The sequence below is a fragment of the Bacteroides sp. AM54-2NS genome (assembly GCF_003602935.1).
GTDB lineage: Bacteria > Bacteroidota > Bacteroidia > Bacteroidales > Bacteroidaceae > Bacteroides > Bacteroides xylanisolvens.
This window is the reverse complement of the sequence record NZ_QTMZ01000034.1, coordinates 1-57671: the sequence shown is the minus strand read 5'-3', so window position 1 is coordinate 57671 and position 57671 is coordinate 1. Positions and strand designations below refer to the sequence as shown.

The 57671-nt window shown below is 40.0% G+C and carries 39 protein-coding genes, 1 tRNA gene and 8 pseudogenes (1 of these 48 running past the window's edge); 17 read left to right on the top strand and 31 right to left on the bottom strand.

The window, feature by feature from the left end:
* The 6 genes in view from DXA05_RS18585 to DXA05_RS18560 are tightly spaced (at most 46 nt apart) and all read right to left on the bottom strand, a layout consistent with a single transcriptional unit that may run on beyond the window.
* On the bottom strand, positions 1-722 hold the beginning of the coding sequence (locus DXA05_RS18585) for a family 20 glycosylhydrolase (protein WP_121960137.1). The gene continues 1804 nt to the left of window position 1, outside the view; only the first 722 of its 2526 coding nucleotides appear in the window; the start codon lies at positions 720-722; its stop codon lies off the left edge, out of view.
* Between the two features lie 7 nt (positions 723-729).
* Positions 730-1803, bottom strand: coding sequence for a cellulase family glycosylhydrolase (locus tag DXA05_RS18580; RefSeq protein WP_117684667.1), 1074 nt, complete (start codon positions 1801-1803; stop codon positions 730-732).
* 34 nt (positions 1804-1837) lie between these two features.
* Entirely contained in the window at positions 1838-3316 is a 1479-nt protein-coding gene (locus tag DXA05_RS18575; protein WP_117684665.1) for a BACON domain-containing carbohydrate-binding protein, read from the bottom strand.
* Positions 3317-3362: 46 nt separating this feature from the next.
* Complete coding sequence (locus tag DXA05_RS18570; RefSeq protein ID WP_128859477.1) at positions 3363-4778, bottom strand: DUF5125 domain-containing protein; 1416 nt, start codon at positions 4776-4778, stop codon at positions 3363-3365.
* Positions 4778-6421, bottom strand: a complete 1644-nt coding sequence (locus DXA05_RS18565; RefSeq protein WP_022200212.1) for a RagB/SusD family nutrient uptake outer membrane protein — start codon at positions 6419-6421, stop codon at positions 4778-4780. Before DXA05_RS18565 ends, DXA05_RS18570 begins: the two co-directional genes overlap by 1 nt.
* 32 nt (positions 6422-6453) lie before the next feature.
* Entirely contained in the window at positions 6454-9870 is a 3417-nt protein-coding gene (locus DXA05_RS18560; RefSeq protein ID WP_004310626.1) for a SusC/RagA family TonB-linked outer membrane protein, read from the bottom strand.
* A 327-nt stretch (positions 9871-10197) separates the two neighbouring features.
* On the opposite strand from DXA05_RS18560, the gene DXA05_RS18555 reads away from it, so the two are divergent.
* The gene (locus DXA05_RS18555) at positions 10198-10785 is read left to right on the top strand and encodes an RNA polymerase sigma-70 factor (protein ID WP_004310625.1); all 588 of its coding nucleotides are present in this window, start codon (positions 10198-10200) and stop codon (positions 10783-10785) included.
* A 53-nt stretch (positions 10786-10838) separates the two neighbouring features.
* A complete protein-coding gene (locus tag DXA05_RS18550; RefSeq protein WP_004310624.1) occupies positions 10839-11882 on the top strand; it encodes a FecR domain-containing protein in 1044 nt (347 codons plus the stop codon).
* Between the two features lie 152 nt (positions 11883-12034).
* On the opposite strand, the pseudogene DXA05_RS18545 reads toward DXA05_RS18550, so the two are convergent.
* Both DXA05_RS18545 and DXA05_RS18540 read right to left on the bottom strand, forming a co-directional pair.
* A pseudogene (locus DXA05_RS18545) lies at positions 12035-14232 on the bottom strand (GH92 family glycosyl hydrolase).
* Positions 14233-14264: 32 nt separating this feature from the next.
* Positions 14265-15538 (bottom strand): annotated as a pseudogene (locus DXA05_RS18540) (histidine-type phosphatase).
* 230 nt (positions 15539-15768) lie between these two features.
* Between DXA05_RS18540 and sppA the strand changes: the two are divergent.
* The 5 genes and pseudogenes from sppA to DXA05_RS18515 all read left to right on the top strand — a co-directional run bounded on the left by sppA (position 15769) and on the right by DXA05_RS18515 (position 20739).
* Positions 15769-17546 (top strand): annotated as a pseudogene (gene sppA / locus DXA05_RS18535) (signal peptide peptidase SppA).
* A gap of 10 nt (positions 17547-17556) precedes the next feature.
* A complete protein-coding gene (gene lpxK, locus DXA05_RS18530) occupies positions 17557-18687 on the top strand; it encodes a tetraacyldisaccharide 4'-kinase (protein ID WP_004298941.1) in 1131 nt (376 codons plus the stop codon).
* Positions 18644-19452, top strand: a pseudogene (locus tag DXA05_RS18525) (purine-nucleoside phosphorylase). The gene lpxK and the pseudogene DXA05_RS18525 overlap by 44 nt, the downstream one beginning before the upstream one ends.
* 16 nt (positions 19453-19468) lie before the next feature.
* Positions 19469-20506 (top strand): thiamine-phosphate kinase, encoded by a 1038-nt coding sequence (thiL, locus tag DXA05_RS18520; protein ID WP_004298938.1) that lies wholly within the window; start codon positions 19469-19471, stop codon positions 20504-20506.
* 160 nt (positions 20507-20666) lie between these two features.
* Positions 20667-20739, top strand: a tRNA-Phe gene (locus DXA05_RS18515).
* Positions 20740-20821: 82 nt separating this feature from the next.
* Here the strand turns inward: DXA05_RS18515 and DXA05_RS18510 are convergent.
* The 5 genes and pseudogenes from DXA05_RS18510 to DXA05_RS18490 all read right to left on the bottom strand — a co-directional run bounded on the left by DXA05_RS18510 (position 20822) and on the right by DXA05_RS18490 (position 24577).
* Complete coding sequence (locus tag DXA05_RS18510) at positions 20822-21028, bottom strand: hypothetical protein (RefSeq protein WP_004307025.1); 207 nt, start codon at positions 21026-21028, stop codon at positions 20822-20824.
* Between the two features lie 52 nt (positions 21029-21080).
* Entirely contained in the window at positions 21081-21566 is a 486-nt protein-coding gene (locus tag DXA05_RS18505) for a cold shock domain-containing protein (RefSeq protein WP_004307024.1), read from the bottom strand.
* 53 nt (positions 21567-21619) lie between these two features.
* On the bottom strand, positions 21620-22744 hold the full coding sequence (locus DXA05_RS18500; protein ID WP_004296138.1) for a DEAD/DEAH box helicase: 1125 nt from the start codon (positions 22742-22744) through the stop codon (positions 21620-21622).
* An 89-nt stretch (positions 22745-22833) separates the two neighbouring features.
* A pseudogene (locus DXA05_RS18495) lies at positions 22834-23906 on the bottom strand (nitronate monooxygenase).
* 371 nt (positions 23907-24277) lie between these two features.
* Positions 24278-24577, bottom strand: coding sequence for an RNA-binding protein (locus tag DXA05_RS18490; RefSeq protein ID WP_004296140.1), 300 nt, complete (start codon positions 24575-24577; stop codon positions 24278-24280).
* A gap of 315 nt (positions 24578-24892) precedes the next feature.
* Between DXA05_RS18490 and ung the strand changes: the two genes are divergently transcribed.
* Together ung and DXA05_RS18480 are read left to right on the top strand one after the other, a co-directional pair.
* Positions 24893-25555, top strand: coding sequence for a uracil-DNA glycosylase (ung, locus tag DXA05_RS18485; protein WP_022200215.1), 663 nt, complete (start codon positions 24893-24895; stop codon positions 25553-25555).
* Positions 25556-25602: 47 nt separating this feature from the next.
* Positions 25603-26376: a LuxR C-terminal-related transcriptional regulator gene (locus DXA05_RS18480; RefSeq protein ID WP_128859476.1), complete on the top strand. Its 774-nt coding sequence runs from the start codon at positions 25603-25605 to the stop codon at positions 26374-26376.
* 37 nt (positions 26377-26413) lie between these two features.
* Here DXA05_RS18480 and DXA05_RS18475 read toward each other — a convergent pair whose 3' ends face one another.
* Positions 26414-26998 carry a hypothetical protein gene (locus DXA05_RS18475; RefSeq protein WP_008649892.1) on the bottom strand — a complete coding sequence of 195 codons (585 nt, stop codon included), beginning with the start codon at positions 26996-26998 and terminating at the stop codon, positions 26414-26416.
* 138 nt (positions 26999-27136) lie between these two features.
* Here DXA05_RS18475 and DXA05_RS18470 point away from each other — a divergent pair, with 138 nt between their 5' ends.
* Both DXA05_RS18470 and DXA05_RS18465 read left to right on the top strand, forming a co-directional pair.
* Positions 27137-29200 carry a UvrD-helicase domain-containing protein gene (locus DXA05_RS18470; protein ID WP_008774555.1) on the top strand — a complete coding sequence of 688 codons (2064 nt, stop codon included), beginning with the start codon at positions 27137-27139 and terminating at the stop codon, positions 29198-29200.
* A gap of 87 nt (positions 29201-29287) precedes the next feature.
* A complete protein-coding gene (locus DXA05_RS18465) occupies positions 29288-29584 on the top strand; it encodes a DUF1905 domain-containing protein (RefSeq protein ID WP_008774556.1) in 297 nt (98 codons plus the stop codon).
* A gap of 91 nt (positions 29585-29675) precedes the next feature.
* Here DXA05_RS18465 and DXA05_RS18460 read toward each other — a convergent pair whose 3' ends face one another.
* From DXA05_RS18460 to DXA05_RS18385, 16 genes and pseudogenes are all read right to left on the bottom strand, one after another.
* Positions 29676-31232 (bottom strand): ATP-binding protein, encoded by a 1557-nt coding sequence (locus tag DXA05_RS18460; RefSeq protein WP_032852791.1) that lies wholly within the window; start codon positions 31230-31232, stop codon positions 29676-29678.
* Between the two features lie 148 nt (positions 31233-31380).
* Positions 31381-32301 (bottom strand): N-acetylmuramoyl-L-alanine amidase, encoded by a 921-nt coding sequence (locus DXA05_RS18455; RefSeq protein ID WP_008649885.1) that lies wholly within the window; start codon positions 32299-32301, stop codon positions 31381-31383.
* A 17-nt stretch (positions 32302-32318) separates the two neighbouring features.
* The gene (locus DXA05_RS18450) at positions 32319-32681 is read right to left on the bottom strand and encodes a hypothetical protein (protein WP_128859475.1); all 363 of its coding nucleotides are present in this window, start codon (positions 32679-32681) and stop codon (positions 32319-32321) included.
* Positions 32682-32766: 85 nt separating this feature from the next.
* Positions 32767-33285, bottom strand: coding sequence for an HU family DNA-binding protein (locus DXA05_RS18445; RefSeq protein WP_004296149.1), 519 nt, complete (start codon positions 33283-33285; stop codon positions 32767-32769).
* A 538-nt stretch (positions 33286-33823) separates the two neighbouring features.
* Positions 33824-34483, bottom strand: a complete 660-nt coding sequence (locus tag DXA05_RS18435; RefSeq protein WP_004327178.1) for an MIP family channel protein — start codon at positions 34481-34483, stop codon at positions 33824-33826.
* Between the two features lie 75 nt (positions 34484-34558).
* Positions 34559-34962: pseudogene (locus DXA05_RS18430) on the bottom strand (hypothetical protein).
* A 161-nt stretch (positions 34963-35123) separates the two neighbouring features.
* Positions 35124-36292, bottom strand: a pseudogene (locus DXA05_RS18425) (OmpA family protein).
* Between the two features lie 41 nt (positions 36293-36333).
* Complete coding sequence (locus DXA05_RS18420) at positions 36334-36615, bottom strand: HU family DNA-binding protein (protein ID WP_309574077.1); 282 nt, start codon at positions 36613-36615, stop codon at positions 36334-36336.
* Between the two features lie 16 nt (positions 36616-36631).
* Positions 36632-39241 (bottom strand): hypothetical protein, encoded by a 2610-nt coding sequence (locus DXA05_RS18415; RefSeq protein WP_128859474.1) that lies wholly within the window; start codon positions 39239-39241, stop codon positions 36632-36634.
* Positions 39242-39270: 29 nt separating this feature from the next.
* Complete coding sequence (locus DXA05_RS18410; RefSeq protein ID WP_128859473.1) at positions 39271-41802, bottom strand: hypothetical protein; 2532 nt, start codon at positions 41800-41802, stop codon at positions 39271-39273.
* A gap of 28 nt (positions 41803-41830) precedes the next feature.
* Positions 41831-43846 carry a hypothetical protein gene (locus tag DXA05_RS18405; RefSeq protein ID WP_120080104.1) on the bottom strand — a complete coding sequence of 672 codons (2016 nt, stop codon included), beginning with the start codon at positions 43844-43846 and terminating at the stop codon, positions 41831-41833.
* Positions 43847-43874: 28 nt separating this feature from the next.
* On the bottom strand, positions 43875-44168 hold the full coding sequence (locus DXA05_RS27890; protein WP_284515618.1) for a FimB/Mfa2 family fimbrial subunit: 294 nt from the start codon (positions 44166-44168) through the stop codon (positions 43875-43877).
* On the bottom strand, positions 44138-44848 hold the full coding sequence (locus DXA05_RS18400; protein ID WP_284515615.1) for a FimB/Mfa2 family fimbrial subunit: 711 nt from the start codon (positions 44846-44848) through the stop codon (positions 44138-44140). Before DXA05_RS18400 ends, DXA05_RS27890 begins: the two co-directional genes overlap by 31 nt.
* Before the next feature lie 285 nt (positions 44849-45133).
* A pseudogene (locus DXA05_RS18395) lies at positions 45134-46713 on the bottom strand (Mfa1 family fimbria major subunit).
* A 59-nt stretch (positions 46714-46772) separates the two neighbouring features.
* Positions 46773-48077, bottom strand: a complete 1305-nt coding sequence (locus DXA05_RS18390) for a DUF3868 domain-containing protein (RefSeq protein WP_120080072.1) — start codon at positions 48075-48077, stop codon at positions 46773-46775.
* A 4-nt stretch (positions 48078-48081) separates the two neighbouring features.
* A complete protein-coding gene (locus DXA05_RS18385) occupies positions 48082-48651 on the bottom strand; it encodes a DUF3575 domain-containing protein (protein ID WP_120080074.1) in 570 nt (189 codons plus the stop codon).
* Positions 48652-48919: 268 nt separating this feature from the next.
* Between DXA05_RS18385 and DXA05_RS18380 the strand changes: the two genes are divergently transcribed.
* Entirely contained in the window at positions 48920-49834 is a 915-nt protein-coding gene (locus tag DXA05_RS18380; RefSeq protein ID WP_120080076.1) for an AraC family transcriptional regulator, read from the top strand.
* A gap of 187 nt (positions 49835-50021) precedes the next feature.
* On the opposite strand, the gene DXA05_RS18375 is transcribed toward DXA05_RS18380, so the two are convergent.
* On the bottom strand, positions 50022-51242 hold the full coding sequence (locus tag DXA05_RS18375) for a site-specific integrase (RefSeq protein ID WP_120080106.1): 1221 nt from the start codon (positions 51240-51242) through the stop codon (positions 50022-50024).
* Positions 51243-51805: 563 nt separating this feature from the next.
* Between DXA05_RS18375 and DXA05_RS18370 the strand changes: the two genes are divergently transcribed.
* The 5 genes from DXA05_RS18370 (at position 51806) to DXA05_RS18350 (ending at position 57488) form a co-directional block, all read left to right on the top strand.
* Positions 51806-52291, top strand: a complete 486-nt coding sequence (locus DXA05_RS18370) for a hypothetical protein (protein ID WP_128859472.1) — start codon at positions 51806-51808, stop codon at positions 52289-52291.
* 95 nt (positions 52292-52386) lie between these two features.
* Complete coding sequence (locus tag DXA05_RS18365; RefSeq protein WP_128859471.1) at positions 52387-54711, top strand: sensor histidine kinase; 2325 nt, start codon at positions 52387-52389, stop codon at positions 54709-54711.
* Positions 54712-55018: 307 nt separating this feature from the next.
* Positions 55019-55345, top strand: a complete 327-nt coding sequence (locus DXA05_RS18360) for a hypothetical protein (RefSeq protein WP_128859470.1) — start codon at positions 55019-55021, stop codon at positions 55343-55345.
* On the top strand, positions 55342-55923 hold the full coding sequence (locus DXA05_RS18355) for an HNH endonuclease signature motif containing protein (RefSeq protein ID WP_004327163.1): 582 nt from the start codon (positions 55342-55344) through the stop codon (positions 55921-55923). The genes DXA05_RS18360 and DXA05_RS18355 overlap by 4 nt, the downstream gene beginning before the upstream one ends.
* Positions 55920-57488 carry an N-6 DNA methylase gene (locus DXA05_RS18350; protein ID WP_004327162.1) on the top strand — a complete coding sequence of 523 codons (1569 nt, stop codon included), beginning with the start codon at positions 55920-55922 and terminating at the stop codon, positions 57486-57488. The genes DXA05_RS18355 and DXA05_RS18350 overlap by 4 nt, the downstream gene beginning before the upstream one ends.
* Positions 57489-57671: the final 183 nt, after the last annotated feature.

Here is a 57671-nt window from a genome sequence, read left to right as displayed (position 1 = left end):
GAAACGCTGCATCTTAATAATGAAGTCAATTGACTTTTCAATAAAAGAGCTTCCTCTTTAAACGCATCATCAAACTTCAGACAGACTTTTTGAGAGAAAGAAGAAACACCGCCCGTCTTTTCCACTTTTTTAGGAGCAGGAAAAAGAGAAAGCATATCACAATCTACCGGTTTGCTGAAATCATCATTCTGCTTATAGAAATAATTTCCATCTGCATAGGGAAAGCTGTTCCTCGAGCTAACCCATTGGGTATCGGGCTTAAAAAGCTCGATCTCGATGGGGACATTTTGCGGTTGTAACGGTTTTCCTTTTTCATCGGTAGTTACCATATAAGCCCCTTCAGGAACCGAGGACACATTAATCACATTTCCTTCACTCAATATGGTAAAAGTGATTGTTTCACCCGGTGGCAATGCCTGGTAGTGTTCAGTGGGGTACATTTTATAGTAAGTCGAACCCAAACATTCAATTTCCAGCGGTGCATTAATAGGTTGCTGATAATAAATAGGTGTCTGATTAAAATAGATCACCCAATTATTAGTCAGAGATTTATCCCCATTATTCGTCAGGCAGAATGTATTCTTAAAATATCTGGCTTCCACACTATCTTTTTCCAGTTTCCATGTTAAGGATAGCTGTGAGGAAGGGGGCTGTTTACCAGCCCCGCAACCAAACAGGCATATCCCCAACATCATTATCCATATATTCCTCATAGTTATCATAAGGGAATTATTTAGTTAATGAACGAATACATTCCACCTCTTCTGCCGAATAAGGAGTTCCATCACTACGGAATATATCGTGGAACCACAATGGAGGTTCAACAACATCAGGCAATGGAGTATCCCATGCAAAGATCGTATTTGTTTTTCCGGCTACAAGGCCCCAGTTGATTGCACCGATATTTTCTCTCTTCAGCATTGGCATAATATCCTGGAAAGTACTATTTTGAGTACGTGCCATATATTCTGTACAAATCATCGGGCGACCGTATTGCTTCAATGTATCAATGAGTTGCTGATGCGAATTCACGCCTTCATACGTGTGGTATGTTATCACATCCGAATTTTCCAATTGGAACTTATTCAGATTAGTCAGACTCATATCCCAAACTCCGGCCGACAGAGGTTGTGACGGATTCACCGTTCGTCCCCACGTAAATATTTTCTGCAATAACGGCAAACTTCTTTCACCGTATCTATATCCTCCCGAACCTCCGGGTTCATTATATAAGTCCCATAATACGATTCTCTTATCATCCTTAAAGGTAGTCAGGATATCTTTCACATAGCTTTCCAATATCGGAAGTATCACTGCCGTATCGCCTTTATAATACAGATCACCCGGGTCACGTGCCCATCCCGAATTGTGTACTCCCGGCTGTGGTTCCGGCTGTTTGCCAGCCTGATATACAGGATTCCAACAATCATCCAGGAAGACGAAGATGGTAGAGATATGATGCTTGTCGGCAATAGTAAGGTATTCATTGATACGTTTCTTAAAGCCTTCCTTATCTGTTTCCCAAACCAGGTGATGCAAATATACGCGCATACAGTTCATGCCTATTTCTTCCGCCCACCCCAGTTCACGATCAATAGTCACCGGATCAAAAGTATCTGCCTGCCACATCTCCATTTGGTTGATTGCCGTGCTTGGAATAAAATCGCATCCACGAAGCCATCCCCATTGTTTATACCACTCATTAGCCTGCTCTTTCGTCCAGACCTCACGAACAGAGACAGTTTTCTGGTTGCAGGCAATCAACATAACACCAATAAAAAAGGAAAGTAATATCTTTTTCATATAATCGTTTTACTTTATCAAATTAAAAATCTTTTTATTTTCTCCACGTAAATATTACCATATCACCCGGTTCGACTGCTATCGTAGAGCCGTCCGGAGTAGTCGTTGAACCATTTTTCAACACTCTGCTAACAGAACTATCCACATCGATAGACAGGTTCATCACATTACGAAAATCTCTATTTACTACCACAAGATATTGATTACCACCTTTCTCCAGGACAGAGACAACCGCACCTGTATCACTCGTAGTCAATGATTTTATAGGAGTCGGCAGACTTCCCAAAGCCTTCGTGCCTTCAGGTATTTCACTTCCGGTGTGAGATACAGAAATAACCTGTGCTCCCAAGAATATACCTGCAAGCTGTTGTACTTCCTGATTAACAGTCTTGACCAAATCATACACTTCAGTCGGTTCGTCATGTTGAAGTCCGCGATAGGTAAAATACTGGATTGCCTGCGCACCATAAGCTAAATCACTGAAGACTTGTAATCTCAACTCGGGCAATGTCGGTATCTTATAAAAATGAGTTTCATCAAGCTTATGGGAAAGTGCAAGTGCAAATGCCCAGAACGGCTTATTATTCTCTTTAGCAGCAGCCGATATTTCTTCCAGATTCCGATACCAGTCCGGACGGACAATGCTGGGAGCACCATTTATAGATACAATAGGATAATTGTCAAACGAAATAAACGGAACAGGGACTTGTTCTATAAACGACTTTACATTTTCAGAATAAAGTTCTTTCCCCCATGCCCAATTGGGGTACAAGTTTATATAACAAGGATGATGACTGTCGATGGTTTTAATCTTCTTCACCAATTCGCCCAAGCCCGGCAAATCATTCACTTCCGGTTCATCCTTCAAATGGTAAGCATACAAAGCCGGATGATTCATCATCGCTTTTACGACCTCTTCGGCAGTAGCAACAGACAAGAGATCCTTACAAGAAGTTATCATTTTCACTCCGGTCTTCTGTGCGGCGTCAAGCACCTTCAATGTTGTTTCCAAATCATCGTACCATCCCAGATAAATATTAATGCCGGATGCTTTCATCACCGGGAATTTCTCCAGCGGCTTGTCTGCTTCCACTCCGGTCCATGCTATAATCGGGAATTCTCCATCAGTTGTAGGGATATAAGAATTACCCTGAATGATCTCAATTTCTTGTGTCTTTACTCCATTAGGTACTACGCGGAATACAGCCGTACGTCCGGTTCCTGTATTTGCATTTGCAGTAATTGTCACAGTTCCGTTTCCACTTCCTTTGGTCGGTGAGATGGTAACCCAAGACTGATCCGTCTCGTTTACAAATTTCCATTCCGTATTAGACTTTATCGAATAAACCTCCGTAAAACCGTCATTACCGATCTGTAACTTCTCCAAATTCCCGGAAATAGAAAAAGAGGCTTTCTCCGGATCCATCGAACAAGACATTAATAACATTGGCAACATCGAGAAAAAGAACGTAACCAGAAATTTCTTACTATATGTTTTCATTGATATATACATAATTCTATTGAATATTAAATTAAAGACTATTAATCATGCCCCCCTCTTAATTGTAAGGAGTCAATCGTATCACTTCACTGGCTTTATCAATATGTATTGTATAAAGTCCGGCTTTAAAATCAGGACCGGGAATCAAATCACCGGGAGCGTTTCTCGTTATTAGGTTAGCAGGCTCAACCGTATATAGATTCTTCGTGTCCTCCTCTTGCGCCCAACCATATCCCCGATAGAACTTAAATCCCATAGTTTGGTCAATGTAAACGACTGCTTCAAAGGCACTTGTACCGACCTTTTTAAAGAAGAACCATTGGTGAGGATATGCGAAGTCCCAAGCAAGCGTAGCCACATAAGGTTCGCGTGGAAATCCGACTCCAGTACCGAGAATATACATTACCTCCGGATAAAAAACATCCCGCGGACGTTCCATATACATGAAACCATTTGATGTATTATATTTCAAGTTATAAAGTACCGACGGACCATCGAATTTTGCTTTGCTCCCTGAAACATCTTTAAAGAATTCCGGCCGGAGCATATTGGTGACATCACTACCAAAACCTATAAAATTAATCTTGGCACTTTCTACCAACTGAACATCCAACTGGACATATCCTCCTCCCACATCAAAGAAGCGGGACTTATCAATATCAATGCTGTATGTCAAAGTCTTATCAGCCAGAAAGCTCAACATATCAAAAGTGATATTCTCCAATGTATAACTCCCTACCTTAGGAGTCGGAATCGAAGTAGCTGCATCATCAGTCACAATCGCGATCTTATCGTCTGAATATCCCCATACCAAACCGGAATAATCAGGTTTATTATTTATTATCTTTTCGGCAACTTTAAAATGGTCGCCAATCCCTGCCAAATCCGCCGCACTCGTCCGGAAACTATAATCCGTTTCATTCTGACTCTCCTTGTCCATTTCATACACATTTCCCAAATCATCAACAAGGTATAATTGGGAAGGTGTTTCCGGACGGGTCACCGCCACACTTGCGGCCTCATCCAAAGTCAGAGTCGATTCATTGCCACCTAAATCGTTTACAGCTTTTATAGTCACCACAGGACGTCCATTCTGGAAACCGGCAACAAAAGGTAAAGTAGCTTCCTCTTCAATAACCGCAGAACGTCCGCTCAAGCCTTTAGACAAATTCAAGATTTCGGCTCCATCCATTGTCACTAATAATTGGAATGAAACCAAATCATTATATTCATCACTGACTTGTGCGGTGAACTTCACTTTATCACCAGCCGCCACAACCGTTTCACCATTCACTCCCCGCAATACGGCATTTTCTATTTTAGGTTTTGAAGGTGTAGGCCACTCCGGCCATTCACTTGGCTTACTAACATCATCTTTTGCACACGAAAGGAGCAATAACGACGACATGAATAATACATATATCTTTTTCATTTTTCTTAAGATCTCTAGTTTAACAATAATGAATGATGACATTAATTGCGAGCTGCCGCAAGATCCGCTTTCCATCCCTCACGTTCAAATGTCTGTACCAACACTTTTCCATAAGATTCCGAAGCTTGTTGAACCGCATAATTAGGAATAGGCACATATTGATGTGTAGGAGCCACTCCTTTGATCTTCGCTGTACGCTGCGCATACTGATTAAAACGGATGAGATCTATTTTACGCATCCCTTCATACAACATTTCATGTCCTCTTTCCGTAAGTAAAGCATCCAGGAAAGCTTCAACATTCGCTGTTGCCGATGACGGAAGCTCCCCCAGTCCAGCACGCTTACGCACCTCATTGACCGCAGCAATAGCGTCAGCAGACGGAGCTGCATTGTTTTTACGTACTTCGGCTTCCGCATACATGAGCAATACATCTGCCCAACGGGCTAACGGTATATCAGTCCCCTGAAAAGCCGTAGCTGTTTCCACCGGAAATTTATTAATGATAAACCCATCCCATGTAGTAGTATTCCGGTCAATCCAGGTTCCTGCAGTCGTATAATATTTAGTAAGGATCACTTCACGACGTTTGTCCGAAGGATCATACGTATCCCAAAATTTCGGAGACACGTTGAAAGTTTGTCCCCATCCCTGCCCTTGCAGATAGAAAGGAGTCGGATTTCCCTGATCGTCCACTCTGGCTGCATTATCGGGAGTAGCGAGCATCATCAGCGGATTAAAGTTGCCGGACTTATTCGTACCATCCGCCGTTTCATCACAACTGACAGCCATAATCACTTCCGAATTAAAGTTATTGGCATTTTTAAATTGCTCGATATAAGGATTGTCCCCTTTCTTGAAAAGACTATACCGTCCCTTCAACTCGTTATACATATCAATCGCTTTCTGATAATAACCGGACATATAATAGCCTTCATTCAGGCAATGCCGCATGATGCATACACGTGCATAGTCTTTATTGTAACGTCCCTGTTCCGGCTGCGTATCTGCAATATACTGATAAGCATACTCAAAGTCAGCCATAATCCACTCCGTCATTTGCTGCAATGTCGGACGTACCAGATTTTCCAGTTTTGAAGGATTAATCAGGTCGTTCGGATCGACAATCAAAGGAACAGGACCATATACATGCAATAGATAATACATCATCAATCCACGACAAAGACGGGCTTCAGCAATAAATTCTCTTTTACGCTCTTCAGAGACCACTTCGGTAGAAGCCTTCTCCAGTGTGCCGATCACATTGGTGAAGTAGGAAATCTCACTTACTTTCGGAAAGTGGTTCGGGTTTTCATCGCTTAATGTACCGCTTGCGTAATAAACACACTGACTGAAATCGGCTTTAGAAAGGAAATAATATCCGCCTCCCCAACCATTATTCCACACAGCCACCTCATCTGTCGGATAATCAAAGAACTTCAGTACACCTCCGGCAGGGATATACCAACCGTGCTGATTGCCACTTGTTCCGGCACCGATCCAATAGGTCCATGTTGTTGTAAAAGGCATATAGCAGGTCATCATAAATGATTCGTATTCGGCTTCAGTCACCGGATAATTAGAAACATTCAACGTGCCATACATCTTCGGATCAAAATTATCCTCACAACTGCACATGATAAATGCAATCATGACAAACACCTTAAATAATTTATTCTTGTTCATATTTTCAATCTTTTCTTTCGTTACAGGTTTTCTTAGAAACATATTTTTGCTCCGAAGGAGTATGTTCTCGTCATCGGATACTCCGCTTTGGAGCCGTCGCCACCCGTCTTTATTTCAGGATCGACACCTACAAACTTGGTAAAAGTAAACGGATTCTGACAGTCGACAAAAACTCTGATAGAACTCACATAATCACCTACTCTTCCCAGCTTCTTTCCTGAAAGGTTATATCCTAAAGTGATATTCCTGACACGTACGAACGAAGCATTCTGATAATCTTCCTCAAAACCTACGTTACCAGGCAAAGCGACAGCCTTTGTTGAAGCAATACCACGCCGGTTTCCATTCTGATTGGTTTGAGAATTCCAGATAGTATATACATATTTGTTCGAATTCTTGGGACTCGTGTAATACACATCTCCGACAAGTGCCCAACGATATGCATAGTTATAGCGTGTACGTCCGAATTGTCCATACATAAATACATCCAGATCAAAATCTTTGTATACAAATGTATTTCCAAAGCCTATGTGAATTTTTGGAAGTGTATTCCGCATCTTCACATCATCAATCGTTATTTTGTTATCCCCATTTGCATCCTTAATAATCGGATAACCGGGCTGTTGCGCATCTGCCGGCAAAGATTTCTGCGATTCGGGCATATTACTTTTATCTATGTTGATAACGCCTTCCGTTTCATAGTAATAATAAGCATTCACCGGTTCGTTCTTGCGGATTCGATATTCTTCATAATAATAGTTGGGCATCCGTTCTTTCCAAACGGCATTATGATGTGATAAGGTCAATTGTGAGGTCCACTTAAACACACGGGGGATTTCAAAGTTTAGTGAGTTGATAGTCGCATCCCATCCGTAACGTACATAATGTCCATAATTCATCGGGACGGAAGATGTCATACTAAGCGGAGAGGCAGAGTCATATCCCAGCAAGTTGGTTACATCATTGCGGAACATATCAAAACTTCCCCAGATTCTATCTTTCAGAACTGAAAAGTCTATACCTATATTTTTCATGGTAGTCTTTTCCCAGGTAACATTCGGGTAATCAGGACCGCTAAGCAGATAGGGTACATAAGTCACTGAATTGTTAGAGAACTTGATATATTGGGCTGCCAGACTGAAAGTGCCATAAAGCGAACTACCCAGATTATCATTACCTGTCTGTCCATAACTACCACGAATCTTCAACTGGTCAATCCATGATATATGCTTCATAAACGGCTCGTTAGATAATTTCCAAGCCAATGATACTGAAGGGAAATAGGCATATTTCTTTCCCGGGAAAAACTTATCCGTTCCATCGCGACGAATAGTAGCGGCAACTACATATCTGTCGAGCACATCCACACTTGCCCTGGCAAATTGAGAACGACGTTCATCGGCTGCCCTGAAAGAAGTCGGGTAGAAAGCGCCTTCCGCAGCTTCCACCTTATCAGCTGCAATGTGATCGTTAATCTGTTCGTAGTCAAGTTCAAGTCCATTTGAATCGTTCGTATATCTTCCCATACCGACTACGGCATCGACACGTAACAAATCTCCAAACTGTTTTTTGAAAGTCAATGTGCCTTCCATAGTTTGGTTTCTACGTTCAACATATCCCAAATGCCCTCTTGATTTATACATGTCCATAAAATATATATCAGAAGGAATATACAGATTACGATTAGCATTCTCCTTATTAATGCCATACATCAAACGGAAGGACAACATATCCTTGATTATATCCACATCGGCAGCAAAGTTTAGATAATAACCGCTTGTTTTAGTCCGGTCACTAACTTTTATCATTTCCGCCGGGTTAGGGTAATTTGAATATAAGGTAGGCTTTCCGTCCTCACCTCTGATTGGTAAATAAGAAGGATAAGTCAATGCTGATTGTATGGCATCGTACCCATTTCCACCACCACCGCCACCGGAAGTTGAGTTTGTATATTCATTTTCATTTACATTGACAATTGCTGTCAACTTAAGAAATGGAAGCAATTGTGAAGAAATGTTTGTCCGAAGAGCATAACGTTCCATAGCGGAGTTTTCTACCGTACCTTCCTGTTTGTAATAATTTCCGGACAGATAATATTTCAGCAGTTTAGAACCACCCGTAATTGTGATATTATGATTATTGATGCTACCATCCTTTAATACACAATCCAGCCAGTCTGTTGTTTGAGCGGCAGCTATCTGTTGAGGTGAGAATTGAGGTACCCATTTATTATCAAAAGGTTTATCACCATAAGGATACATACCGTTCGTAAATAAATAGTTTTCTTTATTGAAAATGTTGGCAACATTCATATATTCTTCCCCACTCAAAGGTTCCAGATACGGATAGTTTTTCACGATAGAATAATTTCCTTCATAAGTGATTTGGGGACGAGTTTCAGTACCTTTCTTTGTAGTGATTAAAACGACACCATTGGCTGCACCAATTCCATAAATGGAGGCAGATGCATCCTTTAACACTTCGATAGATTCAATATCGGCAGGATTAAGTCCGGCCAATCCCGAACGATTGATAGAGTTGGGCATAACCTGATTTCCGTTTCCAACCTCTAAAGAAGTGGAAGGCATCATTACGCCATCCACTATAAAGATAGGAGTACCTGCCCCACGAATTGAAAGGTCAACTGCTCCACCCGGTTGCGGGCTTGTCAACGTAGCTTCCAGTCCGGCAGCCCGCCCAAGCAACATCTGTGACATATTACTTGTTGCGGCTCGCGATATTTTTTCCGTTTTTACCGTTGCAATGGAAGTTGTCAGATTCTTACGGGTGGTCGTTCCATACCCCACCACAACAACTTCATCCAACTGTTTTGAATCCTCTTTCATCGTCACATTCAACGTCATCGGTCGGGTAATTTTCTGCGTATATGTAGTGTAACCTATTGAAGTAAATTTCAGTGTCGAGCCTTCCGGAACTTGCAACTGGTAATTGCCATCTATACCGGTAATGGTTCCTTGAGTAGCCCCTTCTATCATCACAGTCACTCCCGGAAGAACCTCTCCGGATTCGTCCACTACCTTTCCGGTCACTTTGACCGGCTGTTTGTTATCCTGTGGTTGAGATGAAACTTTGTTTAATACAATCTGACGTTTTTCAATCGTATAAGATACTCCTTCGCCTTTAAAAAGTTTATCCAGTACCAGAGTCATCCGTTCATTTTTCACAGTAATGCTTACTATACGGCTTACATCAACAATGTCTTTGTTGTATAAGAAACGGTATTCTGTCTGATTTTCGATACTAGTCAAGACCTCCTCTACAGTCACATTTTTCAGTCGCAATGTAATTTTGGCGGATTGTGCCAGGATAGGTATACTGATAGCTTGCAAAGCTATACAAAACAACCATATAGCACAGATTCTCCCCATTTTTACATTCGCAGGTACATTAATTCTCTTTTTCATTTTTCTAATTGAAATAAGTTTCATACCTTTACATGTTTGGTTATTGGTTCTACAAATAAGTTGATTAACGAATAACTGAATCTTTGGAAAGGAAGGTGAGTCAGACCTTCCTTTTTTTATCAGTTGTCGGAAGCTGAATTCACTGATTATGTCTTTCTCATGGCTTGTATTATTTAAAGGTTAATAAATGTGTTTTTCTCTCGTTTCTATCAATAAGACGTTTCTAAAAATAAAAGCCACATTGGATATCGCATTATTTTTTCATCTGCATTATTTTTTCTTCAAACTATCGTTTATCCCAAATAATCTTTCTATTTTTACCCCCGACAATAGAACCTTTACTACAATACTATGCCGAATATCCAACAACAGACTTCCGACGACCGTTTTCTGGTAATAGCACTAAAACAGGATGATAAACAGGCTTTTACCCGACTATTCCATGCTTATTATAAAGATTTGGTATTGTTTGGCGGTACTTACATTCCGGAGAAATCTACCTGTGAAGATATTGTACAAAATATCTTTCTCAAACTATGGAATGACCGGAAATCATTGGTAATTGAGAACTCACTAAAATCATATTTACTGAAAGCGGTCAGGAATTACTGTCTGGACGAATTACGCCATCGCAGGATTATAGATGAGCACATTGCTTACGAACTTAAATCGGATTCTATAGATATAGATACGACAGAAAACTACATACTATATTCTGATTTATGCCGGCAACTTAAAAATGCATTGGAACAATTACCTCCTCAAGAAAGAGAAGTGTTCGAGATGAGCCGATTAGAAAATATTAAATATCAGGAAATAGCCAATCGCCTGAATATCTCTGTCAGAACGGTAGAAGTACGTATCAGCAAAGCATTGAAGCAGCTCCGCATCTTATTAAAAGATTTTTATTTACTACTTTTTTTATTTCTTTTCCACTAATGAATGTGGGATTTTCTTTCTGAAACGTCTATTATATATAAGGTAAAATGCATATGATAAATAAAGATTCAGACATAGAATTTATAATCTCCAGATATCTCTCGAAAGAGGCTACACCAGAAGAAATAAAGGTACTGGATGATTGGATATCGGCTACTCCCGAAAACTATAGGAGCTTTCTATCACAAAAGAATGTGTGGGAAGTCAGTCACCCGGCTTTTAATCCGGAAGAGATAGATGTGGACAGTGCGCACAGAAAAGTAATGGAACAGATTCTCCATCAAAACCAGCCGGTTTCCGTTCGTCCTAAGTTGTCCTTCCTGCACTATTGGCAGCAAGTGGCAGCTATCTTGCTTCTTCCTTTACTGATATTATCTGCTTATCTTTATTTTAAACCCGCTTCTCAAATTGCAGAGACTTATCAGGAGTTATTCACTCCTTATGGCACTTGGTCGGTAGTTAATCTGCCTGACGGTTCTAAGGTTTGGCTAAATGCCGGAAGTTCTTTAAAGTATCCGACTCAATTCAATGATAAGCAAAGAGTTGTTTCGATGCAGGGTGAAGCCTATTTTGAAGTAGAATCCGATAAAGAGCATCCCTTCATCGTAAAAACCAAACAACTGACTGTAGAAGCTACCGGCACAGCATTCAATGTGAACGCATACGCTCCGGATCATGTAGCAGCAGTGACGTTAGTAAAAGGAAAGGTCGCAGTCACTCTTGACCAGAAAAAGACGATTTCCCTTTCACCGGGAGAGAAAATTGACTATAATCTGGCCACTTCTTTATATAACGTCAATAAAACCAACACTTATAAATGGTGCTCATGGAAAGATGGAATACTCATTTTTAGAGATGACCCGCTGGAATATGTATTCAAGCGTTTGGGACAGACTTATAACGTGGAATTTATTCTGAAAGACGCTGAATTAGGAAAGTATTCCTATAAAGCGACTTTTGAAGGTGAATCTTTAAATGAGATTTTGCGCTTGCTTGAAATGAGTGCACCTATTCGCTGTAAAGAGGTTAGTAATCGCAACACCAATAATGAGAAGTTTGAAAAGCAGCGTATAGAGGTGAGTAGGACTATGCAATAAAGGTAGTTTCAGTCTGTGTAAAACGCCGTTTCCGTATGTTCTGACAAGGGATAATTCTCAATACTATGAGAAAAAATACTCATAGGAATGAGAAAAAATTCTCACTGCGATGAGAAAAAATACTCATCGCAGTGAGAATGCTTGAGAATTTATTACTTCATCTTATACACCAGTGTACCACCTTTTACAATATCTTCATGCGAGATCGTTTTCTTTGTATATGGTTCGCCATTCAATGTAATACTATCTACATATTTATGTTCTTTCGACAAATTCTCCGCAATAATTGTGAAAGTCTTGCCATCGGCCAAATGCAAGGTCATCTTCGGCAACTGTGGAGCACCGAATACATATTCCGCACTTACCGGATCTACCGGATAGAATCCCATCGCACTAAGCATATACCAAGCAGACATCTGTCCGCAATCATCATTTCCGCAAAGTCCGTCGGGTTTGTTTTTGTATTGAGTATCAAATATTTCACGAACCAATTCCTGTGTACGTTCCGGACGACCAGCCAGTGCATACAAATAAGTCACATGATGGCTTGGTTCATTTCCATGAGCATATTGCCCGATTAATCCAGTAACATCTGCTAAACTTTCACCTTCTAGCTTAACCGTAAACAATGAGTCTAATTTATTCAAGAAAGGTTTTTCTCCCCCAAACAACTGGATTAATCCTGGAACATCATGTTGTACATGCCAAGTATATTGCCATGCATTTCCTTCCGTATAATCTCCACCGACACTTTCAGAATGTGCCAACGCACTTGGGTTAAACGGAGCTTTCCAAGTTCCGTCAGCTTTGCGCGGACGCATGAACTTCGTCTCCGGATCGAAAAGATTCTTATAATAGTCAGCACGTTTCGCAAAATAAGCGGCATCTTCCTCTTTACCCATACGACGTGCCATATCGGCAGCAGCATAATCATCATATACAGATTCTAAAGTGGAAGATACAGATTCTGCTTTTATCAGGTCTGTCGGGAAATAACCATATTTCGTATAAACCTCCCAATCAGACTTCAACGGATGAGATACAGTCTGCGTCTTCTTTATTATATTGAAAGCACGTTCAGCGTCAAAGCCACGGAATCCTTTGCGATAAGCCTCGGCAATGACTGATACGCCGTGATTACCAATCATACAGAAATTCTCTTTTCCCCACAATCCCCAAATAGGCAGGAAGCCTTGCACTTCACCCTGTTCGATGAGAGAATTCACAAAACCGTCCACACGCTCGGGAATCACCAATGTATAAAACGGATGAGCAGCACGGTAAGTATCCCACAAAGAGAATGTAGAATAGAAGGTTCCAGTTCCGGCTTTTACAATAGAGTCGGCGGCATTACGATACATACCATCTACGTCCGAAATTTGATTAGGCTGAATCAATGCGTGGTAGAAACAAGTATAGAAATTTGTCTTTTCATCATCGGTACCCTCTATTTCAATACGGCTCAAATAGTTATTCCATTCATTGTGGGCGGTAGCTCTTACTCCTTCAAAATCCCAGGCAGGAATTTCTGCTTCCAGATTCTTTTTAGCCCCGTCTATGCTGGTGGTGGAAAGAGCCACTTTCATCATCAGCTCGTCTCCCGGCTGCATATCAAAAGAGGCAATGATGCGTTTTCCTTTTTCTGTTTCGCCCATCGGAAGATAAAGTGAATCGACTACCGGACGGTTGAATTTCATCACAAAGAAATAATCCTGGTTGACCCATACCGTGTTATTGACATGTCCTGTCAGTGTTTGAGCATCTTCCCAGTTCACTTCACAACTGTTGACTTGTGAATGATATTGTTCTTCTCTCCATGCAGGGCCATGTTGCAAGTCAATCAATATAGAGGCAGAATCAGCCTTGTGATAAGTATAGCGGTGAAGGGCAGCATGGATAGAGGCAGTCAGTTCTGCTTTTACCTGTGGATCAGAGAGCTCTGCGGTGTAATATCCCGGAGTAGCCGCTTCTTTATCTTTAGAAAAATGACTACGATAAGCATCCCACGCACGGGCACGTGTGCCAGTGACCGGCATCACCAAAATATCACCTAAATCCATACATCCCGTTCCATTCAGATGTGTTTGAGTAAATCCCCAAATCAGGGAATCCTCATAAACATATTCAGAACAATAGCGCCAACCAACTGCTCCCGTCACAGGCTGGTCTGTATCATACCGAAAGGATAACATGCGCCGGGAAATGTATGCCCGTTGTCTGCGCCACCGATAAAGGTATTAACGTATTGAGTATAATCTTTTGTATCCGTCTTTTCAGCCGGAGTACAAGAAGAATAAAAAAACAAGCCTGCTGCCAGAGTTGCAGCCATAAAAGGGGTTTTTCTTCTCATGGTAAATATAATAATGTTAAGTTAATGTCGCATTATATATGCTGATATTTATCTAATTTTTCACGATAGTAGCTTTCTACATCTTTCCAGTGGTAATAAGGAGCTACGTCTGTTTTCACCGGTAGTTTAGCTTCCTTTTCATTAAGTAATACTTTTACCAATACATCGTTACTTCCTTTTTTATGGAAAAAGACGAATTGCACGTTACTAGCCATCGGGAAAATATCATACGCTCTCCATTGTTCGGATAACTTTTCTACGTCAGGGTAAGATTCTCCATAATGATTCAGTTCCAATAAAGCGACTAACGGTAACAGACAAGACTCATGACCAAATCTTAAAGTGGCCTGGTTCTTACCTTCTTTCAAAGCAGCATCTGCCCTATCTAAAATATTACGCAACAAGTCGGCTTCCCGATAGGGCATCAAACCATCCGTTACAGGAGAACAAGCGTGTGTCAGATACCAATATAAGTTGTTACAACTCCATAAATCATAACACTCTTCATCCGTGAAAAGAGAATATAGCTGCATATCTGTATCATGACTCTGCATATTACAAGCCAAATCAAAAAGACGTCTCATCAGGCGCGCTTCATCAACGTTTGCTTTTACATACGCTTCGTCTGTAAACAATGTTTCATCAACCGTTGCGGACGTACATGGGTAGCTTCAAAATCTTTCTGAACCTTCTTCACTTTATCGGAACTAGCTATTTTACTCAAATCCTTAGCAGGAGGATTCATGTAATACATATCATGGTAACTTGCATCATTCTTGATACATAGATTAGGATTCATCGCCTGCAATTGGAGGCATTCGGATGTCATGGATAATATACACCGGATGACAACTGTGGAACGGACATCCACTTCTGTTCCATCCGCAAATATCTGTGGGAAATTAGTATACATACGCTTTGCAATTCCTCTGTGTTGGCGTGCTCCCACCGAAGTCAGTTCACCAAGACGACCTTCCGCCATATCAGCCATGCGCAAAACAATATCCAGTGTGTTTTTACCTGTTGCAGTAAGTTTGTTTAAAGAGTCGGCTTTTAATAAAGTTTGCTTGGGGAAACGATAATCATTCGGATCAATCAAATACCGTGAACCATGACGCATATATGTGCTGATATAAAAAGGTTCGTACCCCTTAGGAGCAGCTGTCTGCTTGGCAGTAGGCGTGGGATATGCATAATAATTATTAGCGGATAAATACCGGTTTGCACGGATCTCTTCACGAGCAGTTTGTGCTTGTACCGTCCATACAAACAAAAGCAATAAAAGGATAGATGTGAGTTTTTTCATGATAGTATTATTCAATGTATTAATAGTTGTGCCACAAAATTAGAGATTTCTTCTCATTTAAAAGGATTTGATACAGACAAATATACTTAAATCTTAAATGAAGGAAGTTCCTATTTATATGGATTCGCTGTGATAAAACAAAAATTCGTACGACTTATTGAATAAATATCAACTCAATTATTTATCTTTGTTAGCTTAATAACAAGCTGGCGCAAAAAACAATAAGTATAATGAAAGATTTCTTGAAATTTACACTTGCCACGGTGACAGGTATCATTTTGTCAAGTATTGTATTATTTATAATCAGCATGGTAACGTTGTTTGGCATCATGTCTGCTTCGGACACGGAAACAATCGTAAAAAAGAATTCTGTAATGATGCTCGACTTAAACGGAACGTTGGTTGAACGTACGCAAGAAGATCCGCTGGATATTTTATCACAGTTGTTGGGTGACGGTTCTAACACGTACGGACTGGACGATATTCTTTCTTCCATCCAGAAGGCTAAAGAAAACGAAAATATTAAAGGGATTTATCTACAGGCAAACTCATTAGGCACCTCCTATGCTTCTTTGCAGGAAATCCGCAACGCACTGCTCGACTTCAAAGAAAGTGGAAAATTCGTTATTGCTTATGCAGACTCCTATACGCAGGGACTTTATTATCTTTCCAGCGCAGCCGATAAGGTGTTGCTCAATCCCAAAGGAATGATTGAATGGCGGGGTATCGCCTCTGCTCCCCTGTTCTACAAAGATCTGCTGCAAAAAATAGGAGTTGAGATGCAGGTGTTCAAGGTGGGAACTTACAAATCTGCCGTAGAGCCGTTTATTGCTACGGAAATGAGTCCTGCCAACCGCGAACAGGTTACCACATTTATCACTTCTATCTGGGGACAGGTTACGGAAGGGGTATCTACTTCACGTAATATTTCTGTAGACTCACTGAATGTTTATGCAGATCGCATGCTCATGTTCTATCCGGCAGAAGAGAGTGTAAAATGTGGATTGCTGATACTCTGATTTATCGCAATGATGTGCGTAATTATCTTAAGAAATTGGTAGAGATCAATGAAGATGATAATCTTCCTATATTAGGATTGGGCGACATGATGAACGTAAGGAAAAATGTGCCGAAAGATAAAAGCGGTAATATCGTAGCTGTTTATTATGCATCCGGTGAAATTACAGACTATCCGAGCTCTGCAACTTCCGAAGATGGGATTGTCGGTTCGAAAGTAATTCGTGACCTGCGCAAATTGAAAGATAATGATGATGTGAAAGCTGTTGTACTCCGTGTCAATTCTCCAGGTGGAAGTGCTTTCGCCTCGGAACAAATCTGGCATGCTGTGAAAGAGCTGAAAACAAAGAAACCGGTCATTGTCTCTATGGGTGATTATGCTGCGTCAGGAGGTTACTATATCTCTTGCGTTGCCGATACGATTGTTGCAGAGCCTACTACCCTGACCGGTTCTATCGGAATCTTCGGTATGATTCCTAATGTGAAAGGATTGACTGACAAAATCGGCTTAAGTTATGATGTCGTAAAAACGAATAAATACGCTGATTTCGGAAATATCATGCGTCCGTTTAACGAGGATGAGAAATCATTGCTTCAAATGATGATAACTGAAGGATATGATACCTTTGTAACTCGTTGTGCCGAAGGACGTCACATGACGAAGGAAGCTATCGAGAAGATTGCCGAAGGCCGTGTATGGACTGGGGAAACTGCTAAAGAACTGGGATTAGTAGACGAATTAGGTGGCATTGACAAGGCACTGGATATTGCTGTTGCAAAAGCCGGTATCGAAGGCTATACCGTTGTGTCTTATCCTGAGAAACAAGATTTCCTGTCTTCCCTGCTTGATACGAAACCGACGAATTATGTAGAATCACAATTACTGAAAAGTAAATTAGGCGAGTACTACCAGCAATTCGGTTTACTGAAAAATCTGCAAGAACAATCCATGATTCAGGCACGTATTCCGTTCGAACTGAATATTAAATAAACCGTAATACATGGACGAACACTTTATCAAGATACATAAGTGGCTCTACCCTGCCTCCTGGCTCTACGGAGCAGTGGTAATGATGAGAAATAAACTCTTTGACTGGGAAGTTCTTCAATCAAAGAGTTTTGATATACCTATTATCAGCGTGGGTAATCTCGCTGTAGGAGGGACAGGAAAAACTCCGCACACTGAATATCTGATAAAGTTTCTTTGTAATCAATATAAGGTAGCTGTATTAAGCCGGGGATATAAACGGCACACGAAAGGTTATGTATTGGCAACTCCGGAAAGTACGGCAAGAAGCATTGGCGACGAACCTTACCAGATGCATCAAAAATTCCCGTCTGTCACAGTAGCTGTCGATGAAAAGCGTTGTCATGGCATAGAAAAGTTGCTTGCACTGCAAAAGCCTTCAATAGATGTTATCCTATTGGACGATGCTTTCCAGCACCGATACGTCAAACCGGGATTGAGTATTCTGTTAACGGATTATCACCGATTATTCTGTGATGACACTTTGCTCCCCGCAGGACGGCTTCGTGAACCAATTAGCGGCAAGAATCGGGCGCAAATCGTTATTGTCACCAAATGCCCGCAAGACATCAAGCCTATTGATTATAACATTATCACGAAACGGCTGAACCTTTATCCATATCAACAGTTATTCTTCTCATCGTTCCGGTATGGTAACCTGCAACCAGTGTTCCCTACCATGTCTCCGGACACAAATGCAATTTCGACAAACCATGAGGTTGCTTTGTCCTCACTGACAAACACTGATATATTATTGATGACGGGAATTGCCTCACCTGCCCCTATTCTCGAAAGACTGGAAGGTTGTACCAAACAAATAGATTTACTATCGTTTGACGATCACCACAATTTCACTCATCGGGATATACAGCTTATCAAAGAACGGTTTCATAAACTGAAAGGAGAACACCGGTTGATTATTACCACCGAGAAAGATGCAACACGCCTGATTAACCATCCGGCTTTGGACAAGGAATTGAAACCATTTATCTACGCCTTGCCTATTGAAATTGAAATATTACAAAATCAACAAGATAAATTTAACCAACATATTATTGACTATGTTAGAGAAAATACAAGAAACCGCAGCTTATCTGAAAGGTAAGATGCATACCAGTCCGGAAACTGCTATTATACTAGGCACCGGGCTTGGCAGTTTGGCAAACGAAATCACCGAGAAGTATGAAATAAAGTATTCGGATATCCCCAACTTCCCGGTATCTACCGTCGAAGGTCATAGCGGTAAGCTGATTTTCGGCAAACTAGGCAATAAGGATATCATGGCTATGCAGGGACGCTTCCACTATTACGAGGGTTATTCGATGAAAGAAGTAACTTTCCCTGTACGTGTCATGCGTGAATTAGGTATCAAAACCTTGTTTGTATCCAATGCCAGTGGCGGTACAAATGCAGATTTCGAAATCGGTGACCTGATGATTATCACTGACCATATCAACTATTTCCCCGAACACCCGCTTCGCGGAAAAAATATCCCTTACGGACCTCGCTTCCCGGACATGAGCGAAGCATACTGCAAGGAACTGATTAGTAAGCTGACGAGATTGCCAAAGAAAAAGGAATTAAAGTACAACACGGAGTGTATATTGGTACGCAAGGTCCTACTTTCGAAACTCCTGCCGAATATAAACTATTCCATATCCTTGGTGCTGATGCAGTTGGTATGTCTACCGTTCCGGAAGTTATCGTAGCCAACCATTGTGGTATCAAAGTTTTTGGTATTTCCGTCATTACCGACTTAGGAGTAGAAGGAAAAATCGTAGAAGTAACACACGAAGAAGTTCAGAAAGCCGCTGACGCTGCTCAACCGAAAATGACCACGATCATGCGTGAACTTATCAACCGTGCCTAAACAATCATCCCGATTTATGAGAACTGAAATAGCATCTCTTGGTGAGTTTGGTCTGATTGACCGCCTCACCGAGGGAATCAAACTGGAAAACGAATCCAGCAAATATGGAGTGGGCGACGATGCCGCCGTTCTCTCCTACCCTTCAGAAAAGCAAGTACTGGTAACAACCGACCTGCTTATGGAAGGTGTGCATTTTGACCTGACTTATGTTCCCTTGAAGCATTTGGGATATAAATCAGCAGTAGTTAATTTCTCCGATATTTATGCCATGAACGGTACTCCCCGGCAGATTACGGTATCTCTTGGTCTTTCCAAGCGTTTCAGCGTGGAAGATATGGACGAACTTTATTCCGGTATCCGTCTGGCTTGCCAGCAATACAATGTCGACATTGTGGGAGGCGATACCACTTCTTCTCTGACAGGTCTTGCTATCAGCATTACTTGTATCGGCGATGCCGATAAGGATAAAGTAGTTTACCGTAATGGAGCCAAAGACACTGACCTGATCTGCGTCAGCGGCGACTTGGGAGCAGCCTATATGGGTTTACAACTTTTGGAACGTGAAAAAGTCGTATTGCAAGGTGATAAAGATGTCCAACCGGATTTCTCCGGCAAAGAGTATTTATTAGAACGCCAATTGAAACCGGAAGCGCGCAAAGATATCATTGAGAAATTGGCAGCCGCCAATATTGTCCCTACTTCTATGATGGACATTTCCGACGGCCTGTCATCAGAACTGATGCATATCTGCAAACAAAGCAATGCTGGTTGCCGCGTTTACGAGGAGCACATCCCAATCGATTATCAGACAGCTGTTATGGCTGAAGAGTTTAACATGAATCTTACGACTTGTGCCTTGAATGGTGGAGAAGATTATGAACTACTCTTTACTGTTTCCATCGCCGATCATGAGAAAATTTCACAAATGGAAGGAGTTCGTCTCATCGGACATATTACCAAACCCGAACTTGGCTGTGCATTGATTACCCGTGATGGACAAGAATTCGAACTAAAAGCACAGGGATGGAATCCATTAAAAGAAGATAAGCAATAGATTTCATCACATACCTGAAATATTTTCATCTTATACAACACTGATAATTAGCCGACTAACTTTTTATCAGTGTTTTTTATTTCCATAAGGCTTGCAGAATCCAAAAGTTTCACTACCTTTGCAACCGCAAAAGAGATATTACCGGACCGAACAAGCACGAGGTGCCATAGCTCAGTTGGTAGAGCAAAGGACTGAAAATCCTTGTGTCCCCGGTTCGATTCCTGGTGGCACCACTATCGATTCGGTAATAAAAAATCCTTGAACTTTTGAAGTTCAAGGGATTTTTTTATTCCTCGTATTGCAATTTGCAACCGCCTATACTTTAGAACTATGCAGTTTTTTATAAATCTCCACACGAGCATCTATTTCTGCTTGAGTCAAATGCGCAGGAAGTTCAATGGTAGTCCGCGGAGTTATTGCTACCAATACCATATCTCCCAAACCCTTTTTGTACTCTTTAATAACATTTTCAGTAAACTGACTGGATGAAATAACATCACGCATTATATTACCTTTTTTCATATCTCTAATTATTTTGTTTTTTATTTTACACACAAGCAGAATATACACTTCCCTATACAGGTTTAGATTGAGCTAAATCTTCCGATGTAGATTTGTTTTCCAAAGAGATATTGATCGCATTCATGCCTTTCACTCCACGCTCAAGGTCAAATGTTACGATATTATTTTCTGCAATATTGCCAATGACATTGTTTACATGAAAAAAGTATTTCTCAACACCTGAAAGGTCTTTAATAAAGCCAAATCCTCTTGACTCATTAAAAAACTCAACCCGTCCTCTCAAGATCGTTGGCTCCTCTTCTTCCTTTTTAGGAGTTGCTATAATTATTTCATCCGGATTAATTTCTTCCTTCTTTATATCCTCTGTCGGAGGAGTCGAAGTTATCATTCCGTTCTCATCTACATAGGCAATCATATCCTCAAAGCTATTTGAGCTGCCCGATAATTTCTTGCTTTCTTTCTTTTTCAGTTTTTCTTCTCGTTTAGCGAGTCTTTTCTTTTCATTTTCACGTTTACCAACTGTCATGGATTTTGCCATAGAATTTATATTTAGTTTTATATTAATTTTAAAGAGATTGTTATTTGTTGATTTCAAATAGTATAACTGGCTTTATTCAGCTTCTTACCCGTCAGTTTCTGAATATCATTAACGAGTTTACGCTCTTCCTGCGAGCAGAATGTCAGTGCTGTCCCTGTATTCCCGGCTCTTCCGGTACGTCCGATACGATGCACATACGTTTCCGGCACATCAGGAAGATCATAGTTGATAACTAAAGGAAGTTCGTTAATATCGATACCTCTGGCTGCAATATCAGTAGCCACCATCACACGTGTTTTGCCCGACTTGAAATTGCCCAAAGCCAACTGCCGCGCTGCCTGACTTTTATTTCCATGAATCGCCTGGCTACCAATTCCCGCCTTGCCCAGTATCTTTACGATCTTATCAGCATTATGCTTCGTACGTGAAAATACCAACACCGACTGATCTTCTGATTTTTGCAAAATCGAAACCAGTAAAAGACTCTTTTCCTTTTTCTCTACGAAATAAACCATCTGTTCAATAGCATCCACAGTCGATGATTTCGGAGTTATGCTGATTCGTACAGGATTCTTCAACAAAGAATTCGTTAAAGAAATAATTGTATCAGGCATTGTAGCGGAGAAGAATAAAGTCTGTTTTTCTTTCGGAAGTTTCGGTAATATCCGCTTGATATCATGAATAAATCCCATATCAAGCATACGGTCTGCTTCATCAAGTACAAAATATTGTATCTTATCCAGATGGATATGTCCCTGATTCATCAAGTCAAGCAAACGTCCCGGTGTAGCAACCAGGATATCAATTCCTTTGTGTAACATGTCAACTTGAGGACGTTGATTTACTCCGCCAAAAATAACCCCATGCCGCACTTGGGTATATTTGGCATAATCATTAATGCATTCACTTATTTGCAAGGCAAGTTCACGGGTGGGCGTCAAAATCAACGCTTTAATCCCCCGGCACTTGGCTGCCTCTTTATTCATTTGCAAATGTTGTATAATGGGAATAGCAAACGAAGCAGTTTTACCTGTTCCCGTTTGCGCACAGCCTAATATATCTCTTTTTGCTAATGCAGCCGGAATTGCCTCTCCCTGAATGGGAGTGGGCACTGCATATCCTTTTTCTTCAATAGCTTTTAAAATCGGTTCGGTTATATTTAATTCTTTAAATGTCATAATTGTTGTTTTTGCTGTATCAAAACAGCTATTAATTTATATTGTAAAGGGACTGACAAACTCCATCATGGGAATGAAAATCCCGTAGGTTAAGCCAGTTTATGGGTTGCCAAGAAAAACTCGCGCTCCAGTGTACTCATTACTTCTTTTACACTACTGATTTTTTCAGCGAGAAAAGCATTGCTACCGGCAAAAGCATAGCCTTTTTTCATATTTCCTTTGGCTGCATTATATAAAGCTTAATAATGCAATAAGGGCTTTTTGTATAATCACATGTTTTGATACAATGGAATGAGCAACTCTTAGGCCTCTCCAGTCCACTATTCACATTGTGAATAAATTCCCCGTCAATAGCTCGTCCTGGCATTCCCACAGGACTTTCAATAATAAGAACATCTTCGGACTTGGAGTGAATATATACTTCCTTGAACGTCTCGGACGCGTCACATTCCTGGGTGGTAACAAATATACTTCCCATTTGTACCCCTGCAGCTCCCAGTCCCATAAAATGTGCAATATCTTCACCCGTCGAAATGCCGCCGGCGGCAATCACCGGAATCTGTTTCTGTTCTTTATAGCTGGATGCAATCATTACCACTTCCGGAATCAAAGTTTCCAAAGCATAATGCTGATCCTGTAATTGTTCTTTTTTGAATCCTAAATGTCCACCGGCTTTAGGCCCCTCCACCACGATTGCATCGGGCAGATAATTATAGTTCTTCTGCCATTTATCGCAGATGATTTTGGCTGCTCGTGAAGAAGATACAATAGGCACTAGCTTGGTTGTACTCTCTGGAGTCAGATATGAAGGCAGGTCGAGTGGAAGCCCGGCACCGGAAAATACCACATCAATCTTTTCCTCGATTGCGGTGCGCACCATATCCGCATAATTCGATAAAGCAACCATGACGTTTACGCCAATAATACCTTTTGTTTTCGCACGTGCTTTCCGGATTTCCTCTTTCAGCCCGTTAATACATTTTTCAGGATAAGTACCTTTCCCTTTGGGGTATAACAAACCTAAACCTGCGCATGATATAACGCCTACTCCTCCTTCGTTTGCTACTGCCGAAGCCAAACCCGAGAGCGAGATACCTACTCCCATTCCACCTTGTATTACAGGTGTTTTTATCTCAATATTTCCTATAAAGAATGATTTCATATGTTTTATTTTGCTTTAGAGCAATTGAACAAGATAAACAGTGTGAGCACACTTTATCCAAGCGCTCAAGATTGGCCCTGTCATTGACTATTTGCCTTGTTGGGTGTAATTTATTAAACCTTTACTCCTGACTTCTTCAAGAGTATTGTGTATTACAAAAAAGTCTAATAAATCTATTTTCAGAATGGAAAGTGCAGGAGTAGATATTCCTGATATTGCACAGAAAAAGAGCCAGAATTAGCAGAACTTAAATGTAATATGATTTTTTGTCTTCCCCTGTGTCAATCAGAAGATTCCTCCGTTGAATCATGAAACGAAAATAACTTATTAAATAAAAGCAGAAGATAATATCTTCTGCTTTTATTCGGATATTAATATCTTCTAGAGTTATTATAACCACCACGGCCACCACCGTTAGACGGTCTTTCAGTACGAGGACGTGCCACGCTTACTGAAATAACTTTCTGGTCGTATTCAACTCCATTCAGTTCGTCAATTGCTTTTTGTCCTTCTGTATCATTCGGCATTTCTACGAAAGCAAATCCTCTGGATCTACCAGTTTCTCTGTCAAAAATTACTTTAGCTGAAGAAACTTCTCCAAACTCTGCAAATAAATTTGTTAAGTCAGCATCATTAGTGCCATAGCTTAAACCTGAAATGTAAATGTTCATTTAAAATTTTATTAAAATAAATACTAATTTGGAGTGAGGAGGATAATTAAAGACAAGGACTGCTTGCTAATAAAATATTATAAAGAAGAACTATACGATAATGATTCGTAACTCAAACTCTTGGTACAAAGGTAACACAATAAATCAGAATAATACATTTATACCCGTTCTTTTTCGGAAGAAAGACGATAATTATCATTTATTAGCACACAATTCATCCTAAATCGGCGAGATACACAATTTTGCCTCTCATTCTTGATATTCTCTTGTAATATATCTACTTTTGCCATTACATAAATTATCAAGTCCCACTTTATGGATGTCAGAATAGAACCAAGTTGGAAACAACAATTACAAGAAGAATTTGACAAACCATACTTCGAAAAGTTGGTTACATTCGTCAAAGATGAATATAAACGGGCACACGTCCTCCCTCTTGGACATCAGATTTTTCATATATTCAATTCCTGTCCCTTCGAAAAAGTAAAAGTAGTTATCCTTGGACAGGACCCTTATCCCAATCCCGGACAATATTATGGAGTCTGTTTTTCTGTACCTGATGGAGTAGCTATCCCTGGTTCACTAAGCAACATCTTCAAAGAAATACACCAAGATTTGGGAAAGCCAATTCCAACTTCCGGTAATTTGGATCGTTGGGTAGCTCAAGGTGTATTCCCGCTAAACTCTGTTCTTACTGTACGTGCGCACGAAACCGGTTCTCACCGAAATATGGGCTGGGAAATCTTCACAGACGCAGTTATCAGGAAACTAAGTGAAAAACGGGAGAATTTGATATTTATGCTTTGGGGAAGTTATGCGAAAGAGAAATTATCTTTGATAGATAGCAACAAACATCTGGTACTAACCACTGTTCATCCCTCTCCCCGCTCTGCCGAATATGGTTTCTTCGGTTGCAAGCACTTCAGCAAAGCCAATGCTTTCTTGCATAGTAAGGGAATAGAAGAAATTGATTGGTAAATAAATGATTTCTCAAAACAAACTATCAGTACCCAGAAACATTCGCCATGAATAAATCAAACGATATCACCCGAGAAGAAATGTGGGCCAAGCAATGCTTGTCTGCTACCGATATTGATTACGCCGTGTGGGAACGGGATAAATCCATACTTCACCAACTTTCAAAAATCTGTCACAACTGCACATTTGTTGTCGATGTTTACAAATGCAATTACACGTATGCATCCTCGAATTTCGTTGATTTACTGGGGTATGACAGTCACAAGATAGAAACTTTGGAAAAGCAGGGAGATTATTTAGAATCACGTATTCATCCGGACGACCGTGCGCAACTGGCAGCATTACAGGTCACGTTAAGCCAGTTCATTTACAGTCTGCCTCTCGAACAGCGAAACGACTATTCCAACATTTACAGTTTCCGTATACTCAATGCCAAGCAGCAATATATACGTGTCACTAGCCGACATCAAGTTTTGGAACAAGACCGTAACGGCAAAGCATGGCTCGTAATAGGCAATATGGATATTTCACCCGACCAAAAACATTCCGAAACAGTAGACTGCACTGTCCTAAATCTGAAGAACGGGGAATTCTTCTCTCCTTCCTCTTTGCTAATGCCTTCTTCGCTCAACCTTACTAATCGGGAAATAGAAGTATTACGTCTTATTCAAAAAGGCCTGTTAAGTAAAGAGATTGCAGACAAGCTATGTATCAGTATTCACACTGTCAATATTCACCGGCAGAACCTGTTACGCAAATTAGGTGTGCAAAATTCTATCGAAGCCATTCGTTTGGGACAGGAAACCGGACTACTAAGTTAATTAACCCATACACCTTTTCCTGAAGCTACCAGTCTGTCTAAGGCATCCATTCCACCACACCCACCACCGGGTGCAATCTTCTCCATTCCTCAAATTCCGGATAACTACGTACACCATCCTGAATCACAGCTTGATAATACTCCACTCCCATAATTTTTTCCGTATCAGGCGTTTCGTATTTCAATTTCAGGATAGCCAGTCTCATTTCATCTGTCAATACCGCAGAAATGCGTTCGGCCACCCTTTCAAAATAGCCATCATAACGAGAGCCTTCTTGGATATGAATCATATCCATTTGCCAGAGTTCTCCTTCCATATCCTGATACCATGCATGCCACTCTATACACGCTTCTGCTGTATGTAATAAATTCGTATATTCAATCCTCTTTACGGACGTATTTTCCGCCAATTCAGCCATCGCCCGAAAGCTGGCAGACAAATCCAAAGGAGAAGTGTAAATGTGAAAATCAATATCCCGATGTTTCATCAATAATCCTGTACGCAACGAACCTACCAGATTCACTTTGGCACCAATCCCCTCCCATATCCGAACAATACGGGTATCCTCTATAATCTCCCAAGCTTTCTGCTGGTTACGTTTTGCCAATTCAAGAATATTCATCTTTTTCCTTATTAAGTAAGTATGCAAAAATAGGAAAAAGGATACATATATAGCTATAAATAACTATTTAATCCCTTAATGGGTTGAGCTAACTTTGTCCGCAAATTCAATTCTTCACCATACAACTAAAAAGAGATTATGATATTCAATCAAACAGAGAAACAGGAAAAAGAGTATTTACAGCAAGTCATAACCACTATCCATGATACGATTAACACTACCAGTACTTCCGTCAAAGAGCATATAGACACCCTGCAGGAGTACAAGGATTATCTATGGTCGAACAAAGATATCGATCCCCACGAAATCCGTTCCATGCGCGAAAGCATATTAAATCATTTTGCATTAGGTGAAAATGTAATTGACAAACGCAGGCGACTAAGCAAAATACTGGATATCCCCTATTTCGGACGAATCGACTTTCAGGAAAAGAAAGACAAAAGCCAAGTTAGTCCGATCTATATAGGAATACATACTTTCTATGACCTCAATCAAAAAAAGAATCTGATTTACGATTGGCGAGCTCCTATTTCAAGCATGTTCTACGATCATGAATTAGGCGAGGCGTTCTACTCCTCTCCGGCAGGCAAAATTAACGGGACGATCTCACTCAAACGCCAATATCGTATTCGCAAAGGAAAAATGGAGTACATGATTGAAAGTTCCGTAACTGTTCATGACGATATTCTGCAAAAAGAACTATGTTCCAATGCCGACAATAAAATGAAAAATATCGTCACGACAATTCAGAGGGAACAGAATCAGATCATCCGTAATGAAAACGCTTCTGTACTTATTATACAAGGTGTTGCCGGTTCAGGAAAAACCTCTATCGCCCTCCATCGTATTGCCTACCTGCTTTATGCACAGAAAGGACAGATTTCTTCCAAAGACATATTAATCATCTCCCCCAATAAAGTATTTGCCGATTACATTTCTAATGTACTTCCGGAACTTGGCGAAGAGACCGTTCCCGAAACCAGCATGGGGCAAATTCTGTCGGACGTAATTGACAACAAATATAAACACCAGAATTTCTTCGAACAGGTGACGGAACTATTAGAAAACCCGACACCCGACTTTATCGAACGGATACAATACAAAGCCTCCTTCGAGTTTATATCACTACTTGACAAATTCATCCTTTACATGGAAAACAACTATTTCAAAGCAACAGACATAAAACTCACCAAATACATCACCATTCCTGCCGAATTTATTAACGAACAATTCAAACGATTCCACCGCTATCCCATACGTCAACGATTTGAGACTATGACAGATTACATCCTGGAAATGATGCAACTACAATATAATCTCACAGTTAGCACTCCGGAGAAAAACCAACTAAAGAAAGAGATAAAAAAGATGTTCGCGGGAAATAACGCTCTCCAAATCTATAAAGACTTTTTTGAGTGGATCGGAAAACCGGAGATGTTCAAGACACGCAAAAACCGCATACTAGAGTATGCGGACTTAGCCCCTTTGGCTTATCTGCATATCGCATTAAATGGGAATAACGCCCAATCTTACGTCAAACACCTTCTGATAGACGAAATGCAAGACTATTCTCCCATACAATACAAAGTGATTCAAAAACTTTATCCGTGTCGAAAAACAATTCTTGGAGACACTTCCCAATCCGTCAATCCTTATGGTTCTTCCACTGCCGATATGATTCAGAAAGCATTTGCAACAGGAGAAATAATGAAACTTTGCAAAAGCTATCGTTCTACTTTTGAGATCACCAGTTTTGCACAAAAAATTCAACCGAACAATGAATTAGAACCGATTATGAGACATGGGGAACACCCCAAGATTCTTCCATTCAAAAATACAGAAGAAGAGATCCAAGGTATTGCGGATTTAGTAAACTCCTTCAGGAACTCCCATTATACCTCATTAGGGATTATCTGCAAAACAGAATCCCAAGCAAAAGAACTTGTTCAAAAGCTCCAGATATATGCAAACGACATCTCACTTTTGTCCAATCAAAGTTCTGCTTATGTAAAAGGGATTATCATCACTTCCGCCCATATGGCGAAAGGACTGGAATTTGACGAAGTAATCATTCCGCAAACAGATGATAAGAACTATCATTCCAATATTGATAAAAGTATGCTTTATGTGGCAACCACAAGGGCTATGCACAAGTTAACTTTGACTTATTCTGTTTCTTCACCCAGTTGTCGGTTCCTGTAATAGAATATAACATCGAAAATTAATTGAGAGAAAAAGAACAACCAATCTCCTATTATTACCTATTTTTGTACAATGGAAAATAAAGGAATGAAATACGAGTTTACCGCAAAAGTATGGAACTACTCATCAACTGTTGGAACGGGCGGTTGGCACATAGCCTGCCTGCCGAAAGAGATGTCCAAAGAAATAAGAGAGAATCTCGGATTCTTAGAGGAAGGCTGGGGACGGTTGAAGATGACGGCCAAAACAGGCAATACCCAATGGGAAACCGCAATCTGGTTTGACACCAAACTTGATACTTATTTACTTCCTCTCAAAGCGGAAATCAGAAAAAAGGAAAAGATCACAACTGATAAAGAAATAGAGATTATGATTTGGATTTAAAACAAGTGATAAGAAGAACTACCCGCAAAACAAGAGCCGCTTGAACAATCTCAAACGGCTCCGTAACTCCTTTAACAACATGGTTATCGAGCTAATATAACCACCGGTCTATATTCCTTTTTTCTGCACTGAACTCCACTCCAACTTTAACCAACTCACGCCCGTCTACCTGATAAGGTATCAGATAGCCTTTTTCATCAATCTGCTGCAAAGCCTGTTCGGCAGTACCATTCAGTTTAAATTCAAATACATAAATATACTTCGGAGTTTTCACCACTGCATCCGCCCGTCCGCGGGCACTACGAACCTCTGCTCCGGTAAATTGCCCCATCAGTTTGAAAACTAAATAAAATACAACTTGATAATGTCGTTCGGTCTTTTCATTCAGTTCATAAGGGAAATCTGCGAAGAAAGCCTGCAAGCGGGTAAGAAAAGCATCAACATCACCACTCTCCAATTCACGTACAAATTTACCAAGATAAAAGCCCCGTTCATCATCTACCACTGATGTGTAATAAGGAACCAAAAAATCCATAAATCCATATCGTACTTCATCATTGGGAAATTTCAGCAGGTAGTTTCCAAAACGCTTGTCATACCCCTTTATAGTCAAATAGCCACTCTGATAAATCAACGGAATCGGATTATTAGCATCTACCCTATATTCCATAAACGAAGAAGCATTGGCTTCTACCCCATCAATCAACGTACGCAAATCATACTCACTCTTTTTAAGCAGTTCGACTAAAAAAGTAGGAGTACCGGTTTGGAACCAATAATTACTAAACTTATACCCGTCAAAAACGTTAAGCACACTGAATGGATTGAATACTCCTTCCGCAAACTCACAAAAATGATAACCGTCATATAAAGCCGTCATCTTATTTAATGTTTCTTCACAAGTCAGTTCATTTGTTTCTGCCAATCGGTTCAGTTCAGGAGTAAAAGTATCCTCCAATTCTTGTCGTGTAATACCACAAATCGTGGCATACTGCGGCTTCATACTGATATCATTCAGTTGATTCAAATCACTGAACACACTGACTTGCGCAAACTTAGTCACACCGGTAAGGAAAACAAAACGAAGATAACGGTCAGAACTTTTCAGTACACCATAGAAGGCCTTCAATGTCTTACGATAGTCATCAAGCAAAGCGTCATCACCCAATGCCTGCAACAAAGGTTTATCATATTCATCCACCAAGACTACGACTCCACGACCAGACTGTTCACAGGCTCGGCGAATTACACCCGCAAAACGTCCGGAGAGAGTTTCCTCATCCTCCCCTTTGCCATATTTCAGTTCCCATTGCGTCAACTGCCTGCTAAGAATTTCGACTAAAGCCTGGGGAGAATCATATTTTTCCGCGTTTAAATCCAAATGAAATAGCGGATATGTCTTCCATTCCTTTTCCATATCAGCTATGGCCAACCCTTCAAATAATTCTTTCTTACCTTCGAAATAAGCTTCAAAAGTAGAAAGAAGAAGACTCTTGCCGAAACGGCGAGGGCGGCTCAAAAAATAAGGTTTACCTGTGTTAGCTATTCGCCACACAAAAGCAGTCTTATCTACATAGAGATAATTTTCTTCACGAATCTCTGCAAAAGTCTGTATTCCAATAGGAAGTTTACGTAATATCCCGTCCATGATTTTTTCTCTATTTTGATTATTCAAAGATACGCATTTCCATGGGAATACACATACAAACTCCACAAAAAAGTACACAGTTTCACAGACATCACTACCATGACTCCATTTTTCATCAAAACTAGCTCTGTACCAGACTAGCACCATCTCACTTCCTCTTCACTTTGCAAATCCAACACACAATAACCAGAACCAGCAAAATAATTCCGTACCAATACCAACCTCCGGTTGTCCTATTAGTAGTTTTCTCAACTCCCGTTTTAGAAATCTCCTTCTTAGCACTCATATCCGACAAGCTCACAGACTGTAAATCTACTTCTTGAAGCAGTTGTTTCTCATTAACATTTTTCCTATCCACCACAGTCTTCACCACCATCCCAGCCTTCAATCTAAGCGTATCCACAGGAAATACAAACAACACCTGCTCGATATGCTCCTCCACCACCTCCGAATCCTTTTCTGAAGCAACCTTATTTTTAACAAGACTTTTCCCGGAACTACTATTTAAACTTGAATCAACCCTAACTTCACTCTCCCTGTTTATCACCTCTTTCTTACTCCTACATCCCGACAGCAATACAGGCACAACCAAAGCCACCAACAACACAAACAGTAACTCCCTCCCACTCCTCAAAAACTCCTTCACATCAAAACAGGGACAAGCCTTCACATATTCATAAGGTTCAATCACTCCGTCACCATTCAAATCCGGTGAAGTATCCCGATGTCCCAACACTTGGAGAATATTATATTCCCGCTGCAAATCGATAATAATCTGATAAAGTACCCGTTTTTGAGCATTCGTCCGGGTATCTGCCGGACGCCCGTTCTCATCCAATCCGCCGATATAACATATCCCGACACTTCGCTCATTCCAACCCTTACAATGAGCACCGGCCAAAGCGACATCCCGCCCCTTTTCCAATTTCCCATCCAAACGGATCACATAGTGATACCCGATACCGTTGAACCCACGTTCCCGGTGCCAACGGTCAATATCTGTGGCAGTAAAATCCTGTCCGGCTTTCGTAGCCGAACAATGTACTATGATAGAATCTATATTTCTCATGATTATTCATTATTAGTTCAAACGCACCAGTTAATAATCCGAGGTGGCATACGCTTCACACACCCTCTAATCTCACACTTCTTCACTTCCGACTCCTTCTGTATCAACTCCACTTCATGACATTTATGTATCCAGTCAATCTTCTCTTCCTGCTCCTTGCGAAGTTCAATATAAAGCCCGTCTATCTTCTCGTCACGTTGAGTCAGCCGTTCTTCCAGCCAGTCCACCTTTTTACGGCGATTTTCTTCTTCCATACTGTTCACGGACGCTTCCTCTTTCCGTGCATCCGTCTTACGACAAGTGAGATACCTCACTAACCATTTCACTGCTTCCAAACCACCCATAGCAGTAATAAAAGCAAGGATTGTAGTTATTTGCATATTTATATTTTTACGTAGTTATAAAGAAAGAATGAGGCCGAAGCCCCATTCCATACAAACCAGACAGTTCTCAACGGCTCATGAATCAAGCAGCCGGATCCGGTGCTTCACCATTACCACCCGAACCACCATCCGGATCCGGAGTTTCACCCCCATCATCCGAACCGTCACCAACACTACCCAAATCATTAATATGATCCAAATCCTTGAACTTCAATCCATCCGAACGGGTAGTCGTCCCGGTAAACAGACGAATGTCCGAGTTAGCACGAAAACAGATACGAAGCCCTGAAATATTAGCGATCGTAAAATCTTCCGCCTTCTCCGTCCCTTTGCTTTGGGCAGAAAGGTAAAAATATCCCAGACCGGCGATATTCACCGAACGGCCACCCAGCAATGTCTTTCTCAATAACGTACGGAAATCTTTCAATACACTAATCGTTTCACCCTCGCTGACACCGGAAGCAGACGCAATCTCCTTTGCAAACTCATCCAACGTTGCACTCGTATCATACTGATAAGAAATCACCGGATACACTTTCTTTCCTGCTTCTTTATTTGTAGGGTCACACAGGCGAGACACCCTTCTAAATCTAATAGCCATACTACTTTTCTTTTTTAATAAATACTGTTTTATTATCACTTCGCTAACGTTAACGATGCAAAGATGCAGCATCTTCCACGGAGATGAAACGACACCAAATAACCTCATCAGAAAAGTACTAAAAAGCATTTCAGACATATACAACTGACATAGAGGAACTAAATAAACGACAAGAAAACAACGAAAAGCAAAGAAAAAGCGACAAAACCGATAGCCGGGGAGAATAATAAATAAACAAATATATTCAAACGAATAAATATCATACAAAAAGAGTGCACCTTCTCCCCCACCGGGAAAAAGGTGCACCACACAAACAAAACAAACAATAGTCTACCTTCACAGGCAGAGGAGAACCCATGATTCCATTTTTCCTATGCTACTATTATAAAAAGAAAAAATAGCAGGGGCACGGATTCTCTTGGGGAAATGAGGCGCTTCACAGCGACATAAAGGATATAGGCCATTAAACTCATTTATTATACTATATGGGGAAAACCTACATCTTTTTCTATTCTCACAAAAACATGAAATGAAACAATTAATTTCCTTTTATTGTTTTCCAGACAGGCACTGCTACCACCGCACCGACAATCGGAGCCACAATAAACAACCAAAGCTGGCTAATAGCCTCCACTCCGGCAAACAATGCCGGACCAATGCTACGGGCAGGATTAACCGATGTCCCCGTAACGGGAATACATACAATATGCACCAGTACCAAAGTCAATCCGATAGCCAGTCCGGCAAAATGAGGACTGCTATTATCCCGGTCGGTAGTGCCCAATACAGTCAGCACGAAGATGAACGTAAACACCGCCTCGGCCACAAATGCAGCCAGCAGATACGGTTCTTCAAAACCGTTGGCTCCCGTACCTTCTATCCCCATTGTACCGGTAATCAACCACAGCAATGCAGAGCCAAGTATTCCGCCCGTCACTTGCGCTACGATATACACACCGGCTTCCATTACCGACAGTCCGCCATTCAGCCAAACGCCGATGGTGATGGCCGGATTGATATGACAGCCCGAAACAGGACCGATTGTGTACGCCATTGCCACCACCGACAAACCGAACGCGAAAGCAATCGTCAACACCGCGGCTACCGATGTCGCGCCGCCATTCAATACAGCAGCGCCGCATCCCATTAAGACAAGCACCATAGTGCCCACCATTTCAGCTATAAATTTCGTTTTCATAATCTACTTTTTTCTATTCAATTACAAGATATTCAACTATAAGATTTTCAATTCTCTCCAATCATTCAGTTCTCTCTAATCATCCTCCCATTCCGAGGCGGCAACGACTTCTTCCCATACCATTTCATCCAGGCACGAGATTTCCGCTTTCTCAAATAAAGCGCATCGCTACAATGCTCCAACGCTTCCCAGTCAAATGAAGAATGGTGTCCGAACCACCTCTCCAGCCAGTAAAGCAGATGATAACTCATGAACGCAAGCAACATCCACCACCACGAAAGCCAGACGGATAGCACCAATGCAGGCAATAATGCCAAGAAGAAACATTCCGTATACTGTCGCGCATGAATCTGAAGTTCCATCTCCTCCCACCCTTCCAAATATTTAAACCGGGTGAAACAACAACCGAAAATCATAAAATAATGCCTTTTCTTCCTGTTCAGGAAAGTTTTCGCCAACAGACTATTATATATTATCATATCCTTCTCTTCATTTAAAAAAAAGCAACATTGCAAAGAACCATCCAACTACCGGTCGACAAGCCCACCTTGTAACGACAAAGCACTTTCAGTCCCGACGTAGAAGAAAACGAGACAGCCCCGCAATGTTGCCTGAAATACCTTGAAATGAAATAAAACTATTATTCGACGATTACGGCACGGTTCAATTCAGGTTCACTAAAACGGTTGTTCGTATCGCCCTCCGCTTTCTTCACGAGACGTTCAGGGGAAATTTTATACTTTTCGACTAATAAATTGTACACATATTCCATACGTTGTTCACTCAAACGCTGGTTCAGTTCCTTGCTGCCCGTAGCGCTGTCTGCCGAACCAATCAGCGTGAAAGTCTTGTTCTTATCCGCCTTGATGGCGTTGTTCACATAAAACTCAAGATTGGTAAGTTCCTTCTTGTCCAGGGTAGCTTTGCCGATATTGAAGAACAGGGCTACCGGCGAAGCAGTCACTTTCGATTCATTCACCACTTCCGGTTTCCGACTTCTGGCAGCTTCCAGTTCGGCGGCAAGGCGCTGTGCTTCGGTGCTCAAATCATGATTTTGGCGCGAAGCGCGTTGATACGTTCATTATAAGATGAATAATCTGCAGGAGCCACTTTCTCGACACGATTGAAACGGGTCTTGCCCAACTTCACGCTTAGACCCAGTGTCACCGAACTCATACCTTCACCTTTGCTGCCACTTACAGTTCCGTCAAAACACTCTTTCACTAGCATTTGCCGTCCTTCCAGAGTCAGGTCCAGACGCTTGCCCAGGCGGAACGTATTCAAGATACCGATGTTGGCGGCAATTTCATTGTCATGCGTACTGTTTCCCCACGAACGTGCCCAACCGAAACCTACAAACGGAATCACATTCCACACACGTTTCTCATTGAATCCGAGGAAACCGTTCGACCAGTTCCACATAAAGTCCGCATGGAGATTGGATACATTAAACTCTTCCTTGTAATAACCGCGATGCGCCCCTTTGGCATACATTCCGCTTGCGTCCGTCAGCCCCTTGGCTTTCAGACCCGAATATTGCAGACGGACTCCGTAAGAAGGAGTAATCCACTTGCCCAACGACACATCCAGTGCAGGAGCGATACGGTTGCCCACCGATGTCTTGTTATCAAATTCGCCTTCATAGATATTGATTCCACCGCCTACACCGATATACCAGTTACTCCAGAAACTATTCGTTTCATACGGGCCACGGAGAATATTTCCGTCCGTGTCACGATTTTCCTTTTGCTGTGCCATGGCACAGACTGATGATAATACCAATGCAACTGTAATAATTTTCTTTTTCATGTTTCAATTTTTATGTTCAACATTTAGTTTAACCTGTTTCTTTACTCTAATCTCATTTTACTTCCGGGGCGGAATTTCACTTGTCGTTTGGCCGGAATCAGCATTGAGCCGCCTGTGGCAGAATTATGCCCGTTGCGTGCTTTCCGTTCCTGAACGACAAAACTGCCGAAACCGACTAAAGTGACACTCTCTCCTTTATGCATTGTTTCCGCAATGGTTTCCATGATTGCATCTACTGCATTCGTAGCTTCGTTAAAGCTCAACTGACCTTTAAGGGCTACTTCTTTGATTAGTTCTGATTTGTTTATATTTTCATAATTTATAATTTACACGACAACGTCATTCACGCACACACCGCACTGATTGGGCTGCATCCCAAGAACCCGTATATGCAGAAAGTTCAATTTCTGACGATGTAAACATAAGACATTCAGCCCACGCCATTGAACCATCGTTACTGGGAGTAGCCCATTTTTGTGGACAGGAAGTCCAATAATACCCATCAGTAAGAAAATAAAAGGTGTTTTTTACGACTTTTGCACTTGTAGCAGGATAATAAGCCTTTTTACGACGTTCAGCATCATAATAAAAACAATATCCCATATTATTTTCATAAGACATGGAAGAATCGTAATACAAATTATCTAATTCAGAACCTACACCGGATTTATAAAAAGAAGCGGCAAAGTCTGTTTGCGGAACCATATACCCCAGCGGGCAGGGATCATAAATTGTTTTTACAGCCTCAACTTTATAATCCTGGACAGGGACTCCCCACAAGTTATAAAGTTCTTCTGAATAAGGTATCCATGTATCATTGTAACGATCCTCCATACTACCGTGTAGTATACATTCTATAAACTTCTCCGGATTCTGAATAGCATACTGAAGCCCTGAAACATTCGGATTCATCACCACATTTTCCAACTCTATTTGTTTATCACGTACATTATAAACCAGAGCATCCTTTCCCTCTGTTAATGACACTTTGCCAATCATAGGATCTTTACGTCCCCATTGATAATGTAAGCCAACCGATTTAATCGAATTAGTTTGGACAGATGTAGCTCCCAAATTACGATCGAGTACATAATACTGCTTTCCACTATAAGTCCGGTCATTCGTAGGTATCACATATTTTTGTTCTTCCGGTTGTTCTGTACACCAAATATGCCAACTCCAAAGACATTTCGCATTTTCTGCATTAGGATCGTTATCATCATATACAGCAATCAAGGCATTGCCACTTCCTGTTCCTTTTACAAATTCAACTCGGTTTGTTGTCGAATTAAATGCAACCTGCGTTATCAACCCTTCCATATCCTGCCAAATTAGTTTTGCAGATTTAGGATGAATCTCCGCACCACCTGCCTGTGTCAACAGATTATCATCGGCATCCCTAAAAGTTCCCACATCAATAATACCTCTCACACCGACTCCCATAACAGTAGCGTCAAACGAGTATTTTCCTGCATAGGGAGATACAATATAACAATTGGAAGTCCCTTCCTCGTCCAATACATTCGAAGTCCCTATCTCTGATATTGGAATATATCTAGTCATATTTCCCATTTTCACTTCTAAATAGCCACCATCAAATCCCTTCCCTGTTGTACAATAAAACTTCCACGAATAAATATCTCCACTAAGCCAATCAATACGTTGCGAACGATTGTCGTTATATGCATAATTATTATCTACTTTAATTACATTCTCTATTTTCTCATCATAACGCCATAACTGCAAATTAGATGTAGGCATAGTCGTTTCTTTGTCTGGTTGAACAACCCTTATACTACGAAAGATCAATTTATCCAAAAGTGCCTCATCTGAATCATTGTTATATAAATCGACATTTACCAATGAGACCGGATCTGAAATTTCAGATAAAAGTTCAACTGCTCCCCTACTAAAATTCATTTGATACTGCCCGTTATATTCATATACTCCTGTCCATGAATTATCTACAGAAACTGTATATTCCAAATTACTACCCGGCATATTTACCGCATCCTCTACATAAGAATAACCATCAGAACGCACGCTAGAAATATTGAAAGTATATCGGCATCCATGTTTGACATCTATGTACTTACCAGCAACTTTATCATAAAAATCGAGCCGATAATATTCTTCTTTATTGGTAACATTATCTTCTACAATAATTATCACTCCCATCCGTTGAGGACTAAAAACAGTTTCCTGAAGTGTTTTACCTCCTGACATGGCAGTATGATCAGAGCATCTGTATTCTGATATTAACGTTTCTGCCGAACTTATACCTAACGAAGATAAAGTATAAGCATAAGACAGTTCCCCAACTTCCGTATATATATCATCACCATTAAACAAAGATATATAACGAGGTTCATTATAGCAGACAATCTTGTTTATTGTCTTATTTATACCAGAAGACAAATTTACTCTAACGGCAGCCATTCGACGATCCATAACACAAAGATTGGATGCATTCTCCTTCCATACCAATGAGCCACTAAAGCACATATAAAAATTACCGGAGTCAGACAAGCCCTGAATAGGACTGACTTTAGCTTTCTGCAAATCTTCTTCCGAAATAGAAGAATTACCGACACTAGCATTTAGTAATACGTAAACACGATCATTCGTTTGCGGAGTAAAATCATCTGTAAATTTCAATAATGGGGAAGCTGTTGAATTTCCCAATATTGCCCTGGAATTTCCATCTTGATAATATACAGGAGTACTCTTTAAATTATCACCCCTATATACAAATAAAGTGTAAAATGAGATTTCATTCTGCCATTCAGAAGCTATCCCACGCACCTGGACATCCTGCATGCCCACAATAGACAGTTGTATTACATTTTTTTGATTATCTCCTTCCGCAACAGCAGAACAATCATCTTCGCAACTTCCTAATCCCAAACTGCCTAATAAGAACAAAACTATATATATACATTTTTCCATATCTTATACGTATTTATCATTCCCAATAATCAATCTTCCCGCACACAACGTATTGGTAATCCACGTGCTGTTCCCATGTCATTATCGTAAAAATCAATCCACTTTCCATTATACCACCCAAAAGTCATACTTGTTGTTGTCATTGGAGAAGCAGTCCAATATTGTAGCCCATTATCATATACAAAACTATAATCGAAATCAATTACACCCGTCATTGGGAAAAACAATTCTCTACCAGGCTGTATTACTGAAAAATAAACTCCCGTATCTTCCATACGGCAATTTTCAGTTAAATAATAGTCCTTTCTCAAATTATAAAAAACAATATTAATAGGCACCCTATATCCATAGGGGCAGGGATCGTATATAGATTTACCTGCTGTTATATCTCTACCTTCCCATCTATACGGACTGAAAAATGACCAGGCAGTTCTTATATCAGTCCCTTTACTAAAGAAAGACATGGGATTTAGAATACCTTCACTTAATGAAACTCGTTTTAATTCATGCAAAGCAGAAACCTTCATCCCCAAAACGTCAAAGAGAGGTTTACCTGGCTTCTCAAACGGGTCTTTACGTCCCCATTGGTAATACAGACCATAAGAATTATCACCTACAGCATCCGAAACAGCCCCTATATTCCGATCCATAAACGTGTAAATCGTACCTCCGGACTCTGAATGAATATATCTATCTGAAGGACGAGGAGCACACCAAATATGCCAACTCCAAAGCACCTTTGCATCATTTGCATTAGGATCTACATTATCATACACGGCAATTACAGCATTTCCAAATCCCTGACTACCCGAAGTTATGAATTCAACCCTATCATTATTGAAGGCAACTTGTGTAATTAATCCTTCTGCATCTTGCCAAAGCAACTTTGCCGATTTAGGAGCGATTCCTGCTCCTTCCGCTTTAACCATTTGTGTTCCATCAGCTTTTTCAAAAGAATAATCGGGATTCTCATGAGAAGGATCATGAATAATTCCTTCTGCCCCATTTCCCATAATAGCCCCATTGAACGAATAAGTTCCTACTTTTTCTGCAATATAACAGTTGGCATAACTTTCATTGATATCTAATGCTACGGTAGGAGCAGGCTCCACAATAGGTAAATAGCGTACAGAATTTCCACATGAGACCTTGAAAAAGCCACCTTCGAAACCTGATTTATCCTTCGTTGTAATAGCTAGTTTTATTCCAAGTTCGTCAGCTGACACAGCACTACTACTTATAGAAATATGATTATCATTATTTGTTCTTTGCAGGCTTCCATTAGTATAATCCCATAATACCACCCCTTCTTTATCTTGTGTTATTTCAGTCTGTTTGTCAGCCTTTACAATAGAAATACTTATAGTTTTGTCAGGCCTGCCTGAAGTTGAAACTGTAAAAACAGAAGTCGGATCAGTTATATTCGGCAATAAGGCTACTTCCCCCTTACTTACCGTAAAGCCTTCACCCGGGACATCGCCATTAATATTTATCTCTTCTCTCCAGTCCAACAAATCCATATCAATTTCTACATCATCCACACTTAGCACCCTTACGTCCACTGTATAAATATGATTCCTCAATATTCGATAACTATCATTTGTTTTAATGGGAATAACGCGTTCAATCGTGCGATTTTCTCCTGTTTCATTATTCCACAAAGAAATCCTGACTTTCAAAGCTGTAACATTCGTATTTTCATCATAGTCTGATTCATTCTCTAACCAGTTCTCATAAATATAGCGGTCATAAGACGTCTCCGTTACCTTATCAACATTTACCCCGTCATCTATCGGTAACTCAACGGATGATAATAAATGAGAATTTTCCCAAGAAATCCACCAACCAAGATAACCTAAGGTACAATCTATATATTTGTGATATACGTCATTCCACCAACCATTTGCAGCAGGATTACGGTGAGTCTCAAAAGGTGCAAATGGACGAATACACGAAGGCATATGAAGTATTTGAGTCTCTACCTGATTAATATTCCATGCCCCTAGAACGGAGCGTTTTGTAGTACGAACCACGGTTCGTAACTTAGCGACTCCACGAAGTAAATGTACATCAGCCTCAAACTCACGACCACCGCCCCACCCATCTCTTATTGTCCCTATCCCGGACATATATAACGGAGTTGTCAATTCCTCCTCTGAAGTGACATCAATCGGATATTCTTGATTTGCCCACACATAAATATTATCTCCATCTCTAAATGTACCAACAGGCACTTCAATACTTGCCCTATATATACTATCCTCATAAACATAGGAATCAAGATATATTGCTCCATTCCGCGTAGAATAGAAATTTCTATAATGGTCACTATCATAATTTCCTATTTTTACAAACAAGTCTTTTATCTCATTTTCTTTTTCTAAAGCAGTGCTGCGTGTATTAGAGCCTACAACTTTAGAAGAAGGCACTATGACTTTAAAAGTAAGCCTCTCCATTCCTTCCGGTATGCATGAGGTGTCTCCATTCTCATACACAGAAGTACATGAGAATATTAAACAGCTTACAAAGCATAATATTAGATATACAATGTACTTTTTCATACTATATATTTATTCTGTTATTCTTAGTTTATTCTTTAACGCAACGTACAGAACGTCCGTCTGCGCGCCAATAAGTCGTCCAGTCCTGCCTTATCGTGTTCAAGTTCAATAAAAGTCCATAACATTCATTAGTTGAGGTTGAGCCGGCAACCGCAGACCACTCAACTATATTACCTAAACTATCAACTCTACCAGTTTGTGGTCTACGATACCCTGTACACGGAAAATAGCCAGCATCTGGATGAACCAATCCATATGAATAAAATAGCCCCCCTTGCAATAATCCTGTCCATGGCTGATTACCGGGCACACGCCATCCTACAGGACAAGGATCAAAAATCGTTTTTGTATTTGGTAGCCACAAAGTTCGATTTAACAACGACATAGAATTTGTATACCAATCACCAGGTGAAGTAATAGCAATAAGAAAACGAGCGGGCTGGCGAATAGCTTCAACTAAATTTTCAGACGTATCAACTTCCTTATAACTCAAATTTGTAGTACCCGTCAGGGTATATAACATTTTTTCTTGATCCGTCCAACCTTCTGATGCAGGAAAAGGATCTTTACGCCCCCATTGATAAAATAGACCTTTTACTCCACCGTCAATTGTATATTCATTAGTCATAGCTCCCAGATTTCTATCCATCCAAACCAAATTATTAAAAAACTTCTGTCCTTCTGTTACATTTGGTTCATAATCTGTACACCAAATATGCCAACTCCAATAAATCTCGCCGTTTACTTTCATCGCAACAACCGCATTTCCCTCTTTTGCCGTCCTTACCTGCAAATAAGCCCTCTCGCGCTCCGAAGCATTGACTACCGTTACTCCTTCGTCCGCAATAACTCCTTGTTCATCTTGCCATACGAGTTCTGCCGTTACGTCTCCATCCGGAATTGGAATATTGCCAAACTCTGCTTGTTGAGCCCATATCTTATATACGTTTTCAGTAGGAATATCCACCCTTCCGCCCGGAGCTACCATATAACAATTCGTCATCTTAACTTCTCCCTTCACCTCTTCTGCTTGTGGCGGAAGATACTCCCATGGACACACTGTCAGATTTAGTTCAAACTTAGCTATCTTTTGAGTAAAGCGGCAAAAAAGTTTATATACATGGTTACGTTCTATTTTTTCTAGAATTTCGCCCTGTGGATAATTGTTATATCCACCCAACTCGACCCGAGCATAATCATCATATCCCGTTTCATATCTATAATGGAAATCTAAGGATAATTTATCATATATACACTCCATTTCCGGAACATAAAAAGAATATAATAATTCTCCTTTATCATCAGAATATACTTCTTCTCTGATTTCTTTTCTGTCCATAAAATAGATATTATCGTAACGGTTATCCGGCACTCGGACAGGCGATATAAATCCAATATCTGATATACGATCCACTCCTAACTCTTCAATATAAAGCCTGTTTTCCCAGTAGTTTTCATCCTGTCCAATTTCCCTCCTCATATAAACATCTACCCTCGCAACAGCCCGGTCTACTTGCAGATTGATTGTTTGTGTCGTCCCTTCCAATGCGTCCACTCCTGTCAGTTCTCCATACATCGGCAAACAATAATCATTATAGTAGCCCATTATATTAGGATTCCAATAATCCATTATATCACGTCTCCTATATTGTATTTCAGCCAAATCACCCGGATGATCCACTGCTTCCAATAAAGCACGGGAATCCATATCCGTTGGCTCATTTACAATGGCATAAAACGTTTTACCAGTAGCAGCCTTTACTAGAAATATCGGAGTAACGTATACACCATCATTTATATTCAAATCCGACCAATAATACATCTTATCTAAAGTAGAACCATCAAAAACGTAAAGACGTAACCGGTTGATACGCGTTTCATTTTCGTTCAATACTTCAGGATCATATGTAGCACGTGTACTGATACTCATATTCATTCGCACCTTTCCTGGTTCATCCGACAGAACTGCACGTTGTTCATCATTCACACATGAGAAACAAAGCAGCACAAGCCACATCATCCATTTATATTTTGTATACCTCATATCCATTTGCTGTTATAGTTCGCATTTATTAGAGATCTTCACCTTTCAACCAGATAGTCCAGCCGTTAATCACAATCTTCGTGGAAAGGAAATTCAATAATTCCGGATTATAGAAAAAGACTATCGCATACTCGCTCTGCCGGTCGAGATATTCCTGTGCCGGAATATTGTGCCCTTCCATTTTTGTAAGCAACAGGTAAGGTATCAGGTCAACCTTCATCAGTTCCTTGCCGTCCGACTTGCGTGTAAGCGTCAGATATACTTTTTTATGTTCGAGCAGGCGCATGGTATTCATTTCCGCCACAATGCCCACATCTTCCACTTTTTCCAAATGATAGGCTGATAACTAATCACGTCGTCATCCAGCAAGTCATTATTCCAGTCATAATATCCGTTGTCCGCATGGATTTCGAACAGGCAATCACTCATATCCAGTTCTTCTCCCGGACCGGACTTTTGCAAGATAAAGCGGAATTTATTGGTATCCTTTATCAGAGAGACCATTTCCGTCTGTTCCTGTCTGCCGGTAAAGTCGACAGTCTTCACCTCGCCATACCAAAGCGGGTTCAGAGCTTTATTGTGCACCAATGACTCTTTCCGTTTCATTCTTACCCTCAAGTCTTCCAATGTTGATTTCCCGGCAACCAGTTCCGGCATTTCAAAGTCATCGCTCACTCCCGCCCAAGCGGCTATCCGGTATTCACCGACCGGAAGCGGCAACGGCATACGGTAGCTACCGCTGCCCAAAGTTTCTCCCTGCTCGCTCTTCTTCATGATAAACGTACCTTCCTTGTCAAATACAAACACGTCGACACGATTCACTTGAGCCGCAAAAGCGTCGGAAAACTCCATGTTATAGTCATACCGGAAACGAACATACAACTGACATTCCGGTAGTGTCTCATCAATGGATGTGCAGGAAAAGAGTACAAGCAATAACAACAGGCAACTTCCATAATTCATCCGTCGGACAGCACCTTTTGTATTCATTATCTTTCTCATAATCTATGGGTCTATTTATTTTTCTAGTTTCATATATAGTGTGGAAAAGCGACTTTTGCCTTTCTCGGAATAATCTGCTTTAGTTGACAAGTCGCGAAACTTGCCTGTATGGTAAAACCTGTTTTTATCAGTTTTTTATATCAAGGTCTTGATTCACGGAAATAAGCCTCCGCCGGCTGAACAAAAACGAAAAGAGGAAAAAAGAAGGCGTCACAAGACAAGCTGCGCCGTATCATAACGCCTTCTTATTATTTTAATTGTTATTTTAGCCCAATATAGTTATCACTACAAATCCACTCCCTGACTCCAGGTAGTCCATGGATTTATCGTAATACTTACAGAGAGATATGCTTCAGCGTCATCATCATTCTCACCTGGTTTTTCAGGGTCAGTAGGATCTGTGGTATCAGGAATCCAAGGAGTACCCGGTTGCTTCACACTGTTGATAGCCAATGTGTACCAGTTGTTACGTACGACACCATATTTGCCAAGTGCCATTGTAGCGGTGATTGCATCGTCATGACGAATCAGGATGTTATAGTAGCATACACCTTTCTGGAAGTATTCTACACCTACGGTTTCACCGGCATTTGCATCAGGCTTGGAGTATTCACCACCGTTCGCAATAACGTCCAGTTCGGCGAGAGTAATAGCGGCAAAATCAGCACCGACAGTTTTGCTTTGTTTAATAGCGGCAGCGGACATACGTGCATAGAACTGGTCACAAAGAGTGATGAGTTGTGTTTGTGCCGCATTTGCTGTGCCGGCTGTTGTTGCATCTTTTGCAATATTATATACAGTCTGCAAATCAGCCAATGTCTGATAAGTGACACCCAAAAGGCGGAACCAGCTTTTACCCACTGTAAATGAATTAGGAGTGTAAACCGCACTTGCTACGGCAGCTGTAGTCTGTGCCTGGGTTTGTGCGTCGGCAGCCATTGTGTTCTCAAGACAGTATTTGCTATCCGTCATAGCTGAAAAATCAGCAGGCAAAGTTCCGTCGTCAGCAACTTTCAGATAGTTGAACTGTGACACATTGAATCCTGCCAGTTCGTAGTTCGAGTCAATTCTATAATCCGCATTGGTAGAACCTCCGGCAGGCATTACGATTTCAGCATACGGGAACATGCTCTTGTTGGTAACATTCAATGCCCAGTTGCCGAATGTACAAGTCACTCCTGCAGGAAGCTTGACGCCGTCCGGATTTGTTCCTAAAGAAACTTTGGCTACGACACGGTCTACATGAATAAGTGAACGGTCAGCTTCGGCAGCGGCAATCGCGGCAGTAGCATCAGCAATAGACGTTCCATCAACCACCTTTACATTAGCTGTCACCAATGCTCCGTTAGCCGGATTTGCATTGTCGCCGGCATTAATCATCATAAAGTTGTCCTTTGTTGCTCCAATCACTTCGTCAAGTGTCTGCTCTACCGCACCGTTGATGACAGACCAGGAAGCGGAAGCCACACAGGCAGCCTTGAATTTGTCACTCGGATTGACTACTGCCAGTACTTTGGCGGTAGTAGAAGGAACCTTGAATGCTGTTCCTGTCCCTGTTGCAGGATTACCGCCTGCATTCAAAATATACTCGGCCGGAGTCAATGTCTTTGTCTCCAAACAAACGTCCGATGCATCAAACAACGCAAGGAGTACTTCGTGTACATTCTGTTCGTCCGCTGTTCCGTGGTTTTCTCCCGGAGCGCGTGTTCCCGTACTTTTAGGCATATCTACAACTACGGACATATAAGCTCTCTGCCGTCTACCGGCAGCTGGTCTTGTCCGCCGGTTGTCATCTCTTCATCATTACTACATGCTGCCATCGCCAGTCCGACAAACAGCGTTAAAAAAGATTTGTCCAATTTCATTGATTTAAAATTTAATGAATACTAAAATGTTAATTACTAAGTATAAGTTTCAGATTATATTATTCAGCTTTTATACCTTCCAAACGTTTCAGGTACACCCGCATCGCGTCGTAATCTCCCATTTCCCAAGCCACGATAGCGGCGTTATTGTTAGCTATCCTGTCACTCGGAAAACGGTCAGCAATCATCCGGATAATCCTGTTGTATTCGTCCGAACCTTTGCCGTAGCTGACTGCGACCTGATACATTTCGTTATGGTTCATCTTATCGGGACGTGTTCTGATGATTTCCCGTCCCTGCTCTACAGAGAACGGAACCACTGTATAGCTGACTGTATATTCCACTAAGCGCAGCTTCGGATATACCTCTTGCAATAAGGCATTATATATTTTTCCGCCATCGATAGCTTTTATCTTCGCATCGCGCGCATCCGGTTCGGGAGTCTGCCCGATAATATCGAGTACTTTCTGCATATAGGAAGGACGGTATTCGCACAACCATGCAGCTAGTCCCTCCCAGTTTTCCGGTACCGAACGGCATTCTATCATACTGTCGTCCACCTTATAGGCATGTTTCAGGTTTTGTACCAACGCTTTCGCACGTTGTTCGGAAAGGCGGGCATTGGCGTCATAATTGCCTTCCGGCGATGAGTAGCCCACTATCTTAATCCGGGCAATACGATAGTTATCATCTTCACGGATAGAATCAATGGACGAATGGATTTTAGCCAGTTCGGCAGGATTATTCATATAATCGGCAAGCAATGCCGACTGGTTCACTTTAAAATTAAGATATGCACTGCGGGTGAAAGAACGGCGTTTCTCCTCTGCCTGTGCCACCATTATTTCCAGATTCGGGCGTTCCACTACCTCTTTGAATAAAGGAAGCTCCGCAACGGGATCATTACCCAGTGCTTCTCCGCAACCTGCGCATCCCTGTAATTCACGGAATATCTCGACACGTGCTCCGGACATCCACTCCTGTGCCGGAACTGTTTCGTTATATTCTAACAACATATCCCGTTTCCTGTTAAAACGAATCATTTCCTGTCCCTCTCCCGCAGCCGGTTCTTTGCCATACAGACTTTCTTTCCGCTTGTTCATGCGATAACGGTTTCTGCCTGCAATGCAGACTGAAGGCAGGGCGAGCGTATCGTTTTCCGACCGGCTGATTATCAAAGGAGTGATTATCATCTGTCGGCGTGAAGGAAGCTGCAGCGTGCTGCAATCCATATTAAATGAGACTTCCACTTTGTCATCGCTTATTTTCCGGGCAACGGCTTGTCCGATATTTATCTCCTGGGCATGGGCGGAAACTGCGCCTAGCAGTCCCAAGGTCACGTATATACAGATTCTTTTCATCATTAGCCTATTTTATAATGTATATGATACTCACGGCAGCTTTTGTTGGGCCGAAGTAGTTTTTCTTCTCACTTTTCTGAATGGTTCCACATGTGGCACAAGGATATTTGGAATGATCCAACCGCGCATATCCGACTCCAAGTACAGCCTCCATACTCCAGCGGTTGCCGAGCAGCCACTGATAACCGTAGGATATTCCGCCGCCCCACAAATGTCCCTGATAACGGTGACGTTCCATGTTATCACTCAAAAATGACATTCCGCCCACATTGTATTTGGCGTAGTGTCCGTGCAGACCCAGAAAATGACCGTTGAATTTCTCACAAAGCCAGTAGCGAAGTTCCGGCTGTACACCCCAGTGACGCAGACGCGTTTCATCATCAAACTTCCAGGGGTTATAATTTCCGGATAAATCGAGAGACCATTTCTTGCCCAAACCTATTTCCAGCCCCAAGTTCATTGTAGTAGTAGCGTCATAAAGCAAATTAGTCTTTACTGCAACCTTTTGGGCGTAAGAGTTGTCCGTATTACAAAGTAGTATTCCCAAGACTCCGATTAAACATAGATATTTCTTCATGTCGTCTTATTATTTATTATTGCTTTTGTTTCATCTCTATTCCGTAATAGAGATGAAACAAAAGAATACAAACAATAAAAGCCTGATTAACAATGATTTATATCACATAAAGCACCCATATAACGTTTCAGTATCATGACAAAATGAATCATAGCAAACAAAACAGAAAATAATATTCTGATATATAATTCATTAAAAATACAGATACTGAAACAATTGTGAAACAAACAGATAGGTAACAGACCAAACAATCAAAACAGTTATTGCCATGGAAACAAAACTTATGAAAAGCGAATTGCTGTACATCGAAGAACACCTGTCATGCCAAAACTACATGACAACGATTGAAACCGGATTCAAGTATCTTGAGTTCGATAAGAACACAGAATTTGAGGAAGACACTACAAGTAAGAATTATCTTCTATTCTTCCTGAAAGGTGATTTCACCATAACTTGCAACCAGTTCCACAACAGGTCGTTTCATGCCGGAGAGATGATACTCATCCCCCGTTCTTCCCAGCTGAAAGGAATTGCGGAAACCGGTTCAAACCTGCTCTCCATGTTTTTCGATATGCCCGAAGGAAACTGTGACAAGCTCATATTGCAATCTTTATCAGACCTTTGCGACAACATTGAATATGACTTCTCACCGATTAGAATACACTACCCGCTGACACCGTTCCTCGAAGTGCTGACCCACTGTATCAAGAACGGGATGAGTTGTGCACACCTGCACACCCTGATGCAACGGGAATTCTTCTTTCTCCTGCGCGGATTTTATGAAAAGCGGGAGATTGCAACCCTGCTTCATCCTATCATCGGAAAAGAAATGGACTTCAAGGATTTTGTCATGCGCAACCATACCAAAGTAGATAATATAGAACAGCTCATTTCACTATCAAACCTGGGAAGAAGCCGCTTCTTTTCCAAATTCAACGAGGTGTTCGGAATGACTGCCAAACAATGGATGCTGAAACAAAAGAACCAGAGGATACTCGAAAAAATGACCGAACCGGGAGTATGTATAAAAGACGCCGTTGAAGAATTGGGATTTGATTCGCAGAGTAACTTTAACCGTCACTGCAAACTATATTTCGGATGCACCGCCAAACAGTTAATGGAACGCTGCCAGACCGAAAACAGCCTTATTTATGAGGATAACCACGCGACGTGTACAAAATGAATAAAAAAATGTACTTTATGACAATTTATATTATAAAAAAATAAGCTTACTTTGCAGCGTGAAATAGTTCAAAACAACAAAGAGATTTTAATATAATCTCTATTACGGAATAGATTACAATACCGCAAAGATAAATAAAAATATTATATCTTCTAATTTTCAACGGATTATATTACAAATTTTCATTTCACTTGGATAAATTTGTAACCATGCTGTTCACCTGATTAAGCATGGATACATCGAAATCTTTCAAATAGACACGTGTCATTTCTTCCGACGTGTGACCAAGTCCGGCACTAATCACAGAAATTGGAGCTCCATAGTCACGGGCAAGAGTAGCCCAAGTATGTCGTGCGGTGTACGTCGTCAACGGAACTTTTATATCAGCTACAACAGCGATTTTCTTCAAATGGCGGTTGATACGCCCTAACGCCAGACGGTATTGTTGGTATCCCGAAGCATATTCACCGCTGATGATCGGAAAGAGATACTCATTTTCTGTCTTGTATTTATCAATCAAGCCCTGCATCTGCGGAGTCACCGCTATGCGAATCAACTGTTTCGACTTATGACGAGAATAGGTCAGCACACCATTGCAAATATCAGCCTCCTTCAAAAGGACAATATCGACAAAAGCCATTCCCTGCGCATAAAAGCTGAACAGGTACAGATCGCGGGTAAATTCCAGTTCCGGTTCATTTTCCAGATTCAAATCCGCCAAATTCTGCATATCCGTCCGTGACAAAGCACGCTTCACCGTTTTCGCCGGGCGGGTCTGTGCCTTCGCAAACGGATATTCGCCACGAGGATGATAACCGTCCGCTACCGCCTGGTTGTACAGGGAACGCAAGTTGCGCAGATAATAGCTTACCGTATTTCCGGAAGAGCCGTTACTATACAGGAAATCCTCGTATCTCCTGACGAACGCCGAATCGACCTCCGACATCCGGACATCGGGGCGGCTTATAAATTTTGCCAACGACGAGCGGGTGCTCTTGTAGGCCGCAGCCATTCCCACTTTCTTCAGTTCCTGCTTACGCTCAATCTGCGCATTGATATATCGCAATAAATAAAACTGTGGTTTTCCTGTACCAAAAGCACTTTGAGCCAGAATATCCTCCACTGTAAATTCTTCCCTTGTCCGCTCAAGCTGCCTGATCCGTGTATCAATCCGATTCCGCATCTTCCGCAGCTCGCGGTTCATTTTCACGACCTCTGTAGCCGTAAAAGTAGAACCTACGCCATTCATAATCTTCCCTTCCAACTCGTCAAACACCTCTTCTTTCATCCGGTAACCTGTATACAGTAATTTTTTTCTCCGATTGTGGATCACCTGAAATACTAAAGGGTAACTGCCATTATTCAATATCCTGCTCTTATTCAGCATAAGTTTCACTGATGTTATCATATCTTGCTTTTTTTGTTTGAGACGTAAAAGTACGAAGTTCACCTTACTTATCAGAACTATTTTTCCGCCTGTTACGCAAGAAACAAGAAACGGAATAAAAAGTTTTTCCACTTTAAGAATAGTTATATGATAAATATAGTTAAAATACACGTTCTAGTAATCAGTATATTTTTATTACATATTTCCAATATGCATACGCATAAATTAGAGATGTATACTATTTATGATATTTCATTATATAATATAAATATTTCCGCTATTATTCATTTTGAAAAATTAGAATATTAGGCATAGCTTTGCACTATGGATTTTAGGGAGCCGTCCGTTCCTTTAAAAGGAAGAGATCCTTCCTCGGTGTGCAACGGGTCGTTCCTTTTAAAGGAACGGCCCGTTGGTTTTAAAGGAAAAACCGGCATTTGTAACCATTTGAATTTCAACTTCTTACCGAATTAGAATTCCGTCCCCGTAACCCATGGGATTTTTTCCAACAAACACGACGGAATCTGCCGCACGAAGCGGCAATCAGTATACAACAAATTTCAACAATTCAAAATTCAAATCCCATGGTTACAGTCACGTTTGCCATCAAGCCATATCTGGCGAGGTATATGTATGTCCGGTACGGACAAAGTTTAGAACTTCAATCGCATAACAATCCGCCTTCAAGGCTCCCCATCCCGATCCACCTCTCCCACCTCACTCCCATTTATCACTTCTTGCATCAATTATCCGTTCCTCATCCGCAAGGCGTCTCCTGGAAAGAGACAGGAAATATCACTTTTGTTCTTCCCAGCCCAAGGCGAGGGAAGAATCCGGAAGTTTATAATTATTTCGGTCAGGACAGCATCTTTATTATCGAAAAGGAAATTGAGGTGGAAATGAAAGCGGAGCTTTATTCGTTCCTGTTGGAAAATAAGTTCAAAAACGGGGTGATGTATATAAAGTCGATGCATGAGTTTGTGGTAAAGTATGATATGGCGGAGTCGGTGGAAGAGGAAAGTTTGATGAGAGGGTTTCAAAGGTGGAGAAAGAAAATGAAAAAAGAATAATCAATTCTATTAATAAACAATACTTTTTTCATAGTTATTAAAAATAATAAGAGAATTAATTGTATTTTTGCTCAATCTAAATTAAGTATAAGATTATGTCTCAAATACCTTTTACTGTTTCTGCAAGAACTGCTAAGCTCATTGGACTAGAAAACTTCTCCAATGCAGAAGGAGCCATTATTGAGTTAGTAAAAAACACATATGATGCAGACTCCCAGTATTGTTTCATACTTTTTGAGAATATAGGCACCCTAAATGCTACAATTTACATTATTGATTTCGGATGTGGTATGAATGATACAACAATACAAAATTGTTGGATGACAATAGGAACTGATGATAAATTATTTAATATAAAATCAGATAATGGCAGAATAAAAACTGGAGCTAAAGGTATTGGACGATTTGCATTAAATAGATTAGGGAATTACACTACCATGTATACTGTTCCTGAAAAAAGTGATATAGGATATAAATGGACTGTAGATTGGAGTTACTTTGATAAACCAGGTATTACAGTATCAGATATTTACGCATCGATAAACAATATTGATCCGAAAGATGTAAAAAGCAAAATTTATCACTTAATTGAAGAAAAAAAAATCATAAAAGAAATTCCACCATTCCAAAATGGGACTGTTTTAGAAATAACACAGTTAAATGATGTTTGGGATATAGAAGCAATTAAAAGCTTATCTGCAAACCTAGAAATTTTAGTTCCTCCTTTTAATACAGAAGAGTTTTCAATATTTTTATATTCTCCTTTTACGGATTTAAAAGGTAAAATAAATAAAAGCGAAAGCGATGATTATGATTATAAAATCTCTTCATCTTATAAAGCTGACAAAGACCAAACTCTAATTATCAATATAACTCGAAATGAATTAGTTACTTCTGCTCTTGAACAAGAATATAAAGAATTATTCAAGTATGAAACAATGCAGAAATACCCCTATACACTCGAAGATTTTAAACATAAAACTATTACTATAGAAACCCAATTAAACAAATTAAAGGGATTTAGCAATATAGATCATAGTTTATTGGATAAAATAGGCAAATTTCATTTTGACTTTTATTTTATAAAAAATACAATTTCGGATAATATAGGAGAAGATAATTTACAAAAATACCCATATAAAACCTTTCAAAGTTCAGTAAGAAAAAACTGGTTAAAGAAAAATGGGGGCATTAAGATATTTAGAGATAACTTTCGTGTTCGCCCATATGGAGAAAATGGACAAGATTGGCTCAAATTAGGTGAAAGGCAAGCACAAAGCCCTGGTGGTGCCGGACAAAAACTAGGTGGATATAGAATACGTCCTAACCAAATCGCAGGAGCCGTACAAATTTCACGAATTGATAATCCATATTTTCAAGACAAGTCAAGTCGTGAAGGATTACAAGAAAACGATGTTTTTAGTCTGTTTTCTAATATCATTATAGAAATAATCTCTTTCTTTGAGAAAGATAGGAATACAATAATGTATTATCTATCACAATTATACGAACTAAAAAATCCGAAAGGAGTAGCCCGAAAAAAAGCTGATGCTCTTATAAAAAATGATTCCGAAAGTTCCGACTCTCCTCAAGAAGATATTGATTCTTTAAAAGAAGGATATAAAGTAGCAACAGAAGAGCTAGAAGAAAAAGACAATGAACTAAGAATGCTTAGAAACTTAGCTAGTACAGGATTGATAATTTCTTCTTTTGCGCATGAACTTAAAAGTTTGGCAGGCATTCTATCTTCAAGAACAAACGATTTGTCTACCGTATTACATCAGTATTTAACAGAAGAACAAATGAAGGGAATTATTAAATTTGAAAACCCTTTTTATTTACTAGAAATAATTCAGAAAGAAGATAGAAACATCAAACATTGGTTAGATTTTGCATTAAACTCATTAAGAAAAGACAAAAGAAAAAGAAAAAAAATTATTTTATCAACTTACTTTGACTTATTTAAATCAACATGGATAGCAGCTGCTACTGATAGTAACATCTCTATTGAATTACATAATTTAGAAGAAAATAATTTAACATCAATTAAAGCTCATGAGGTAGACCTGGACACTATTTTCAATAATCTCTTAACTAACGCTTTTTATTCAATAAAAGAAAAGAAAGATAAAGTCAACAGAAGATTAGACATAAAATGCGTAGTAGAAGATGATTTAGTACATATAATTTTTCAAGATACAGGTCTAGGACTTGCAGAAGAATACAAACATAATCCTGAAGAAATTTTTAATTCATTTGAATCTTCCAAAAAAGATAGATTAGGAAAGCAAATTGGTACTGGATTAGGTTTATATATCGTTAAATCTATTATTAGTGAATATAACAATTCTGCTATAAGAATTGTTAGAGATATAGAAGATGGTTTTGCCATTCAAATAACATTTAAAAAAGCAGATTAAAAATTATGAGCAAAAAATATAGAATAGGGTATTTAGATGAAGATGAAGCTATCAAGCCAAATTTTATCAAGCTTTTAAAAATGAATTTGATATTAAAATTCTGCCCATAGAAAATATTAATAATGTCTATGACGTTTTACGTTTCATTAATGATGAAGAACTAGATGCATTAGTCGTAGATTATCGTTTAGCTGACTCTGGACAACTAACATTTAATGGAGATAGCGTAGTTGACCTTATCAATTCACAAAAAAAATACTTTCCATTAGTCATGCTGACCTCCTATGCACAGGACGCCATAGCACACATGGAAGACGTATATATTGTTAAAGACAAAGAGGAAATTGAAAGTTCGGCCAATCTTTTTTTAAAGCAGCTAGAAACTGCCATAGATAGATATCAAACAAAAATCATAACAGCCGAAAATAAAATAAAAGAGCTAAGTGAAAAAAAAGTTTTATCTATTCAAGAAGAAGAAGAATTACTGCGTTTACATATTTTCATGAATGAAGTCGATCCGGAAGCTAATCAACTACCAGCAAGTTTATTAACGTCAAGCGCTATCAACAATATCTCTGACTTAGTAAAGGAATCCAAAGAACTACTATCTATTCTCAAAAAGAACAAGGAATGAAATTTAGAGAAACAACACCTAAAAGACAAAATATAACAAAAGAGGTATCCGACTATCATGAACATAAAATTAATCTCCAGAAAGATTTTCGTGGGCATTGTGGATATTGCAACGATAGAGATTGGCCTAGAAGAGAGTTCTTTGAAATAGACCATTTTGTACCTAAAGTAATGTTGACTACTATCAAAGATACTGATTATTCCAATCTTGTTTATTCTTGTCGTTCATGCAATAATGCGAAAAGAAAAAAATGGCCAACAGGAAAAGAACACATACATAATGATGGGAATCAAGGTTGGATAGATCCGTGTTGTGACGAATATGATAAACAATTTGAACGAGAAGAAAATGGCAAGATTATACCTGTTACACCCCTAGGCAAATGGATGTATGATGAGCTTAAACTTCATAAAAGACAGCATCAAATATTGTGGAACATAGAACAATTAGATGAAACGTTAAAAGCTCTAAAACCATTCATCGACTTTCCTGAATCTTTAGATTCCTCAATTTGTATCAGAATAATTAAAATATATAACTCTCAACATAAACTGTTAGAAGAATTATACAAGATATGAATAGTAAGAAAAAAACAGGCTCATACTATACGCCATTAGATTTAGCAGATTTTATTGTTCAACATTTAAAACCATCTTTGAATGATACTAATTCTATACTTGAACCAAGTGTAGGTGACGGTGCGTTCATTAAAACTATAATTGCAAACAATATTCCAGTAAATCAAATCTCAATAGTTGATATTAACGATGAGCATTTTAAAAATATTCAAAGTATAATCCCTCAAGAAATTAACATAAATACGTACAAAGAAGACTTCTTAGAATACAATAATGAGAACAAATTATTTTCATTAATTATAGGAAATCCTCCTTATATAAAAAAGAATCTATTGCAAAAGGCCCAAATAGACTCATGCAAATCTATTCTGACAGCAGCGGGGCTTAAATCTTCCGCAAAAAATATATGGACAGCTTTCTTTATAAAAAGTATATCATTGCTGGATAAAAATGGAATACTTGCTATGGTTCTACCTGCTGAATTACTACAAGTAAGTTTTGCAGAAGAGCTGCGTCATTATATTCTTAACAAATTTCAAAGAATAGAAATTATTACATTTGACAATTTGTTATTTGAATGCAAAGGGCAAAATACAATCATATTTATCGGATATAAAGAGTCAAAAAACAACGGCGTCTATTTTTCAAATATAGAGAACTTATCCGACAAAAAATTAACACTTAATCAGAACAATTATATCACACATAGTCCTTTTAAATGGAGTCACCATTATCTAGATACTGAAGACTTACAGTTTATTGAATTATTATGTAAAAAGATTAAGCTCATTGGAGATTATTGTGAAACTAAACCCGGTATTGTATCAGCCGCCAATAGCTATTTTATAATAAATGAAGAGACTGAAAATAAATTTCATCTACATAAATATACTCTCCCTATTCTACAAAGAGGACTATTCGTAAATGATGATATTATATATACCAAAGAGGCATATGCTAAACTGATAAAAGAGGGAAAGCCATCTAAAATATTATGCTTCACAGAAGATAATACTAAAAACATCAATTCTCATGTACAATCATATTTAAATATTGGTTCGCAAATGGACTTTGTTAATGGTTGGAAATGTAGTAAAAGAAAAATCTGGTATATAATACCCAATATATCAACTATTCCAGACGCCTTCTTTTTTAAAAGATGCCATCAATACCCTAAACTATTGATAAATGAAGCGCAAGTTTATGTTACAGATTCTGCTTATAAAATTTGCATGAAGACAGGATTCGATTTATCCAGTTTTATATATTCATTTTATAATACTTTGACTATTGTATGTTCTGAATTATTCGGAAGATATTATGGTGGCGGTGTTCTTGAACTTATACCAAGCGAGTTTAAGCGTCTACCTATTCCATATGTAGCCATTAACGAAAAAATATTTCAACAATTCTACAATAGGGCAAAAAAGGCAGCAAACATAACAGAAATATTACAAGAAAATGATAATTATATATTGAAAGATAATTTAAAATTAACAGAAGAACAAATCATTAGATTACAAAAAATCAGAACTCAATTATATAACAAAAGACTAAAATTATAATTTAAAAGGTAAGCTCCCGATAAAGTACCCCGTATAAAATATAGAATCACTATATAAATCTAATAAGTTTATAGCGTAACCATTCTATTTTCCGCCTTGACATAAGTTGTTAGCCGCCATATCTTTGCGCCGTAACCTTTAACAAGAATGATTATGGCAAAAGAAAAAGTAAACTATCAGGAG

Coding starts and splice junctions, on each gene's coding strand:
- DXA05_RS18415 (WP_128859474.1), bottom strand. CDS start 39,241: ATGGAAAAATGTATATATATAGTTTTGTTCTTATTAGGCAGTTTGGGA.
- DXA05_RS18575 (WP_117684665.1), bottom strand. CDS start 3,316: ATGTATATATCAATGAAAACATATAGTAAGAAATTTCTGGTTACGTTC.
- DXA05_RS18460 (WP_032852791.1), bottom strand. CDS start 31,232: ATGGACGGGATATTACGTAAACTTCCTATTGGAATACAGACTTTTGCA.
- DXA05_RS18375 (WP_120080106.1), bottom strand. CDS start 51,242: ATGATAACATCAGTGAAACTTATGCTGAATAAGAGCAGGATATTGAAT.
- DXA05_RS18380 (WP_120080076.1), top strand. CDS start 48,920: ATGGAAACAAAACTTATGAAAAGCGAATTGCTGTACATCGAAGAACAC.
- DXA05_RS18400 (WP_284515615.1), bottom strand. CDS start 44,848: ATGAGAAAGATAATGAATACAAAAGGTGCTGTCCGACGGATGAATTAT.
- DXA05_RS18370 (WP_128859472.1), top strand. CDS start 51,806: ATGGTTACAGTCACGTTTGCCATCAAGCCATATCTGGCGAGGTATATG.
- thiL (WP_004298938.1), top strand. CDS start 19,469: ATGAGAACTGAAATAGCATCTCTTGGTGAGTTTGGTCTGATTGACCGC.
- DXA05_RS18490 (WP_004296140.1), bottom strand. CDS start 24,577: ATGAACATTTACATTTCAGGTTTAAGCTATGGCACTAATGATGCTGAC.
- DXA05_RS18360 (WP_128859470.1), top strand. CDS start 55,019: ATGGAAGACGTATATATTGTTAAAGACAAAGAGGAAATTGAAAGTTCG.
- DXA05_RS18570 (WP_128859477.1), bottom strand. CDS start 4,778: ATGTCATCATTCATTATTGTTAAACTAGAGATCTTAAGAAAAATGAAA.
- DXA05_RS18480 (WP_128859476.1), top strand. CDS start 25,603: ATGAATAAATCAAACGATATCACCCGAGAAGAAATGTGGGCCAAGCAA.
- DXA05_RS18410 (WP_128859473.1), bottom strand. CDS start 41,802: ATGAAAAAGTACATTGTATATCTAATATTATGCTTTGTAAGCTGTTTA.
- DXA05_RS18450 (WP_128859475.1), bottom strand. CDS start 32,681: ATGCAAATAACTACAATCCTTGCTTTTATTACTGCTATGGGTGGTTTG.
- DXA05_RS18555 (WP_004310625.1), top strand. CDS start 10,198: ATGCCGAATATCCAACAACAGACTTCCGACGACCGTTTTCTGGTAATA.
- DXA05_RS18470 (WP_008774555.1), top strand. CDS start 27,137: ATGATATTCAATCAAACAGAGAAACAGGAAAAAGAGTATTTACAGCAA.
- DXA05_RS18365 (WP_128859471.1), top strand. CDS start 52,387: ATGTCTCAAATACCTTTTACTGTTTCTGCAAGAACTGCTAAGCTCATT.
- DXA05_RS18560 (WP_004310626.1), bottom strand. CDS start 9,870: ATGAAACTTATTTCAATTAGAAAAATGAAAAAGAGAATTAATGTACCT.
- DXA05_RS18505 (WP_004307024.1), bottom strand. CDS start 21,566: ATGGCAAAATCCATGACAGTTGGTAAACGTGAAAATGAAAAGAAAAGA.
- DXA05_RS18500 (WP_004296138.1), bottom strand. CDS start 22,744: ATGACATTTAAAGAATTAAATATAACCGAACCGATTTTAAAAGCTATT.
- DXA05_RS18405 (WP_120080104.1), bottom strand. CDS start 43,846: ATGAGGTATACAAAATATAAATGGATGATGTGGCTTGTGCTGCTTTGT.
- DXA05_RS18350 (WP_004327162.1), top strand. CDS start 55,920: ATGAATAGTAAGAAAAAAACAGGCTCATACTATACGCCATTAGATTTA.
- DXA05_RS18475 (WP_008649892.1), bottom strand. CDS start 26,998: ATGAATATTCTTGAATTGGCAAAACGTAACCAGCAGAAAGCTTGGGAG.
- ung (WP_022200215.1), top strand. CDS start 24,893: ATGGATGTCAGAATAGAACCAAGTTGGAAACAACAATTACAAGAAGAA.
- DXA05_RS18435 (WP_004327178.1), bottom strand. CDS start 34,483: ATGAAAACGAAATTTATAGCTGAAATGGTGGGCACTATGGTGCTTGTC.
- DXA05_RS18565 (WP_022200212.1), bottom strand. CDS start 6,421: ATGAACAAGAATAAATTATTTAAGGTGTTTGTCATGATTGCATTTATC.
- DXA05_RS18385 (WP_120080074.1), bottom strand. CDS start 48,651: ATGAAGAAATATCTATGTTTAATCGGAGTCTTGGGAATACTACTTTGT.
- DXA05_RS18510 (WP_004307025.1), bottom strand. CDS start 21,028: ATGAAAAAAGGTAATATAATGCGTGATGTTATTTCATCCAGTCAGTTT.
- DXA05_RS18390 (WP_120080072.1), bottom strand. CDS start 48,077: ATGATGAAAAGAATCTGTATATACGTGACCTTGGGACTGCTAGGCGCA.
- DXA05_RS18355 (WP_004327163.1), top strand. CDS start 55,342: ATGAAATTTAGAGAAACAACACCTAAAAGACAAAATATAACAAAAGAG.
- DXA05_RS18445 (WP_004296149.1), bottom strand. CDS start 33,285: ATGGCTATTAGATTTAGAAGGGTGTCTCGCCTGTGTGACCCTACAAAT.
- DXA05_RS18465 (WP_008774556.1), top strand. CDS start 29,288: ATGAAATACGAGTTTACCGCAAAAGTATGGAACTACTCATCAACTGTT.
- DXA05_RS18455 (WP_008649885.1), bottom strand. CDS start 32,301: ATGAGAAATATAGATTCTATCATAGTACATTGTTCGGCTACGAAAGCC.
- DXA05_RS18580 (WP_117684667.1), bottom strand. CDS start 1,803: ATGAAAAAGATATTACTTTCCTTTTTTATTGGTGTTATGTTGATTGCC.
- lpxK (WP_004298941.1), top strand. CDS start 17,557: ATGGACGAACACTTTATCAAGATACATAAGTGGCTCTACCCTGCCTCC.
- DXA05_RS18550 (WP_004310624.1), top strand. CDS start 10,839: ATGATAAATAAAGATTCAGACATAGAATTTATAATCTCCAGATATCTC.